The organism is Nocardia sp. NPDC057227 (genome assembly GCF_042669725.1).
GTDB lineage: Bacteria > Actinomycetota > Actinomycetes > Mycobacteriales > Mycobacteriaceae > Nocardia > Nocardia asteroides_A.
On record NZ_JBHUXA010000027.1, the window covers coordinates 1 to 56,350 of the forward strand.

51 protein-coding genes, 1 tRNA gene, 1 pseudogene and 1 riboswitch (1 of these 54 cut by a window edge) are annotated in these 56,350 nt (G+C 72.2%); of the genes and pseudogenes, 26 read left to right on the top strand and 27 right to left on the bottom strand.

Going from position 1 to position 56,350, the window contains the following annotated elements; genetic code table 11:
- Positions 1 to 37: 37 nt before the first annotated feature.
- Both ACFUJ1_RS28385 and ACFUJ1_RS28390 read right to left on the bottom strand, forming a co-directional pair.
- The gene (locus ACFUJ1_RS28385; RefSeq protein ID WP_378650342.1) at positions 38 to 1,300 is read right to left on the bottom strand and encodes an SPFH domain-containing protein; all 1,263 of its coding nucleotides are present in this window, start codon (positions 1,298 to 1,300) and stop codon (positions 38 to 40) included.
- A complete protein-coding gene (locus tag ACFUJ1_RS28390; RefSeq protein WP_378650344.1) occupies positions 1,300 to 1,731 on the bottom strand; it encodes an NfeD family protein in 432 nt (143 codons plus the stop codon). The genes ACFUJ1_RS28385 and ACFUJ1_RS28390 overlap by 1 nt, the downstream gene beginning before the upstream one ends.
- Before the next feature lie 89 nt (positions 1,732 to 1,820).
- Between ACFUJ1_RS28390 and ACFUJ1_RS28395 the strand changes: the two genes are divergently transcribed.
- Complete coding sequence (locus tag ACFUJ1_RS28395; RefSeq protein ID WP_378650346.1) at positions 1,821 to 2,648, top strand: DUF3097 domain-containing protein; 828 nt, start codon at positions 1,821 to 1,823, stop codon at positions 2,646 to 2,648.
- 78 nt (positions 2,649 to 2,726) lie between these two features.
- Positions 2,727 to 3,539, top strand: a complete 813-nt coding sequence (locus ACFUJ1_RS28400) for a hypothetical protein (protein ID WP_378650348.1) — start codon at positions 2,727 to 2,729, stop codon at positions 3,537 to 3,539.
- 54 nt (positions 3,540 to 3,593) lie between these two features.
- Here ACFUJ1_RS28400 and ACFUJ1_RS28405 read toward each other — a convergent pair whose 3' ends face one another.
- Both ACFUJ1_RS28405 and ACFUJ1_RS28410 read right to left on the bottom strand, forming a co-directional pair.
- A complete protein-coding gene (locus tag ACFUJ1_RS28405) occupies positions 3,594 to 4,217 on the bottom strand; it encodes a trimeric intracellular cation channel family protein (protein WP_378650350.1) in 624 nt (207 codons plus the stop codon).
- 36 nt (positions 4,218 to 4,253) lie between these two features.
- Positions 4,254 to 4,949, bottom strand: coding sequence for a hypothetical protein (locus ACFUJ1_RS28410; protein ID WP_378650352.1), 696 nt, complete (start codon positions 4,947 to 4,949; stop codon positions 4,254 to 4,256).
- A 64-nt stretch (positions 4,950 to 5,013) separates the two neighbouring features.
- Between ACFUJ1_RS28410 and ACFUJ1_RS28415 the strand changes: the two genes are divergently transcribed.
- Positions 5,014 to 5,090, top strand: a tRNA-Met gene (locus ACFUJ1_RS28415).
- A 56-nt stretch (positions 5,091 to 5,146) separates the two neighbouring features.
- On the opposite strand, the gene ACFUJ1_RS28420 is transcribed toward ACFUJ1_RS28415, so the two are convergent.
- Entirely contained in the window at positions 5,147 to 5,677 is a 531-nt protein-coding gene (locus ACFUJ1_RS28420) for a hypothetical protein (protein ID WP_378650354.1), read from the bottom strand.
- Positions 5,678 to 5,699: 22 nt separating this feature from the next.
- On the opposite strand from ACFUJ1_RS28420, the gene ACFUJ1_RS28425 reads away from it, so the two are divergent.
- A complete protein-coding gene (locus ACFUJ1_RS28425) occupies positions 5,700 to 5,945 on the top strand; it encodes a hypothetical protein (protein WP_378650356.1) in 246 nt (81 codons plus the stop codon).
- 122 nt (positions 5,946 to 6,067) lie between these two features.
- Here the strand turns inward: ACFUJ1_RS28425 and ACFUJ1_RS28430 are convergent, their stop codons facing one another.
- The 8 genes from ACFUJ1_RS28430 to ACFUJ1_RS28465 all read right to left on the bottom strand — a co-directional run bounded on the left by ACFUJ1_RS28430 (position 6,068) and on the right by ACFUJ1_RS28465 (position 14,415).
- Complete coding sequence (locus ACFUJ1_RS28430; protein ID WP_378650358.1) at positions 6,068 to 7,126, bottom strand: ferrochelatase; 1,059 nt, start codon at positions 7,124 to 7,126, stop codon at positions 6,068 to 6,070.
- Positions 7,127 to 7,146: 20 nt separating this feature from the next.
- On the bottom strand, positions 7,147 to 7,977 hold the full coding sequence (inhA, locus tag ACFUJ1_RS28435) for an NADH-dependent enoyl-ACP reductase InhA (protein WP_378650360.1): 831 nt from the start codon (positions 7,975 to 7,977) through the stop codon (positions 7,147 to 7,149).
- Between the two features lie 50 nt (positions 7,978 to 8,027).
- Positions 8,028 to 8,744 (bottom strand): 3-oxoacyl-ACP reductase FabG1, encoded by a 717-nt coding sequence (gene fabG1 / locus ACFUJ1_RS28440; RefSeq protein WP_067649735.1) that lies wholly within the window; start codon positions 8,742 to 8,744, stop codon positions 8,028 to 8,030.
- Between the two features lie 147 nt (positions 8,745 to 8,891).
- Positions 8,892 to 9,893, bottom strand: coding sequence for a VWA domain-containing protein (locus tag ACFUJ1_RS28445; RefSeq protein ID WP_378650362.1), 1,002 nt, complete (start codon positions 9,891 to 9,893; stop codon positions 8,892 to 8,894).
- Positions 9,890 to 10,846, bottom strand: a complete 957-nt coding sequence (locus tag ACFUJ1_RS28450) for a DUF58 domain-containing protein (RefSeq protein ID WP_378650364.1) — start codon at positions 10,844 to 10,846, stop codon at positions 9,890 to 9,892. Before ACFUJ1_RS28450 ends, ACFUJ1_RS28445 begins: the two co-directional genes overlap by 4 nt.
- 26 nt (positions 10,847 to 10,872) lie before the next feature.
- The gene (locus ACFUJ1_RS28455) at positions 10,873 to 12,066 is read right to left on the bottom strand and encodes an AAA family ATPase (RefSeq protein WP_378650366.1); all 1,194 of its coding nucleotides are present in this window, start codon (positions 12,064 to 12,066) and stop codon (positions 10,873 to 10,875) included.
- Between the two features lie 87 nt (positions 12,067 to 12,153).
- Positions 12,154 to 13,581: an NlpC/P60 family protein gene (locus ACFUJ1_RS28460; protein WP_378650368.1), complete on the bottom strand. Its 1,428-nt coding sequence runs from the start codon at positions 13,579 to 13,581 to the stop codon at positions 12,154 to 12,156.
- 312 nt (positions 13,582 to 13,893) lie between these two features.
- Positions 13,894 to 14,415: a DUF6676 family protein gene (locus ACFUJ1_RS28465; protein ID WP_378650370.1), complete on the bottom strand. Its 522-nt coding sequence runs from the start codon at positions 14,413 to 14,415 to the stop codon at positions 13,894 to 13,896.
- 306 nt (positions 14,416 to 14,721) lie between these two features.
- Between ACFUJ1_RS28465 and ACFUJ1_RS28470 the strand changes: the two genes are divergently transcribed.
- Positions 14,722 to 17,544, top strand: coding sequence for an aconitate hydratase (locus ACFUJ1_RS28470; RefSeq protein ID WP_378650372.1), 2,823 nt, complete (start codon positions 14,722 to 14,724; stop codon positions 17,542 to 17,544).
- Between the two features lie 77 nt (positions 17,545 to 17,621).
- On the top strand, positions 17,622 to 18,188 hold the full coding sequence (locus ACFUJ1_RS28475; protein ID WP_233017587.1) for a TetR/AcrR family transcriptional regulator: 567 nt from the start codon (positions 17,622 to 17,624) through the stop codon (positions 18,186 to 18,188).
- Here the strand turns inward: ACFUJ1_RS28475 and ACFUJ1_RS28480 are convergent.
- Entirely contained in the window at positions 18,185 to 18,685 is a 501-nt protein-coding gene (locus ACFUJ1_RS28480; RefSeq protein WP_378650374.1) for a MarR family winged helix-turn-helix transcriptional regulator, read from the bottom strand. The genes ACFUJ1_RS28475 and ACFUJ1_RS28480 overlap by 4 nt on opposite strands.
- A 147-nt stretch (positions 18,686 to 18,832) precedes the next feature.
- On the opposite strand from ACFUJ1_RS28480, the gene ACFUJ1_RS28485 reads away from it, so the two are divergent.
- Both ACFUJ1_RS28485 and ACFUJ1_RS28490 read left to right on the top strand, forming a co-directional pair.
- The gene (locus tag ACFUJ1_RS28485; protein WP_378650466.1) at positions 18,833 to 19,255 is read left to right on the top strand and encodes a cupin domain-containing protein; all 423 of its coding nucleotides are present in this window, start codon (positions 18,833 to 18,835) and stop codon (positions 19,253 to 19,255) included.
- A 333-nt stretch (positions 19,256 to 19,588) separates the two neighbouring features.
- Positions 19,589 to 20,518: a hypothetical protein gene (locus ACFUJ1_RS28490; RefSeq protein ID WP_378650375.1), complete on the top strand. Its 930-nt coding sequence runs from the start codon at positions 19,589 to 19,591 to the stop codon at positions 20,516 to 20,518.
- A 91-nt stretch (positions 20,519 to 20,609) separates the two neighbouring features.
- Here the strand turns inward: ACFUJ1_RS28490 and ACFUJ1_RS28495 are convergent.
- Together ACFUJ1_RS28495 and ACFUJ1_RS28500 are read right to left on the bottom strand one after the other, a co-directional pair.
- Positions 20,610 to 20,813: pseudogene (locus ACFUJ1_RS28495) on the bottom strand (helix-turn-helix domain-containing protein); the annotation flags it as partial.
- A gap of 191 nt (positions 20,814 to 21,004) precedes the next feature.
- Positions 21,005 to 22,636: an ABC-F family ATP-binding cassette domain-containing protein gene (locus ACFUJ1_RS28500; RefSeq protein ID WP_378650377.1), complete on the bottom strand. Its 1,632-nt coding sequence runs from the start codon at positions 22,634 to 22,636 to the stop codon at positions 21,005 to 21,007.
- Positions 22,637 to 22,758: 122 nt separating this feature from the next.
- Between ACFUJ1_RS28500 and ACFUJ1_RS28505 the strand changes: the two genes are divergently transcribed.
- On the top strand, positions 22,759 to 23,523 hold the full coding sequence (locus ACFUJ1_RS28505; RefSeq protein WP_378650379.1) for an SDR family oxidoreductase: 765 nt from the start codon (positions 22,759 to 22,761) through the stop codon (positions 23,521 to 23,523).
- A gap of 78 nt (positions 23,524 to 23,601) precedes the next feature.
- Here the strand turns inward: ACFUJ1_RS28505 and ACFUJ1_RS28510 are convergent, their stop codons facing one another.
- Positions 23,602 to 27,621, bottom strand: a complete 4,020-nt coding sequence (locus tag ACFUJ1_RS28510) for an MMPL family transporter (protein ID WP_378650381.1) — start codon at positions 27,619 to 27,621, stop codon at positions 23,602 to 23,604.
- Between the two features lie 211 nt (positions 27,622 to 27,832).
- Here ACFUJ1_RS28510 and ACFUJ1_RS28515 point away from each other — a divergent pair, with 211 nt between their 5' ends.
- The 7 genes from ACFUJ1_RS28515 to ACFUJ1_RS28545 all read left to right on the top strand — a co-directional run bounded on the left by ACFUJ1_RS28515 (position 27,833) and on the right by ACFUJ1_RS28545 (position 33,412).
- Positions 27,833 to 28,960 carry a lycopene cyclase family protein gene (locus ACFUJ1_RS28515; protein WP_378650383.1) on the top strand — a complete coding sequence of 376 codons (1,128 nt, stop codon included), beginning with the start codon at positions 27,833 to 27,835 and terminating at the stop codon, positions 28,958 to 28,960.
- Complete coding sequence (locus tag ACFUJ1_RS28520) at positions 28,960 to 29,916, top strand: Ku protein (protein WP_378650385.1); 957 nt, start codon at positions 28,960 to 28,962, stop codon at positions 29,914 to 29,916. Before ACFUJ1_RS28515 ends, ACFUJ1_RS28520 begins: the two co-directional genes overlap by 1 nt.
- Before the next feature lie 81 nt (positions 29,917 to 29,997).
- A complete protein-coding gene (locus ACFUJ1_RS28525) occupies positions 29,998 to 30,531 on the top strand; it encodes a DM13 domain-containing protein (protein WP_378650387.1) in 534 nt (177 codons plus the stop codon).
- 127 nt (positions 30,532 to 30,658) lie between these two features.
- Positions 30,659 to 30,808 carry a hypothetical protein gene (locus ACFUJ1_RS28530; protein WP_378650389.1) on the top strand — a complete coding sequence of 50 codons (150 nt, stop codon included), beginning with the start codon at positions 30,659 to 30,661 and terminating at the stop codon, positions 30,806 to 30,808.
- Between the two features lie 50 nt (positions 30,809 to 30,858).
- The gene (locus ACFUJ1_RS28535; protein WP_378650391.1) at positions 30,859 to 31,401 is read left to right on the top strand and encodes an HNH endonuclease; all 543 of its coding nucleotides are present in this window, start codon (positions 30,859 to 30,861) and stop codon (positions 31,399 to 31,401) included.
- A 21-nt stretch (positions 31,402 to 31,422) separates the two neighbouring features.
- Positions 31,423 to 31,680: a WhiB family transcriptional regulator gene (locus ACFUJ1_RS28540; RefSeq protein WP_378650393.1), complete on the top strand. Its 258-nt coding sequence runs from the start codon at positions 31,423 to 31,425 to the stop codon at positions 31,678 to 31,680.
- Positions 31,681 to 31,750: 70 nt separating this feature from the next.
- Entirely contained in the window at positions 31,751 to 33,412 is a 1,662-nt protein-coding gene (locus tag ACFUJ1_RS28545; protein WP_378650395.1) for a VWA domain-containing protein, read from the top strand.
- 18 nt (positions 33,413 to 33,430) lie between these two features.
- Here the strand turns inward: ACFUJ1_RS28545 and gcvP are convergent, their stop codons facing one another.
- The 8 genes from gcvP to ACFUJ1_RS28585 all read right to left on the bottom strand — a co-directional run bounded on the left by gcvP (position 33,431) and on the right by ACFUJ1_RS28585 (position 41,966).
- Entirely contained in the window at positions 33,431 to 36,229 is a 2,799-nt protein-coding gene (gene gcvP / locus ACFUJ1_RS28550) for an aminomethyl-transferring glycine dehydrogenase (protein WP_378650397.1), read from the bottom strand.
- A 124-nt stretch (positions 36,230 to 36,353) separates the two neighbouring features.
- Positions 36,354 to 36,452, bottom strand: a riboswitch (glycine riboswitch).
- A 78-nt stretch (positions 36,453 to 36,530) separates the two neighbouring features.
- Positions 36,531 to 37,883, bottom strand: coding sequence for a M14 family zinc carboxypeptidase (locus ACFUJ1_RS28555; protein ID WP_378650399.1), 1,353 nt, complete (start codon positions 37,881 to 37,883; stop codon positions 36,531 to 36,533).
- An 87-nt stretch (positions 37,884 to 37,970) separates the two neighbouring features.
- Positions 37,971 to 38,528, bottom strand: coding sequence for a MerR family transcriptional regulator (locus tag ACFUJ1_RS28560; RefSeq protein ID WP_378650401.1), 558 nt, complete (start codon positions 38,526 to 38,528; stop codon positions 37,971 to 37,973).
- Between the two features lie 252 nt (positions 38,529 to 38,780).
- A complete protein-coding gene (locus ACFUJ1_RS28565) occupies positions 38,781 to 39,254 on the bottom strand; it encodes a bifunctional nuclease family protein (RefSeq protein ID WP_233017571.1) in 474 nt (157 codons plus the stop codon).
- Positions 39,255 to 39,416: 162 nt separating this feature from the next.
- Positions 39,417 to 40,175 carry a MerR family transcriptional regulator gene (locus ACFUJ1_RS28570; protein WP_378650403.1) on the bottom strand — a complete coding sequence of 253 codons (759 nt, stop codon included), beginning with the start codon at positions 40,173 to 40,175 and terminating at the stop codon, positions 39,417 to 39,419.
- 118 nt (positions 40,176 to 40,293) lie between these two features.
- The gene (gene garA / locus ACFUJ1_RS28575; protein ID WP_233017570.1) at positions 40,294 to 40,779 is read right to left on the bottom strand and encodes a glycogen accumulation regulator GarA; all 486 of its coding nucleotides are present in this window, start codon (positions 40,777 to 40,779) and stop codon (positions 40,294 to 40,296) included.
- Positions 40,780 to 40,944: 165 nt separating this feature from the next.
- Positions 40,945 to 41,343 (bottom strand): glycine cleavage system protein GcvH, encoded by a 399-nt coding sequence (gene gcvH, locus ACFUJ1_RS28580; RefSeq protein WP_378614693.1) that lies wholly within the window; start codon positions 41,341 to 41,343, stop codon positions 40,945 to 40,947.
- A complete protein-coding gene (locus ACFUJ1_RS28585) occupies positions 41,340 to 41,966 on the bottom strand; it encodes a CDP-alcohol phosphatidyltransferase family protein (protein WP_378650406.1) in 627 nt (208 codons plus the stop codon). The genes gcvH and ACFUJ1_RS28585 overlap by 4 nt, the downstream gene beginning before the upstream one ends.
- 224 nt (positions 41,967 to 42,190) lie before the next feature.
- On the opposite strand from ACFUJ1_RS28585, the gene ACFUJ1_RS28590 reads away from it, so the two are divergent.
- Both ACFUJ1_RS28590 and ACFUJ1_RS28595 read left to right on the top strand, forming a co-directional pair.
- Positions 42,191 to 43,540: a DUF2252 domain-containing protein gene (locus ACFUJ1_RS28590; protein WP_378650467.1), complete on the top strand. Its 1,350-nt coding sequence runs from the start codon at positions 42,191 to 42,193 to the stop codon at positions 43,538 to 43,540.
- Between the two features lie 54 nt (positions 43,541 to 43,594).
- Positions 43,595 to 44,473 carry a nuclease-related domain-containing protein gene (locus ACFUJ1_RS28595; protein WP_378650408.1) on the top strand — a complete coding sequence of 293 codons (879 nt, stop codon included), beginning with the start codon at positions 43,595 to 43,597 and terminating at the stop codon, positions 44,471 to 44,473.
- Between the two features lie 8 nt (positions 44,474 to 44,481).
- On the opposite strand, the gene ACFUJ1_RS28600 is transcribed toward ACFUJ1_RS28595, so the two are convergent.
- Positions 44,482 to 46,431, bottom strand: a complete 1,950-nt coding sequence (locus tag ACFUJ1_RS28600; RefSeq protein ID WP_378650410.1) for an acyl-CoA dehydrogenase — start codon at positions 46,429 to 46,431, stop codon at positions 44,482 to 44,484.
- Positions 46,432 to 46,534: 103 nt separating this feature from the next.
- On the opposite strand from ACFUJ1_RS28600, the gene ACFUJ1_RS28605 reads away from it, so the two are divergent.
- The 8 genes from ACFUJ1_RS28605 to ACFUJ1_RS28640 all read left to right on the top strand — a co-directional run bounded on the left by ACFUJ1_RS28605 (position 46,535) and on the right by ACFUJ1_RS28640 (position 56,050).
- Positions 46,535 to 47,167 (top strand): TetR family transcriptional regulator, encoded by a 633-nt coding sequence (locus ACFUJ1_RS28605; RefSeq protein WP_378650412.1) that lies wholly within the window; start codon positions 46,535 to 46,537, stop codon positions 47,165 to 47,167.
- Complete coding sequence (locus ACFUJ1_RS28610) at positions 47,167 to 48,087, top strand: ATP-binding cassette domain-containing protein (protein ID WP_378650414.1); 921 nt, start codon at positions 47,167 to 47,169, stop codon at positions 48,085 to 48,087. The genes ACFUJ1_RS28605 and ACFUJ1_RS28610 overlap by 1 nt, the downstream gene beginning before the upstream one ends.
- Entirely contained in the window at positions 48,084 to 49,763 is a 1,680-nt protein-coding gene (locus ACFUJ1_RS28615) for an ABC transporter permease (RefSeq protein ID WP_378650416.1), read from the top strand. The genes ACFUJ1_RS28610 and ACFUJ1_RS28615 overlap by 4 nt, the downstream gene beginning before the upstream one ends.
- Positions 49,764 to 50,051: 288 nt before the next feature.
- Positions 50,052 to 51,530, top strand: coding sequence for a threonine/serine exporter ThrE family protein (locus ACFUJ1_RS28620; RefSeq protein ID WP_378650468.1), 1,479 nt, complete (start codon positions 50,052 to 50,054; stop codon positions 51,528 to 51,530).
- A gap of 64 nt (positions 51,531 to 51,594) precedes the next feature.
- Positions 51,595 to 52,257, top strand: coding sequence for a heme oxygenase (biliverdin-producing) (locus ACFUJ1_RS28625; protein WP_378650418.1), 663 nt, complete (start codon positions 51,595 to 51,597; stop codon positions 52,255 to 52,257).
- A 353-nt stretch (positions 52,258 to 52,610) separates the two neighbouring features.
- On the top strand, positions 52,611 to 53,666 hold the full coding sequence (locus tag ACFUJ1_RS28630) for an SDR family oxidoreductase (protein ID WP_378650420.1): 1,056 nt from the start codon (positions 52,611 to 52,613) through the stop codon (positions 53,664 to 53,666).
- Between the two features lie 63 nt (positions 53,667 to 53,729).
- Positions 53,730 to 54,377 carry a TetR/AcrR family transcriptional regulator gene (locus ACFUJ1_RS28635; protein ID WP_378650422.1) on the top strand — a complete coding sequence of 216 codons (648 nt, stop codon included), beginning with the start codon at positions 53,730 to 53,732 and terminating at the stop codon, positions 54,375 to 54,377.
- The gene (locus ACFUJ1_RS28640; RefSeq protein WP_378650424.1) at positions 54,374 to 56,050 is read left to right on the top strand and encodes an FAD-binding dehydrogenase; all 1,677 of its coding nucleotides are present in this window, start codon (positions 54,374 to 54,376) and stop codon (positions 56,048 to 56,050) included. Before ACFUJ1_RS28635 ends, ACFUJ1_RS28640 begins: the two co-directional genes overlap by 4 nt.
- Positions 56,051 to 56,059: 9 nt before the next feature.
- Here the strand turns inward: ACFUJ1_RS28640 and ACFUJ1_RS28645 are convergent, their stop codons facing one another.
- Positions 56,060 to 56,350, bottom strand: the end of a protein-coding gene (locus ACFUJ1_RS28645) for an IclR family transcriptional regulator (RefSeq protein ID WP_378650426.1). Its footprint extends 531 nt past the window's final position; the window shows 291 of its 822 coding nt (coding positions 532-822); the start codon falls outside the window, past its right edge — the gene reads right to left on this strand; the stop codon is at positions 56,060 to 56,062.

The window sequence follows — 56,350 nt, forward strand, 5'->3', positions numbered from 1 at the left end:
GGGCGAGACCGATCGGTCTCGCCCCGCTCCGGAGCTGCTACTGGAAGGTGCCCGGCGGCTGCCACGGCTTGCCGTGCGGGTCGTCGGCCCTCGGCGCGGGGCGCGGCTGCTCCTCGGCGGGCGGCTCCTGCTGTTGCTGCTGCGCGGGCGAGAGCACCGGCCGGTGCGGCGCGGGGTCGCGCCGGGGCACCCCGGCCGGACCGGTGTCGACCGGGGTGCGTGCGGTCTCCTCCGCGGCGCGCACCGCCTGCGCGATGGCCGGGTCGGGCGCGGTGTCGAACCAGTCGGCCACCTCGTCGTCGCCGTCCTCCGGGCGGCTCTGCTCGACGTCGGCGGTGGGCGGCTCGTAGCGGAAGACGCCGTCGTCGCCCTGGCTGCCGAAGCTCTTCGCGAAGCCCTCCAGCGCCTTGCCGAAATCACTCGGCACCAGCCACACCTTGTTCGCGTCGCCCTTGGCGACCAGCGGCAGCGTCTGCATGTACTGGTAGGCGAGCAGCTCCGGGGTCGGCTTGCCCGACTTGATCGCGGCGAACACCTTCTCGATCGCCTTCGCCTGGCCCTGCGCCTGCAGGTAGGCGGCGGCGCGCTCGCCCTGGGCGCGCAGGATGCGGCTCTGCCGCTCGCCCTCGGCGGAGAGGATGTTGGACTGCTTGCCGCCCTCGGCGGCCAGGATCTGCGCCTGCTTGGCGCCCTCGGCGGTCTTGATCTGCGATTCCCGCGTGCCCTCCGCGGTCAGGATCATGGCCCGCTTCTCGCGGTCCGCCTTCATCTGCTTCTCCATCGACTCCTGGATCGACGGCGGCGGGTCGATGGCCTTGAGCTCGACCCTGGCGACCCGGAGCCCCCAGCGGCCGGTGGCCTCGTCGAGCACCCCGCGCAGCTGGTTGTTGATCTCGTCGCGGGAGGTCAGCGTCTCCTCCAGGGTCATCCCGCCGACCACGTTGCGCAGCGTGGTGACGGTGAGCTGCTCGACCGCGGCGATGTAGTTGCTGATCTCGTAGACCGCCGCCTGCGGGCTGGTGACCTGGAAGTAGACCACCGAGTCGATCTGCAGCGTCAGGTTGTCCTGGGTGATCACCGGCTGCGGCGGGAAGGAGACCACCCGCTCGCGCAGGTCGACCTTGGCGCGCACCCGGTCCGCGAACGGGACCAGGAAGGTCAGCTGCCCGGAGACGGTGCGCGAGTAGCGGCCGAGCCGCTCGATGACCGCGGCCTCGGCCTGCGGCACCAGCGCGATCGACTTGAACACCACCACGACGACCAGCAGGACGAGGACGGCGGCGACGATCAGTACAGCCATTACGGCCCCTTCCAGACGACGGCGGTCGCGCCGTCGATCTTCATCACGTACACGCTCGAACCCTCTTCGTAGGTTTCGTCCGGATTCAGCGGGCGCGCGGTCCACACCTCGCCGTCGATCTTGACCCGACCGGCGTGCTCGGCCACCCGCTGCAGCACCAGCGCGGTCTTGCCCGGCAGCGCGTCGACATTGGTGGCGTGCGGCGGCGGCGTGCCGAACTTGCGGCGCAGCACCGGGCGCACGCCGGCGAAGAGCACCAGCGTGATCGCGGCGAAGACCAGCGCGTCGGCCACCAGCGAGGTGTCCAGCGTCGCGCTCACCCCCGCGGTGCCGAGCGCGGCCAGCCCCAGCGTGAGCAGGGTCAGCTCCCCGGTGAAGATCTCCGCCGCCGCGAGCAGGATTCCCGCGACCAGCCAGACGATTGCGGCCACGCCCCAACTCTAGCCGCCGGGACCGGCGTTCCGGGCGGTAGCGCGCGGCGCGACCGGAACGGACCCACCGCGGGGTAGTTTCGGGAGCCGTGAGTGGGCGCGACAACTACGGCGGCGACATCTTCTCCGGGCACTCCGGGGCGAAGCGGCGGGCGGTGCCCGAGGTCACCGCGGAGCGCGATCTGGTGGTGGAGGACGCGGCGAGCGGATTCTGCGGTGCCGTGGTCGGATTCGACCGCAGCTACGACGGCGAGTTCGTGAAGCTGGAGGACCGGCGCGGCGCGGTCCGGCTGTTCGCGCTGCGCGCGGCGGCGTTCCTGCTCGACGGCGAGCCGGTCACCCTGGTCCGCCCCGCCGCGGCGCCGCCCGCCGCGGCGACCCGCTCGGCCTCCGGCTCCACCCGGGTGGACGGGCTGCGCGCCCGGGTCGCGCGCGGCAGCCGGATCTGGGTCGAGGGCGTGCACGACGCGGCGCTGGTGGAGCGGGTCTGGGGGCACGACCTCCGGGTCGAGGGCGTTGTGGTCGAGCACCTGGAGGGGCTGGACAACCTGGCCGCCCGGCTCGCCGAGTTCTCCCCCGGCCCCGGCCGCCGGGTCGGGGTGCTGGTCGACCACCTGATCACCGGAACCAAGGAGGACCGGCTGACCCAGGGGCTCGGGCCGTACGTGCTGGTCACCGGGCATCCCTACGTCGATGTGTGGCAGGCGGTGAAGCCTTCCGCGCTCGGCATCCCGGAGTGGCCGCCGGTGCCGCGCGGCGAGGACTGGAAGACCGGCATCTGCACCCGGTTGCGGTGGGGTTCGCCACAGGACGGCTGGCGGCGCGTGCAGGCCGGGGTCGACAGCTTCCGCGACCTGGAATCGCCGCTGATCGGCGCGGTGGAGCGGCTGATCGACTTCGTCACCGAACCGGAGTGACCCCGGGGCGATCCGGTTGCGGTGGTGCCGCCGTCGACGTCGCCCGCCGCTCGCGGACAGCCTCTATGCTCGAATGTCATGTGCTCCCCCAGTGCCACGCTGACGGTCTGGGCCGGCTCCTGGCTGGCCGGCTGCAGCGCGCCCGACGACGTCCTCGAGGCGCTGCAGGCCTGGTCGCCGACGCACACCATCGCGGCGGGCGACCCGGTGACCGGCGGCCGCACCGACCTGCCCTGGTCCGCGCACGGCAATGCAGGCGCCGGAATCATGGCGCTGCTCAAGGTGATCCGCGAGGCGATGGCCGAGCCGGGCGCCCGCATGCGGCTGGTCCTTCCGGTCCCCGGCGACCTGCGCGGCCTCCCGCCCGGCACCGCCTTCGCCGCGGACGCGCTGGAGGCCGAGGAGGGGCTGCTGATCGGGGTGCCCGGCGGCGACGGCACCGGGCTGATCCCGCACTGGACCGACGAGGGCACCCTGCAGTGGACCGTCTACAGCGCGCCGGTGCGCCCGGAGCACGGCCAGGACATGTCGCTCGGCGAGGCCGAGTACGCCATGCGCGAGGCCGTCCGGGACGCCGCCGACGCGCTGCAGCAGCTGCACACCACCGCCATGGGCGGCGGCTCCGGTGACCCGCGCGAGCTGATCGAGGCCGAGCTCGCCGACTACTCCAGGCACGACTACCCGGACTCGGTTCCGCTGCGCGCCAGGCGAATCCTGGACACCGCCGACCACGTCGCCGCCATTCTCACCGTCGCGCAGCGGGAGCCGGCCTCGCGCCCGACCTCGGCGGGCTCGATGGGCGCGCAGGAGACGCTGCTGCGCCCGCTCTGGGACGCCATCCGCGCCGCCAGGCTGGTCGCCGTGCACGCCGCCGCGGATCGCCCGGCCTGACGGCCCCGCGCACCCGGAGCCGCTCGGCCGGGAACCGCGCCGCTGGGGAGCCGCTCAGCCGGGGAGCCGGGGCCGGGGTGCGGTCGGCAGCCGCCAGCCGAAGAGCAGGCCGAGCAACCGCAGCCCGGTCGCCGCCACCGCGCCGGCGACCAGCCATACCGCCTGCGCGACATCGGTGTAGGTGCCGCCGAGCGCCACGATCGCCGCGCCGAGCAACGCGGGGACGGCGTAGAGATCCGCGGGCTGCAGCAGCAGCGGGATCTCGCGGACCAGCACGTCCCGCAGGATGCCGCCGCCCACCGCCGTGAGCAGCCCGACCAGCGTGGCCGCCGACGGGCTGCTGTGCAGGTCGAGCGCGATAGCCGCACCGGTCGCCGCGAACAGCCCCATCCCGACGGCGTCCAGGACCAGGACGGTCCGGCGCAGCGCGGTGAACGCGGGGTGGAAGAAGAAGACGGCAAGCGCCGCGACCGAGGCGATGCCGATCGGCACCCAGTCCTGCACCGCCGCCGGCGGCACCCGGCCGAGCAGCACGTCGCGCAGGATGCCGCCGCCAACCCCGGTCAGCACGCCGACCGTGACGATGCCCCACAGATCGAGGTCCTTGCGCACCCCGACCAGGGCGCCGGAGGCGGCGAAGACGGCGATACCCGCGCCGTTCAGGATTTCCTGCAGCACAGCAGCATCCTGCCGCACCCGCGCCGCCACGCACCGTCAGCGCGGCCGCTCCGGCCCGATCGGCAGGCCGGCTCCGACCCGCTGCTTCAGCGCGCGGAAGTCGCCGATGCCGTCGACCAGGAGAAGCGGGGTGCCGTCATCGGCCTCGTCGTCCAGCACCCGCAGGACGGAACGATCCAGGTGCTCGAGCAGGCGGGAGTCGTCCAGTTCGAGATACTCGGGTGCGTTGCCGATCGCGAGCCGCGGCCTGCCGACCACGACCTCGGCGGCCAGCTCGCCGCCGATGGTGAAGTGGTGTTCCTCGCCGTAGAAGAGCGCGCAGTGGACGGAGCCCCCGATATCCGCGCCGCAGTCGTTGTAATCGCCGATGACGCGGTTCGCGCGCAGGTCGCCGGTGATCTCCAGCCAGCCGGCGGTCACCACGTCGCGGGCCCGCAGATCGCCGCCGACCAGCAGGAAGGTCTCCGGGTCGTCGCTGTCGGAGTAGCAGCCGTCGACGGTCAGGTCATCGGTGACGACGAGCAGATACGCACCCGCCGCAGCCGGGTCCAGATCGCCGCTGACGTGCAGATCGCCCTCGACCACGACGAAATCACGCTCGTAGTCCTCGATTTCGTCCACGGCCTCGACCAGGCGGGCGCGCTTGCCCTCGTCCCGCACCGAGGCGATCAGCTCGAGCAGTCGTTTCCGCGACAGCTCGCCGCTCTTCCACCGCCTGGCATTCGTGATCACCCGGCCGAAGCTACCGGAGGCGATTTCGCATCTCGGCGGGCGGTGTGTAAGGTTATGAATGCAACGCGGGGTGGAGCAGCTCGGTAGCTCGCTGGGCTCATAACCCAGAGGTCGCAGGTTCAAATCCTGTCCCCGCTACCACGGTTCAGGCCAGAGAGATTTCGATCTCTCTGGCCTGAGTCATTTCCTCAGGGCGTTCAGCACGCGGTGAAGTAGCGCTCCAGCATGTCCGGCGCGCCGTCGGTCTTCGCCTGGGTCCAGCACCGGTTGTGCGGGAAGATCACGTAGGTGGTCCAGCTCGCGGCCGCGCGCCATACGATGCGCTGGCTGTCGCCGGGCACGTCCCACGCGATGACCGCCCAGGTGCCGTCGCATTCGCGCACCGTTGCGGTCGCGTTCCGCTGATAGTCGGCGAGGTCGAGGTCCCCGGCGATGCTCTGCGGGTCGCAATTCGACGTCGGCGCGGGGTTCTGGAAACGCAGCGAGCCGGTGACCGATTCGCCGTCCGTCGTCACGAAGAGCGTGTGCATGCCCTCCGGCACGGGGTCGGAGCCGGGCGGCGGAGTCATGCCGAAGTGGTAGCAGCCCACCGGCACCGGGAACGTGCTCCGCCCGTCGGCGTCGGTGCTGCCCGTCCAGCGCTCGACCTCCGGAATCCCCTCCGGTAACTCCCGCGAGGCGGGATCACACGGTGCGTAGCGGGCCAGCCGCACCGGAACGTTCGGCACCGCGGCACCTCCGACGGTGGCGGTGCGCAGCACGACCGTGCCGGACCCGGCGGTCGACGCGGGTTCGGTGGCCGGTGTCTCCGGGGTGGCGGAGGCCGGTACCGACGTCGACGATGCCGGTGCGGCGACGCTCGAGCGCGGCGCCGACGAGCCCGCGGGCGAGCCGGACTGTGCCGTTCCCGGCTGCGCCGTACTCGCCCCGCCGCCCTCGCACGCGGCGACCGCCGCGACCGCGCAGATGATGAAAACCGTGTGTACGAATCGCTGAAGTCGCACTGTCTCCCCCTGGTGTCGTGTTCGATTGACGCCTGTATATCGCCTGTTCGCGCACGGTATTACCAGGTGCGGAGCCCATTGTTTCGACGGCTTGTGCCTGCCGCCCCGCTTCCGTCAGGAGCTTGCGGGGCGGCGCGGGGGCGCGCAGCAGCCGACGGCGCAGGGGGCGCCGTCGGGGGTGGAGCCGAAGCCGGGGACCGCGCCGAGTTTGCGCGCGGGTGCGGCGTCGAGGTGCTCGGCGATCAGCTCGAGGACGAGCTTCGCGAAGCGCGGGTCGGCGCCGGGGGTGCCTGCGCGGGCGAAGGCCATGCCGAGTTCGCTGGCCCGCTCCTCGGCCTCGTTGTCCAGGTCCCAGATGACCTCGAGGTGGTCGGAGACGAAGCCGACCGGGCAGACCACGACGGCGTCGATTCCCTTGCCGCTCAGCGCATCCAGGTGGTCGACGATGTCCGGCTCCAGCCACGGGATCTGCGGGGGGCCGGAGCGCGACTGCCACACCACGTCGAAGTCGGAGAACCCGACGGCCTCGGCGCAGAGCCGGGCCGCCTCCGCGACCTGGCGCGAGTACAGCTGCCCGCCGAGCGCGGGCGGGCCCGCGGTGCCGTCCGCGGAGACCGGCACCGAGTGCGCGGTGAACACCAGCCGCGCCCGATCGCGCCGGTCGGCGGGCAGCTCGGCCAGCGCGGTGCGGATCGCGTCCGCGAACGCCGCGATCAGCAGCGGGTGGTCGAAGTACTGCCGCAACTTGACCAGCCGCGGCGCGGCGTCGCCGACCGCGCCGCGGGCGCGCGCGATGTCCTCGTGGTACTGCAGGCAGCCGGAGTACCCGCCCCACGCCGAGGTCGGGAAGACCAGCGCCGAGCGGACCCCGTCGGCCGCCATCCGCGCCACGGTGTCCTCGACCATGGGGTGCCAGTTCCGGTTGCCGAAATACACCGGCAGCTCCAGCCCGGCGGCCGCGATCTCCGCCTGCACCGCGGCGATGATCGCCAGGTTGAGCTCGTTGATCGGCGACCGCCCGCCGAAGTGGTGGTAGTGCTCGGCGACCGCGAGCAGCCGCTCGTGCGGGACATTGCGGCCCCTGGTCACGTTCTCCAGGAACGGCATCACGTCCTCGGGGCGCTCCGGGCCGCCGAACGACAGCAGCAGGAGTGCGTCGGCCGGTGCGGCCACGGGAGCCTCCTCGGGATCGGTCAGTTGAAGCTCTCCGGGAACCAGGTGTTGTGGCTGGCGCCGCCGTCGACGTAGACGATGGAGCCGGTGGTGGCGGGGAGCCAGTCGGAGAGCAGCGCCACGATGGACTTACCCACCGCGGTCGGGTCGTCCACGTTCCAGCCGATCGGCGAGGCGCCGTCCCAGTACTCGTTGAGCTGGCTCAGCTTCGCCGCGTCGTCGGTGGCGGTGCCCGCGATGGCCTTGGCGGCCAGCGTCTTGATCGGGCCTGCGGCGACCAGGTTGGAGCGGGCCCGCTTGGCCTCGCCGACCTCGCGCGCCACGTACCGGTTCACCGACTCCAGCGCGGCCTTGGCCACACCCATCCAGTTGTAGTAGGGCATGGCGGTGCGCGGGTCGAAGTCCATGCCGACCAGCGAGGCGCCCTCGTTCAGGACGGGCAGCACCGAGCGGGCCAGCGCGGCGTAGCTCCAGGCCGAGATCTCGAATGCCTTGGCCGCGTCCGGGCCGGGGCCCTCCAGGAACGGCTTGGAGCCGGGGCCCATCAGGGTGCGCGGGGCGAAGGCGATGGAGTGCAGCACGCCGTCGAGCCCCTGCGGGGCCAGCTCGCGCACCTTGCCCGCGAGCGCGTCCAGGTCGTCCTCGCTGGTGATGTCGAGGCCGATCGCGGGCGGGACCTCCTTCGGCAGCCGCTTGGCGATCCGGTCGATCAGCCGCAGCCGCTCCGGGATCCCGGTGATCAGCACCGTGGCGTCCTGCTCCTGCGCGATCGCCGCCGCGCGGAACGCGATGGACGCGTCGGTGATGATCCCGGTGATCAGGATGGTCTTGCCTTCGAGCAGTCCGCCCATGGGTTCTCGGTTCTCCTGAGGTTCGTTGAAGGGTGTCGGGGTGGGCCGGGTCAGTGACCCATGCCCATGCCGCCGTCGACCGGGATGATCGCGCCGGAGACGTAGGCCGAGTCCTCGGACGCCAGGAAGCTCACCACGTTGGCGACGTCCTCCGGCTTGCCGAGCCGCTGCAGCGGGATGAACTTCTTCGCGGTGTCGCGCAGGTCGTCACCGAGCTCGGCGGTCATGTCGGTCTCGATGAAGCCGGGCGCGACGACGTTCGCGGTGATGCTGCGCGAGCCGAGCTCGCGGGTGATCGAGCGGGCCATGCCGACCACGCCTGCCTTGGAGGCGGCGTAGTTGATCTGGCCGGGGCCGCCACCGAGGCCGACCACCGAGCCGAGGAAGATCATCCGGCCCCAGCGCGCCCGCAGCATGGCGCGGTTCGCCCGCTTGGCCACCCGGAAGGCGCCGGTCAGGTTGGCGTCGAGCACCCGGGTGAACTGCTCCTCGTCCATCCGCATGAGCAGCGTGTCGTCGGTGATACCGGCATTGGCGACCAGCACCTCGACCGGCCCCTGGTGCTGCTCCACCTCGGTGAACGCGGCATCCACCGACGCACTGTCGGTGACATCGCACTTCACCCCGAACAGCCCGTCGGGCACCCCCGACCCACGATGCGTCACGGCAACCTTGTGGCCGTCGGCGAGCAGACGCTGGGCGACCGCGAGGCCGATGCCGCGGTTTCCTCCGGTCACCAGGACCGAACGGGATGTGGTGTTCGACATGCCGATCAACCTACCCGCTCGGATCCCGCGTTCACGACGAGGCCACCAGGTTTGTCGGACCGTCATCCGCGCACGGGCGCCGCCGTGTGAGACTCCACAACGACGGCGACCCGCACCGGCACACCGGATTCGGCCGGTGGCCGCGGATCACGGCAGGCGCTGGCGGCGGAGCAGCCCGGTGAGCACGCCCGCGGCGACGAGGAGCATGCCGAGCAGCAGCCACGGGCGGCTGGCGTCGCCCCTGGTGAGCTCGTAGCCGATCTGCTCCTCGAGGGTGTCGTAGACCGAGGTCAGCTCCTGCAGCGAGGAGGCCGTGTAGAACTCGCCGCCGGAGAGGCGGGCGATCTCGCGCATGGCGTCGTCGTCCACCTCGACGCGGACGTCGTCGGTGCCGCCCTCGGGGCGGGGGATGTGCACGACGCCCCACTTGGTGCCGAAGGAGATCGTGGAGATGGGGACGTTCTTGGTCTTGGCGAGCCGGGCCGCGACGAACTCGTGCCTCGGATCGTCCTGGTCGTTGAAGTCGGGGACGGTCTGCTTGCCGTCCGACATCAGCACGATCCGGGCGGGCGGCGGCTCCTGCGCCCCGCCGAGCACCGAGGCGAGCGTGTCGATGGCCTGCAGCGCGGTGAGGATGCCCTCGCCGGTTGCGGTGCGCTCGGCGAGCTTGACGTTGTCGATCGAGGCCTTGACCGCCTCGTGGTTCGTCGTCGGCGAGACCATCACCGATGCGGTGCCCGCGAAGCTCACGAAGCCGATGTTCAGCCCCTCGGGCAGCCCGTCGACGAAGTCCTTACCGGCCTTCTGCGCCACCTGCAGGCGGTTCGGCGCCACGTCGGTGGCCTCCATGGAGAGCGAGACGTCCATGACCAGCATGACGGTGGCCCGATTCCGCGGCACCTTCTGCACGCTGGTCGGGCCTGCCGCGGCGATGGTCAGGAAGATCAGCCCGACCAGCATGAGCGCGATCGGCGCGTGCCGGAACGGGCTCGGCCGCGCGGGCGCGACCTTCTCCAGCAGCTCCATGTTGCCGAAGCGCAGCATCTGCCTGTGCCTGCCGCGCTGGACCAGCACGTAGCCGAGCACGATGAGCGCGACGACGGCGAGGAATCCGAGCCAGATCGGTGCGTTGAAGTGGGAAATGCTCACTGCCGAGGCACCCCGCCGGTCGGGGCGCCGAAGCTGTGGCGCCGGGTGGACACGAACCGGACCACGTCGGCGATCCAGTCCCGGTCGGTACGCAGCGGGAGCACCGGCGCGCCGCAGCTGCGCAGCGCCTGCTCCACCTGGGCGCGGTGCTGCTCCGCGGCGGCCGCGTAGTCGGCCCGCAGGGTGCTGGTGACGCTGAACTCGCGGGTGCGCCCGGTCTCCGGGTCGTGCAGCACGATGTCGCCGACATCGGGCAGGGTCAGGTCGCGCGGGTCGAGCACCTCGACGGCGAGCAGGTCGTGCCGCGCCGAGATGGCGCGCAGCGAGCGCTGCCAGTCGATATCGCCGAGGAAGTCGCTGATGATCACCGCGAGGCCGCGCTTGCGCTGCGGCCTGCGCAGCGATTCGATGCCAGCCTTCAGGTCGCCGCGGACGCCGTCGGCGGCGTGCGGAGTGGTGGCGATGTCGCGCAGCAGCGACTGCGCGTGTACCCGCCCGCTGCGCGCCGGAATCCGCACCAGCCGGTCGCCGGTCGCGACGACCGCGCCGATCCGGTTGCCGCCGCCGCTGGTCAGGTGGGTGACGGCGGCCGCGGCGGCGATCGCGAGATCGCGCTTCTGGCACAGCGCGGTGCCGAAGTCGAGGCTGGCCGAGAGGTCGACCACGATCCAGGTCTCCAGCTCGCGGTCGGCGATCATCTGCCTGACGTGCGGGTTGGTGGTGCGGGCGGTGACCGACCAGTCCATCTGGCGCACGTCGTCGCCGGGCTGGTAGATCCGCGCCTCCCCCGGCTCCGAGCCGGGGCCGGGGATGAGCCCGAGGTGGTCGCCGTGCAGCACGCCGTCGAGCCGGCGCCGCACGGTGAGCTCGAGCGTCTTCAGCGCCGCCGTCAGCTTCGGGTCGGTGAGTTCACCGGCCCGGAACGAGGGCGGGGCATGGTTCGGGTTCGGCACGCGGGCAACCGGTTCGGAGGCTGCCGTCACTGCGACTGGTTGTTGCCGGCGGCCTGCGGAACCGGCGCGCCCTGCGGATGCTGCTGCGGCGCGGGCTGCGGCGGCACGCCCTGCTGCTGCTGGTACGGCTGCTGCTGGGCGGGCGCGGGCGGGGCGCCCGCGCCGTTGCTGCCCGCGACCGCCTGCGGGGCGACCTGCGGCAGCCCGACGGTCTGCAGCACCCGGCGGATCACGTCCTCCGGCGAGACCTCGTCGGCGAGCGCGTCGTAGGAGAGCACCAGCCGGTGCCGCAGCACGTCCGGGATCACCTCGACGACATCCTGCGGGACCACGTAGTCGCGGCCGCGGATCAGCGCCACCGAGCGGGCGGCGGCGATGATGCCGAGGCTGGCGCGTGGCGAGGCGCCGTAGGCGATCCAGCTCGCGACGTCCTGCATGCCGAACTCCAGCGGCTTGCGGGTCGCGGCGATCACCCGGACCACGTAGTCGACCAGCGCGTGGTGCACGAAGGTGCTCGCGGCGACCTTCTGCAGCCGAATCAGCTCGACGGGATCGAGGATCCGGGAGGCGGTGGGCGGGGTGACGCCCATCCGGTAGATGATCTCGCGCTCCTCCTCGACCGTGGGGTAATCCACCACGACCTTGAAGAGGAAGCGGTCGCGCTGCGCCTCGGGCAGCGGGTAGACGCCCTCGCTCTCGATCGGGTTCTGGGTCGCCATGACCAGGAACGGATCGGGCATCGGGTAGGTCTTGCCGCCGATCGAGACGTGCCGCTCGGCCATCACCTCGAGCAGCGCCGACTGCACCTTGGCGGGCGCGCGGTTGATCTCGTCGGCGAGCACGAAGTTCGCGACCACCGGGCCGAGCTCGGTGTCGAACTCCTCGCGGCCCTGGCGGTAGATCCTGGTGCCGACGAGGTCGGTGGGCACCAGGTCCGGGGTGAACTGCACCCGGGAGAAGGAGCCGCCGACCACGGTGGCGAAGGTCTCGACGGCGAGCGTCTTGGCGATGCCCGGCACGCCCTCCAGCAGCACGTGGCCGCGCGCGAGCACGCCGACGAGCAGCCGCTCGACGAGCCGGTCCTGACCCACGATGACCCGCTTGACCTCGTAGATCGCCTTCTCGAGGAGCTGCACGTCGCGCTCGAGGGTGCTTCCGGGTGCGGGCGGTTCCTTCGCTAGTCCTGCCCCGCTCACACCATCCGTCGAAGTCACCAACATCCCCGCTTTCGCCTCGGTCCTGTGCGTGCTGCCACAACTATTCCAGGTAATGGGCCGCGCCGCCGCAACCGGTGCGACTTCTCCCGGTCAGCCGGTGACGATGCGCACCGCGTACGGCATGATCCCGCCCGTGCGGACCGGCGACACCTTGACGACGTCACCGGACTGCGGTGCTTCGATCATGGTGCCGTCGCCGAGGTAGAGCGCGACGTGCTGACTCCCGCCCGAACCCCAGAAGAGCATGTCGCCGCGGCGCCGCTGCTCGACCGGGACGCGGGTACCCGCGTTGTATTGGTAGCCACTGTAGTGCGGCAGCGCCACCCCGATACCGGCGAAGGCGTAGAGCATCAGCCCGGAGCAGTCGAAGCCGACCTTCTTGTAGTCGCCGTGCTCGTCGGCGACGCCGCCGTCCTTGATCCCGAGGGTGGGGCCGTCCTCGTCGCCGCCGCCCCAGGCGTAGGTGACGCCGAGCTGGGACATGGCCCGGTCGACCACGGTCTCGACGGCGCCGGAGCCGTGCACCGACGGCGAGGACGGCTTCGGCTTCTTCGGCTTGCTCGGCGCGGACGGCGTCGCCTCCAGCTGGGTGTGCGGCCTGCTGCCCTGGTTCAGCGTGGCGGCGCGGTCGCGCGCGGCCTGGTCGACGGCGGCGCGGGCGGCGGCAGCGGCCGCGGCGGCTCTGATCGCCGCCTCCTCGGCCTTGCGCTGCCGATCCCAGTCGATCCAGACGGCGCGCTGGTCCTGCAGGCCGGAGACGGTGGAGCGGGCGCTGTCGAGCCTGCCCTGGGCGGCGTCCCGCGCCTGCTGGAGGACGTTGCGCTGCACGGTCTGCCGGTCCAGCTCGGCGCCGGCCGCGGCCACCGCGTCCTGCGCCGCGTCCTTCTTGACCTCGGCGTCGGCGGCCGCCGCGTCGGCGACCGACTTCGCCTGCCGCGCCTCGGAGTTGCGGTTGCCCTGGTCGAGCTGCGCGCGGCGCAGCCCGTCCAGCACCGACTGCTGCCGCTTGGAGACCAGGTCGAGCACCTGGGCCCGGTCCAGCGCGGCGTCCGGGGTGGCGGCGGAGAGGTAGCTGACCATCGTGGTCGCGCCGGGGCGGGTGTAGGCCTCGGTGGCGAAGTCGTCGAAGTCGGAACGCGCCCTGACCACCTGGTCGCCGGCGGCGGAGAGCGACTGCACGGTGTCGGTCACGTGCGCGGCGGCGGTATCCGCGACGTCCCTGGCGTTCTGCAGGTCGACCAGCGCCTTGTTGACCTCCTCGCGGGTGCGGGCGACGGCGTCGTCGAGCACCTGGAGCTGCTGGTCGGCGACGGCGACGTCGTTGACCAGGCCGCTCACCTCGGTGACGCCGGAGTCCACCTGCGACCCGGCCCGCGCGATGTCCTGATCGCTCGGGTTCGGTGGCGGGGGCGGCACCGCGAACGCCTGGCCGGTGCCGACCAGCAACACCGCGGCGACCAGCAATCCCGCAGCGACACGTAGGGGACGGCCATTCTTCGATTTGCCACTGTTACGCATCGGCACCTCCAGCGGGACACCACTACTCAGAAGCAACAGCAGACCCGCCGGGAACGAGGGTTGCTTTGAAGCCCTTCTCCCTCTATTTCCCCAGGCGCATCACGTTGAACCGTACGTCACAGGATTAACCGGCGGTACTTTCGCGAGCGAACTACACCCGCGTAATTCGGTCGTTGCTACCAATTTGCCGGATGGGTGTCGAGAAGTTCCGCCTAAAACGAACCGGTCGTTCTGAAAGTTAGCTGGCGCAGCGACCGAGGGCCGGAAAAAGCCGCCACCGGAAGCGGTGGCGGCGTGTCGGACCCGAACGGATCAGTGCGGTCCGGCATGCTCCGTAGCCCGCCTGCGCGCCTTGAGCCAGGCCAGCCCGCCGACCAGCAGCACGGTGATCGCGATGAGCACACCGGTCAGCACCGACCAGGAGATGCCATCGGGCCGCTCCAGCCGATCGGCGAAGATCCCGACCGCCTCGGCGGTGTCGCCGCCCTTGTACTTGGCGGTGTCCTCGGCCCACTCCAGCCGGACCCGGCTGATGCTGTCGCTGTCGGTGCCGATCCAGTCGTCGCTGAAGACCGCGACGGTGCCGTGCTCGAACTTGCCGACCTCGGTCGCCAGATCGCGCAGCTGCGAGTCGTGCCACGGATTCCCCGGCACGACCACCACGCTCAGCTCGATGCCGTCGGCCCGCGCCCGGGCCACCAGATCGGCCAGCTCCCGCTGGTCCTTGCCGCTCGGCGCGGCGACGTGATCGCCCGCCAGGTCCGCGCGGATCTCGTCGAGGTCGGCGCCCTCGGGCAGGCCGGTGGCCATGGGGCCGAAAACCGAGTTGGTCACGACGGTCGCATCCATCCGATCTCGCGTCGCCTCGACAGCGGAGGCTCCTGGTTCCTACAGTGGCAGCGGTTCTCCGGCATCCGACCGGCACACGCCCGAGAGCACAGTACGCGACCGGGCCGCCCCGGCTTTTCCAGCGGCACGCCGGGAGGCCCCTCAGCGTTCATAGGACAAGCGTACTGTTAAGGTCGTAGCCGCGAGGAAAGCGGCGTACCGAGGCCTTCGGAACGCCGCAAGACCCTCGAAAGACTCGGTCACCGGCACAGCCCCGCCGATGACCAACCCTCATAGACGAGTGGAGCTGACGTGACGACGAGTAACGATACCTTCGGCGCCAAGGGCACCCTCGAGGTCGGAAGCAACTCCTACGAGATCTTCCGGCTCTCGGCCGTGCCAGGCACCGAGAAACTCCCCTACGCCCTCAAGGTGCTCGCGGAGAACCTGCTGCGCACCGAGGACGGCGCCAACATCACCGCCGACCACATCCGCGCGATCGCGGAGTGGGAGCCATCGGCCGACCCGAGCATCGAGATCCAGTTCACCCCGGCCCGGGTGATCATGCAGGACTTCACCGGCGTCCCCTGCATCGTCGACCTGGCCACCATGCGCGAGGCCGTCACCACCCTCGGCGGCGACCCGAACAAGGTCAACCCGCTCTCCCCCGCCGACATGGTCATCGACCACTCGGTGATCCTGGACGTCTTCGGCCGCGCCGACGCGCTGGAGCGCAACGTCGACCTGGAGTACCAGCGCAACGGCGAGCGCTACCAGTTCCTGCGCTGGGGCCAGGGCGCCTTCGACGACTTCAAGGTCGTCCCGCCCGGCATGGGCATCGTGCACCAGGTGAACATCGAGTACCTGGCCCCGACCGTCATGGTCCGCAACGGCCAGGCCTACCCGGACACCTGCGTCGGCACCGACTCGCACACCACCATGGTCAACGGCCTCGGCGTGCTCGGCTGGGGTGTCGGCGGCATCGAGGCCGAGGCGGCCATGCTCGGCCAGCCGGTCTCCATGCTGATCCCGCGCGTGGTCGGCTTCAAGCTGACCGGCGAGATCCAGCCCGGCGTGACCGCGACCGACGTCGTGCTCACCGTCACCGAGATGCTGCGCAAGCACGGCGTCGTCGGCAAGTTCGTGGAGTTCTACGGCGCCGGCGTCGCCGAGGTGCCGCTGGCCAACCGCGCCACCCTCGGCAACATGAGCCCGGAGTTCGGCTCCACCGCCGCGATCTTCCCGATCGACGGCGAGACCATCAACTACCTGCGCCTCACCGGCCGCAGCGACGAGCAGCTCGCGCTCGTCGAGGCGTACGCCAGGGAGCAGGGGATGTGGCACGACGCCGAGCGCGAGCCCGCCTACTCCGAGTACCTCGAGCTGGACCTGAACACCGTGGTGCCGTCCATCGCGGGCCCGAAGCGCCCGCAGGACCGGATCCTGCTCAGCGAGTCCAAGGTGGCGTTCCGCAAGGACATCCACAGCTACACCAGCGACGCCGAGGGCGCGATCGCCGCGGACACCCCGCACACCCAGCTGGACGAGGCGGTCGAGGAGTCCTTCCCGGCCAGCGACCCGGCCACGCTGTCCTTCGCCGACGACGGCGCGGTGGACGTGACCCCGTCCGCGGCGAGCAATGCCGTCGGCCGCCCGACCAAGCCGGTCGGCGTACGCTCGGAGGAGCGCGGCGACTTCGTGCTCGACCACGGCGCCGTTGTGGTCGCGGGCATCACCTCCTGCACCAACACCTCGAACCCGTCGGTCATGCTCGGCGCCGCCCTGCTCGCCCGCAACGCGGTGGAGAAGGGGCTGACCAGCAAGCCGTGGGTCAAGACGAACATGGCGCCCGGCTCGCAGGTGGTCTCGGACTACTACGAGAAGGCGGGGCTCTGGCCCTACCTGGAGAAGCTCGGCTTCTACCTGGGCGGCTACGGCTGCACCACCTGCATCGGCAACACCGGGCCGCTGCCGGAGGAGATCTCCGCGGCGATCAACGACAACGACCTCTCGGTCACCGCGGTGCTCTCGGGCAACCGCAACTTCGAGGGCCGCATCTCCCCCGACGTGAAGATGAACTACCTGGCCTCGCCGCCGCTGGTGATCGCCTACGCGCTCGCGGGCACCATGGACTTCGACTTCGAGACCGACCCGCTGGGCCAGGACACCGAGGGCAACGACGTCTTCCTGAAGGACATCTGGCCCTCGGCCCAGGAGATCGACGACACCATCAAGTCGACGATCAGCCAGGACATGTTCCGCAAGTCCTACGCCACCATCTTCGACGGTGACGAGCGCTGGCAGAACCTGGACACCCCGAAGGGCGACACCTTCGCGTGGGACCCGAACTCGACCTACGTGCGCAAGGCGCCGTACTTCGACGGCATGGAGATGGAGCCTGCCCCGGTCACCGATATCACCGGCGCCCGTGTGCTCGCGCTGCTCGGCGACTCGGTGACCACCGACCACATCAGCCCGGCCGGGCCGATCAAGCCGGGCACCCCGGCCGCGCAGTACCTGGACGAGCACGGCGTCGAGCGCAAGGACTACAACTCGCTCGGCTCGCGGCGCGGCAACCACGAGGTGATGATCCGCGGCACCTTCGCCAACATCCGGCTGCGCAACCAGCTGCTCGACGACGTCTCGGGCGGCTACACCCGCGACTTCACCCAGGAGGGCGGCCCGCAGGCGTTCATCTACGACGCCTCGCAGAACTACCAGGCGGCCGGGATCCCGCTGGTCGTGCTCGGCGGCAAGGAGTACGGCTCCGGCTCCTCACGCGACTGGGCGGCCAAGGGCACCAGCCTGCTCGGCGTGCGCGCGGTGATCACCGAGTCGTTCGAGCGGATCCACCGCTCGAACCTGATCGGCATGGGCGTGATCCCGCTGCAGTTCCCGGCGGGCGAGTCGGCCAAGTCGCTCGGGCTGACCGGCACCGAGGTGTTCGACATCGCAGGCATCACCGCGCTGAACGAGGGCAAGACCCCGAAGACGCTGACGGTGACCGCCACCAAGGAGGACGGCGAGAAGGTCACCTTCGACGCGGTCGTCCGGATCGACACCCCCGGTGAGGCGGACTACTACCGCAACGGCGGCATCCTGCAGTACGTGCTGCGCAATATGATCCGCGGCTGACCCGCAGGTTCCGTCACGGAGGGTCCGTGCATCGCGTCGCGGTGCGCGGACCGCTCCGTTTTCCCCCGAGGAGCCCCATGCCCAAGGTCAGCGATGACCACCTCGCCGCGCGCCGCAGCCAGATCCTGGACGGCGCCAGGCGCTGCTTCGCCGAGTACGGCTACGACGGCGCCACCGTGCGCCGCCTGGAGGACGAGATCGGGCTCTCCCGCGGCGCGATCTTCCACCACTTCCGGGACAAGGACGCGCTCTTCCTCGCGCTCGCCCAGGAGGACGCCGAGCGGATGGCCGACGTCGCAGCCAACCAGGGCATCGTCCAGGTCATGCGGGACATGCTCGCGCACCCGGAGGAGTTCAACTGGCTCGGCACCCGGCTGGAGATCGCGCGCAGGCTGCGCACCGACCCGGAGTTCAGGGCGGGCTGGAGCCAGCGCTCGGCCGAGCTCACCGCGGCCACCCTGGCCCGGCTCGAGCGCCGCAAGGCGGCGGGCGCGCTGCGTGACGACGTGCCCACCGACGTCCTGCTCGGCTACCTCGACCTGGTGCTCGACGGGCTGATCGCCCGGATCGCCTCCGGGCACACCAACGAGAACCTGTCCGCGGTGCTCGACCTGGTCGAGGCCTCGGTCCGGCGCCGGGCCTAGTCTCCGGGCGCCAGCCCGGCCAGCAGGGCGCGCGCGATGCGGTCCAGCTCCCGGCGGTCCGCCGCCGGGAGCACCGCGAGCAGCCTGGTCTCGTTCTCGGTGTGCGCGCGCACCGCCCGGTCCACCAGCGCGCGCCCCTGCTTCGTGAGCGCCACCTTGATCGCGCGCCGATCGGCCGCGTCGGCGCCGCGGCGCACCAGCCCGGCCTGCTCCAGCCGGTCCAGCCGCCCGGTCATCCCGGCCCTGGAGAGCATGAGCGTGTCGGCCAGCGCGGAGGGGTTCAGCGCGAAGGGCTCGCCGGAGCGCCGCAGCGCCGCCAGCACGTCGAACTCCCCGCGCTGCAGCCCGTGCGCGGTGAAGACCACCTCGATCTCGCGCGCGAGCACCGCCGCCACCCGGCTCAGCCTGCCGATGATCGCCATCGCCGCCAGGTCGAGGTCCGGCCGCTCCCGCCGCCACTGCGCTTCGATCGCGTCGACCGCGTCCGGCTCCACCATGGACACCATCCTATTCGCTGCCTTATAGTTCGATGGCAATATAGTTCGCTACCTAATTATATTGGACCGAATCAACAGGAGTGTCCCGTGAACGCCGTCATCCGCCACCCCGCCGACGCCGAGACCCTGACCGCCAACACCGTCACCATGCGGCTGCTCATCGACGCCGACGAGACCGGTGGCGCGCTGAACACCCTCGAGGTCACCATGCCGCGCGGCGCCGCCGGCGCCGCGCCGCATTACCACACCCGCTCCGACGAGCTCTTCTACATCGCGGAGGGCGAACTCCAGCTGCTGGCGGGCGACCGCATCGTCACCGTCGGGGCGGGCGGTTCGGTCCTGGTGCCGCGGCACATGCCGCACGCCTTCGGCGCCGCACCCGAGAGCGCTGCCCGGATCCTGATCGCGCTGGTCCCCGGCGTCCGCCGCTTCGAGTACTTCCGGCTGCTGGAGCGCATCTCCCGCGGCGAGTCCGACTTCGCGGAGCTGGCCGCGAGCCAGGAGGAGTACGACAACCACTTCGTCGACGTCCCCGCCTGGTGGCGCGAGCGCACCGCCAATCGCCGTTGACAACCGAGTGATCCGCGCATCGAAGGCGGGCCAAACAACAATAAAACCCACCGCTGAGCGCTATGCTTCGGACGTGTTCATCGCCCGCCCGCAAACCCGGGGCAGCAGATGATCAGTACCTCGGCGGGCACGGTGGCAGCGACGGCGCGAGTACCTCGACGAGCCGGTCTCGGCCGGATATACCCAACCGTGAGCAGCAGCACCGAGCAGGACGGAGCCCTCGTGATCGCGAAACCCCGTCCGGCCCGCACTCGCCCGCGCCGCGTCCCCCACCCCTTCGGACGCCTTTCAGCGAATTTCTCGCAATCGGTATGGCAGGGGGGCTGAGCGCCGGTGGCAGGACACGGGTCGAGCTCGATTCTGGTCGTCGCCGACGCCGACGACCGGCACGCGGCAGCGGTGGCGGCGACCGTGCGAGAACAGCACGGCCTCAACGCCATCCGGCTCGATCCGCGTGAGTTCCCGTCGCGCACCGGGAGTTTCCGGGTGGATCGGGGCGGCACCGCGCGCTCGCTCTCCCGGATCGTCGGGCTGGACGACGTGCGCTCGGTCTGGTGGCGCCGCACGACGGGGCACACCGTCCCGCACGCGGGCGGCGCGGAGGCGCAATCGGAGAGCGACGGCTTCCTGCAGGGGCTGCTCTGGTCGATCCCGGCCTACTGGGTGAACGACCCCGGCGCCGATCGCACGGCGTCGCGGCGGATCGTGCAGCTGGAGACCGCGGGGCGGGCAGGCTTCGCCATCCCGGAGACGCTGATCACGAACGATCCGGACGAGGCGCGCAGCTTCGTCGGCTCGCGCCCCGGCGCGGTGGTGCGCAAGCGCGGGAACGCGGGCGGCCGGGCCCGCACCCGGCTCTGCACCGACGCCGACCTCGGCGATATCGAGGCCATCCGGAACACCCCGACCGCCTTCCAGGACTACATCGCCGCCGAGTGCGACCTGCGGGTGGTCTGGGTGGACGGGGTGGAGTGGGCGGTCCGGGTGGTGCCAGGCCACAGCGAGGGCAGCGCACCACCGGCCCACCTGCGGCCGGAGCGGCTGCCCGCGTCGGTGGGCAAGTCACTCACCACGCTGATGGGCGCGCTCGGGCTCAGCTTCGGGGTGCTCGACCTGCGGATCGGCCTCGACGGCGAGTACTACTTCCTCGAGGTCGACCCGCAGGGCCGATTCGCGCACCTCGCCACCAGGGCGGATCTCCCCATCTTCCGCAGCCTGGCGAATCTGCTGGTGCTCGGGGACGGCGCGGTGGCCGACCTGTGAACCGGGTGCTCGACCGAACCACCGTGCGCCGCAATCGTTCCCGGGCACAGCCGAGCCACCCGGAGCCGCCGGGCACCGCGCGGGTTCGGAGCTAGGACGCCGCCTTGCGCCGGTTCGCACCGCCGCGGCTGCGCAGTTGCACGTCCGATTCCACGAGCACATTGTGGATGAAGCCGTACGAGCGGCCGGTCGACTGGGCCAGCGATCGGATGCTGGCGCCGGCTTCGTACTGCTTCTTGAGCTGGGACTGCAGCCGATCGCGTGACTTCCCGGTGACCCGGGTTCCCTTCGCGAGCGGCGGCTCACCGGCGACCTTCGCGCCGGCCGATCTGGTAGAGGCTGTCCTGGGCGCGGCAGTCGTGCCGGTTCCGGGCCGATCCTTGCGTGTGGGCCTGTCGCTCATTGGCTTCCTCCGAGTCGCCGAGCAGCGCTCATTCCAGGCTAGACAAGGCACCGGCCACGATCAACGAAAGTTTGTGATGAAAGTCACGCGAGCTGAATCAATTCCAGATATTCGGCCGACCAGTGGTCCTCGGTGCCGTCCGGGAGCAGGATCACCCGCTCCGGATCGAGCGCCTCGGCCGCGCCGGGGTCGTGCGTCACCAGCACCACGGCGCCCGCGTAGGTGCGCAGCGCGTCGAGCACCTGCTCGCGGGAGATCGGGTCCAGGTTGTTCGTCGGCTCGTCGAGCAGCAGCACGTTCGCCGCCGACGACACCAGCCCGGCCAGCGCCAGCCTGGTCTTCTCGCCGCCGGAGAGCGTGCCAGCGGGCTGCTCCAGCTGCGGCCCGGTGAACATGAAGGCGCCGAGCAGGCTGCGCAGCTCCTGCTCGCCCGCGTCCGGCGCGGCGTGCCTGATGTTCTCCCACACCGAGGCGCGGTCGTCCAGGGTGTCGTGCTCCTGGGCGAAGTAGCCGACCTTGAGCCCGTGCCCCGGGTCCAGCTGCCCGGCGCTCGGCTGCTCGACCCCGGCCAGCAGCCGCAGCAGCGTGGTCTTGCCCGCGCCGTTCAGCCCGAGCACCACCACCCGGCTGCCGCGGTCGATGGCCAGGTCGACGCCGGTGAAGATCTCCAGCGAGCCGTACATCTTGGTCAGGTTCGACGCCATGAGCGGCGTCTTGCCGCAGGCGGCCGGCTCCGGGAACTTGATCCTGGCGACCTTGTCGGCCACCCGCACGTCGTCCAGCTCGGCGAGCAGCCGGTCGGCGCGCTTCGCCATCTGCTGCGCGGCAGTGGCTTTGGTGGCCTTGGCGCCGAGCTTGGCGGCCTGCACGCGCAGCGCGGAGGCCTTCTTCTCGGCGTTGGCGCGCTCGCGGCGGCGGCGCTGCTCGTCGGTGGCGCGCGCGTCCAGGTACTTCTGCCAGCCCATGTTGTAGATGTCGGCCTCGCCGCGCACCGCGTCCAGGAACCACACCCGGTTCACCACGTCGGCGAGCAGGTCGACGTCGTGGCTGATCACGATGAGCCCGCCGTCGTGGTTCTGCAGGAAGCCGCGCAGCCAGGTGATCGAGTCGGCGTCCAGGTGGTTGGTCGGCTCGTCCAGCAGCAGCACCGTGTCGGAGCGGCCGCCGCTGCCGTCGGAGGCGGCGAAGAGGATCCGGGCCAGCTCGATGCGGCGGCGCTGACCGCCGGAGAGCGTGCGCAGCGACTGCCCGAGCACCCGGTCGGGCAACCCGAGGCTGCTGCAGATCCGGGCCGCTTCGCTCTCCGCGACGTACCCGCCGAGCGCGGAGAACCGCTCCTCCAACCGGCCGTACTTGCGCACCGCGCGGTCGCGCTCGGCGTCGTCGGCGACCTCGGCCATCAGCGCCTGCTGCTTCTCCATCTGCCGGAGCAGCGCGTCCAGGCCGCGCGCGGAGAGCACCCGGTCCCTGGCCAGCACGTCCAGATCGCCCTCGCGCGGGTCCTGCGGGAGGTAGCCGACATCACCCGAGCGGATCACCGTGCCCGCATAGGGCTCGCCCTCGCCCGCCAGGATGCGCAGCGTGGTGGTCTTCCCCGCGCCGTTGCGGCCGACGAGTCCGATCCGGTCGCCGTTCTGCACCCGCAGCGCCGAGCCGGGCGCGGTGAGCAGGGTGCGGACTCCGGCCCGGACCTCCAGGTCGGTCGCGGTGATCACAGGAAAATCTCCTCGCTTGTTCAGGACGGGCGGCGGGGCCGATCGGTCGCCGTTCTCGCGGTGTGCGCGGCCCACATGCCCCGGAACCACCGATTTTACCGGTCGCCGTAAGGTGCCTTGCCATGACTACCGATCTGTCCGGCCGCAGTGCGCTGGTCACCGGGGCCAGCCGGGGCATCGGCAACGCCGTCGCCGCCGAACTGCTGCGCCGCGGGGCGAACGTGCTGATCACCGCACGCAAGCCGGAACCGCTCGCCGAGGCCGCCGCGCGGTTGCGTTCCCTCGGGCACCCCGGTGGGGTCGCCACGCACGCCGGGAACTCCGGGGACGCGGCGGCGCGGGCCGCGGCCGTGCGGCGCACGGTCGAGGAATTCGGCTCGCTCGACATCCTGATCAACAACACCGGGATCAACCCGGTCTACGGGCCGCTGGTCGACGCCGATCTGGACGGGGTGCGCAAGATCTTCGACGTCAACGTGGTCGCGGCGCTCGGGTACGTGCAGGAGGCGTACCGGGCGTGGATGGGCGAGCACGGTGGGGCCGTCGTCAACGTGGCGAGTGTGGCCGGGCTGCGGTCGACCGGGGTCATCGCCGCGTACGGGGCCTCCAAGGCGGCGCTCATCCATCTCACCGGGGAGCTCGCCTGGCAGTTGGGGCCCGGGATTCGGGTCAACGCCGTCGCGCCCGGGGTGGTGAAGACGCGGTTCGCCGATGCGCTGTACAGCGCGGACGAGTCGGCGGTTGCCGAGGGGTATCCGCTGAAGCGGCTCGGGGCGCCCGAGGATGTTGCCGGGCTCATCGGGTTTCTGGTGTCCGATGAGGCGGGGTGGATCACCGGGGAGACGGTTCGGGTCGACGGTGGGTTGCTCGCCACCGGCGGGCTCTAAGGGGTTTCCTCCGGGGGGTTGTTCGCCGGGGTGCTCTTACGGGGGGCCCGCTTCGCGGGGGTTTCCGGCGTGGCGGTTTTACGGGCGGTCGCGCGCTTGGCCGGGGGGGTTCTGCGCGCCGTCGGTCGCGGGGGTCGCCGTCTTGCGCGCGGTAGTCCGCTTGGCCGGCAGAGCCGGTGCGCCCTCGACCGCGGGAGTCGCGGCTTTACGCGCGGTAGTCCGCTTGGCAGGCGGGTTCGGCACCCCGTCGACCGCGGAGGTCGCCGTCTTGCGCGCCGCAGTCCGCTGGACCGGCGGGTTCGAAGCGCCGTCGACCGCGGAGGTCGCCGTCTTGCGCGCGGTCGTACGCTTGGCCGGGGCCTTGGGGGCAGCGGTCTTGTTCGCGGGAGGCGTTGTCTCCGTCGGGATTTCGGCTGTTGGCGATGTCGCGACGGGAGCTGCTTCCCGAGCGGGAGCAATCGTTGCGTCGGTGATGGCCGCAGGATCGGTGGACGTGTCCGGGGCGGGGGTGGGTGGCTGCGCAGGCGCCGCCACCTCGACGCCAGGCGTCGCTCCGCCCGTGGGCATCGCGGAGTCCGGCTCGGCCGGCGCGGCAGTGGCCGGAGGCGCGGCCTTCCTGGTCGCCCGCCTGGCCGGCGCCCTCCCGGCCGCCGGGCCGTTCGCGGCCGTCTTGCGCGCGGTTCGCTTCGCCGGAGCGGGCGCCCCCTCGGCGGCGGCGGGCTCGGTGGTGGCCGCCAACGTCGGCGCGGTCGTCGGCGCGGCGGGCACGGCAGCCGTCGAGTCCACAACCGTCGAGTCCGCAGCCGTCGAGTCGGCGGGGGCCGGGAGCGTGGGCGGCGCGGCGGTGGTCGGTGCCTTGCGGGCGGTGGTCCGCTTTCGGGCAGGCGCCTTCGCGGCGGGGACCGCTTCCGCGACCGGCGCCCCGGCTTCCGTTGCTGCTGCCTTGCGGGCGGCAGTCTTGCGCGGGGCGGCCTTCTTCGTGGGCGCGGCTTCGTCGCCGATGACAGCCGGGACCGCCTTCTTGGCGGGCGTTTTACGAGCGGTCGTGCGCTTGGCGGGCGCCGCCGTTTCGGCCTGCTCCGGAGTCTCGGCGGTTGCCGGAGCAGCGGTTTTGCGCGGGGCGCGCTTCGTGGGCGTCTTCTTCGCGGGAGTATCCGAAACCTTTTCGGCGGCAACGGGTTCTGATGCTACGGCTTTGCGCGGTGTGCGCTTCCGAACTGTCGCCTTCTCGGCAGGCACGGTCTCCGCGACCGCTGCGGTTCCGGCGACGGCGGTTCCGGCAGCCGGAGCCGCAGCACCGCCCGCTGCGGCTGTCTGCGCGCCGATCTCGGCGGGCTCGGCAGCCGTTTCGCCCTCGACGGCCGGATCCGCCACCGGCGCGGCAGTGGTCGACGCCGTATCGGCGCCGGTCGTGGGCAGGAGCGCGTCGTCGACAGCGGAATCTGCTCCCGGTCGAGCCGGCTCATCCGACACCGGCTCGACCTCGACGACCAGCGGCGAGATCTCGTCGTCGGCTCCAGCGGCCGGGCCGGACGGCTCGCGCGGCGCCGGATCGACATCGGCGACCAGCGGCGAGACCTTGTCGTCGGCATCGGTGACCGAACCGGACACCTCGTGCGGCGCCGGATCGACGTCGGCAACCGGCTGGGTGTCGGCGACGACGTCGGCGGGCGATGCCGCTTCGATCACGGGGCGAGCGGTGCGGGTTTTGCTCCGCGCGCCGGGCTCGGCAACCGCTGCGGACGAGCCGACGCTACGAGCGGCAGCCGACGGCACCGTCCGCGAGGACGACGAACCGTTCCGCTCGACAGCGGAACTCTCCCGCTTCCCGGCCCGGAACGCCGACGCCCTCCCGGAAACTCCGGCAGCAACCGGCTCCGCCGTGGAAAGACTCGGCTTCTCATCGATCAACCACCGCGCGGGCGCGGCACCGGCGGGAACGACCTCCGGCGATCCCTCGTCGAACCCGAACCGAGCATGCACCTTCCGCAGGAACCCCGGCGCGTACCACACGCGATCCCCGAGCAACTTCATCCCGGCGGGCAGCAGGAACCCGCGCACCAGGGTGGCGTCGACCAGCACGGCGAGCGGCAACCCGATGCCGAACGCCTTGATGAAGGTGATGTCGGAGGCGAGGAAGCCGAGCAGCACCAGCGAGATGAGCACGGCGGCGGCGGTGACGATGCGCCCGATCCGCTCCAGCCCGAGCGCCACCGCGGCCTCGCTGTCGCCGGTGCGCCGGTACTCCTCGCCGATCCGGCTGAGCAGGAACACCTGGTAGTCCATGGCGAGGCCGAAGGCGATGCCGAAGAGCATGACCGGGACGGTGGGCGGCAGGTCACCGGTGACGGTGAAGTTCAGCAGCCCGGCGAGGTGCCCGTCCTGGAAGATCCAGACCAGGGCGCCGAAAGTCGCGGTGAGGCTGAGCGCGCTCAGGATCAGCGCGAGGACCGGGAGCACGACGCTGCCGGTGAGCAGGAAGAGCGCGACGAGCATGAGCAGCACCACGAAGCCGAGCGCCCACGGTAGCGCGGCGGTGATCGAGGCGAGCGCGTCGTCGTTGGTCGCGGCGATGCCGCCGATCAGCACCGGCGAGGGGGCAGGCACGCCGCGCACCGCGCCGACCAGGCGGTCGAGCGCGGCGGGGTCGTCGGTGGCGGGGACGATGTTCAGGTAGGCGGCATTGTCGGCGCCGAAGCCGGAGTGCAGCGCGCCGGGCGCCGCGAACTGCATGCCGCCCGCGTAGCTGCCGGTGACGGTGTCCACCCGGCGCACGTCGGGCAGCTCGGAGAGCGCGGTGGCGTAGCCGCCGACGCCGTCGGCGGAGTCCGGCAGCACCGCGAAGAGGCCGTTCTGCTCGGTGATGCTGAACTCGTCGGCGATGGTCTCGGCGATCTGGCGCGACGCCATGTCGGTCGGCAGCGCCCGCTCGTCCGGGAAGCCCAGCTCGACGTGCAGGAACGGCGAGCCGAGGAGCAGCAGGAAGGCGGCGACGGCGAGCCCGATGGGCAGCGGGCGGCGCATGACCAGGGTGGCGAGGCGGTGCCAGAAGCCGTCGGCGGCGGTGCCGGTGGCCTTGCGGCGCGGGCGCAGCCGCCCGCTGTCGATCCGGTGTCCGAGCAGCAGCAGGAGCGCGGGCAGCACGGTCAGCGAGACCAGCGCGGCCAGCGCGGCGACCAGCAGCCCCGCGTACCCCATGGAGCGCACGGCGACCAGCGGGAAGAACAGCAGCCCGGCGAGCGCGATGGCGACGGTGACGGCGGAGAAGGCGACGGTCCGCCCGGCGGAGCGCATGGTCGCGGCGAGCGCGGCCTTCGGCTCGGCGCCGCCGTCGAGTTCGTCGCGGAACCGGCTGATCAGCAGCAGGCTGTAGTCGATGGCGAGGCCGAGGCCGAGCAGGGTGGCGACATTGCTCGCGGTGGCGGCGACATCGGTGAGGCTCGCGACGGCGGTGAGCGCGCCGACGGTCAGCAGCACGGTGACGGCGGCGACCACCAGCGGCAGCGCGGCGGCGACCAGCCCGCCGAAGACGAAGAGCAGCGCGATCAGCGTGACCGGGAAGGCGATGGATTCGCCGAGCACGATGTCCTTCTCGGTCTGCTGCACGGTCTCGCGCAGCAGCATGGCGTAGCCGCCGACCCGGACCTCGAGCGGGCCGTGCGCGCCGCCGAAGCGCTCGGCGAGGTCGCCGATCCGCGCGTCCACCTCGGATTCGGTGCCGAGCACACTGGCGACGATCAGCCCCTTGCTGCCGTCGGCACTGCGCAGTGCTGCCGGTTTGCCGTCGGTCCAGTAGGAGCTGACCCGGGCGATGCCTGGTTCGGCGGCCAGGTCGCGGGCGAGCGTGCTGGCGGCGGTGCTCGCGGCGGCGTCGTCGACCGCGGAGCCGGTCTCGACGAGCAGCACCAGGTTGGGCGCCGCCGCGCCGAAGGTGTCGCGCAGAACCGTTGCAGCACGGGCGGACTCGCTGCCCGGGTCGCTGTAGCCGCCGCCCTGCACCCGGTCGAACAGGCCGGAACCGAACGCGCCGAGCCCCAGTGCGAGCGTCGCGAACACGATGAGAATCACCCTGCTGCGGGCCCTGGTCAGTTCGAACACCGAGCGTCCCCTCGTCCTGCGATCGTCGCCTTTGCGCCGCCGACCTGCGCGATCACCGCGAAAAGCGGTGGCGCCGGCCCGGCACGCGGCGATAGTAACAATGCCCGCCGCAACGTTGCTGAGCGCGAAGGTGATTCCGGTCGCACCCGGTGCGGTCGCGCCGGATCGCCGCCGCCGGGCGCTACGCTGCCCGCGACACCGGAGGAGCAGGATGGCGGATTCCGCACACGGGCCGTTCGACGTGGTGGTCTGCGGGCAGGGCCCGGCCGGACGCGCGCTCGCGCACCGCTGCCTGGCGCACGGCCGGACCGTCGCGGTGGTGGATCCGGCGCCGGAGCGGCGCTGGCGGGCCACCTACGCGGTGTGGGCGGACGAGCTCCCGGACTGGCTGGATCTGGCTGTCGTCGCGGCGACGGTGCCGGAGCCGGTGGCGTGGGGGCGGATCGAGCATCGGCTGGACCGCGCCTACGCGGTGCTCGACACCGGGCGGCTGCAGGAGGCGCTGGCGCCCACCGGTGCGGCGGTCTTCGCCGACCGGGCCACGCGCCTGGAGCCGCACGGCGTCACCCTGGCCTCCGGCGCGACGGTGCGCGGCGAGCGGGTGATCGACGCGCGCGGGCTGCGCCGCGATCCGGCCCGCGCCGAGCAGACCGCGCACGGCGTGCTCGTCCCGGCCGACCGGGTGCGCGGCACGGAGACGCTCTTCATGGACTGGCGCGGGGACAACGGCGCCGACCCGGCCGCGCCGCCCTCCTTCCTCTACGCGGTGCCGCTGGGCCCGGAGACCGTCCTGCTGGAGGAGACCTGCCTGGCCGGGCGCCCCGCGCTGGACGACGCCGAGCTGCGCCGCCGCCTGCACCACCGCCTCGCCGCCCGCGACATCCCGCTGACCGGCACCGAGGAGATCGAGCGGGTGCGCTTCCCGGTCCAGGGCGGCCGGCCGGGTCCGGAGCGCTTCGGCGCGGCGGGCGGGCTGCTGCACCCGGCCACCGGCTACAGCGTCGCGGCCTCGCTCGCCGCCGCCGACACGGCCGCCACCGGCGGCACCCTGTGGACGCCGCGGGCGCGGGCGGTCGCGGCGCTGCGCGCGGCCGGGCTGCGCGCGCTGCTCGCGCTGCCGCCCGAGCGGGTGCCGGACTTCTTCGACGCCTTCTTCACGCTGCCACCGCAGCGGCAGCGGGCCTACCTCTCCGGCCCGGACGACCTCGCCGGGGTGCTCGCCGCCATGGCCGGGCTCTTCCCGCAACTCCCCCGCCGCACCCGCCTCGAGGTCGCCCGCGCCACCCTCGACCTGCGCGTCCGCTCGCAGAGACCGGGCGGTTCGGCCATGATGGAGTGATGCGGGCTATCTGGAAGGGCTCGATCGCGTTCGGGCTGGTGAACGTCCCGGTGAAGGTCTACACCGCCACCGAGGACCACGACATCCGGTTCCATCAGGTGCACGCCAAGGACGGCGGGCGGATCAAGTACGACCGGGTGTGCAGCGTCTGCGGGGAATCCGTGCAGTACGCCGACATCGACAAGGCCTACGAGTCGCCGGAGGGCGCGAAGGTCGTGCTCACCGACGAGGACTTCGCCAAGCTCCCCGCCGCGGAGAAGCACGAGATCCCGGTGCTGCAGTTCGTTCCCTCCGAGCAGATCGACCCGATCCTGTTCGAGAAGAGCTACTACCTCGAGCCGGACTCCACGACGCCGAAGGCGTACGTGCTGCTCGCCGCGACCCTCGAGCGCATCGACCGCACCGCGCTCGTGCACTTCACGCTGCGGCAGAAGACCAGGCTGGCCGCGCTCCGGGTGCACGACGGGGTGCTGCTGCTGCAGACCCTGCTCTGGCCGGACGAGGTGCGCGCGGTCGACTTCGAATCGCTGCAGGACGCCTCGAAGCCGCGCCCGCAGGAGATCTCCATGGCGGAGACGCTGGTCGAGTCGATGTCCGACGACTTCGAGCCGGAGCAGTTCACCGACGAGTTCCAGATCGAGCTGCGCAAGGTGCTGGACGAGGCGATCGCCAACGGCTCGGACACCCTGGTGAGCCGCCCGGAGCCGGAGAAGGAGCAGGTCGACGCCGAGGTGGTGGACCTGGTCGCCGCGCTGCAGCGCAGCCTGGAGGCGAGTGGGCGCCGGGCGGCTGGCGGTTCGGCCGCGAAGAAGGCGCCCGCGAAGAAGACCGCGAGCAAGGCCGCGGCCAAGGAGCCTGCCAAGAAGACCGCAGCCAAGAAGACCGCGAGTACCGCGAAGAAGAGCACCGCGCGCAAGGCGCCCGCCAAGAAGGCGCAGGAACGCAAGGGCGCCTGACATTCCGGCGCCGGGGCCGGCGACGCTAGGGTCGGTGGCATCCGACCGGCGCGCACCGGGTGCGCTCGACCAGGAGGCTCCGTGTCCCGCATCCGCGCCCTCGCCCGCAAGCCGCTCACCTGGATCGCCATCGGCGTTCTCGTGGTCGGCGCCGGCGCCGGGCTCGCCCTGTTCCAACCGTGGCGGCTGGTCACGAACACCACCGTGGACGAGGCGGCGCCGACCCTGCCGAGCACCGGCTCCGGCATCCCCGACGTGCAACCCCGGCTGCTCGCGCGCGGCGACTTCGTCACGCACGAGCACGGCACCACCGGCGCCGCCGTGATCATCGCGCTGCCGGACGGCAGCCGGGTGCTGCGGCTGGAGAACCTGGACACCTCCGACGGCCCCGACCTGCACGTCTGGCTCACCGACGCGCCGGTCCTGCCGGGCAGGGACGGCTGGTTCGTCTTCGACGACGGCGCGCACACCGACCTCGGCGCGCTGAAGGGCAACCGCGGCAACCAGAACTACCCGATCCCGCCGGAGACCGATCTCGCCGCGCTGACCAGCATCGCCATCTGGTGTGACCGCTTCGACGTCTCCTTCGGCGCCGCCGAGCTGCGCCCGGTCTGAGCCCGGGAGCCGCTGCGGGGGCGGCATTCCCGGGAAAAAAATGAGCGGACAGCCGCCGATCCGGTGTGCCACCATGTCCCCATACCGCCGATCGGGCGGAACGAGCGAGCAAGAGGAGGTGACGGCCGTGATCGACAGCAATTCCGGAGACGGGATGCGCGGTGTGCATCGTGACGGCCGTCGCCTGGCCGAGGCCGCACCGGGCACCGAATCACGGACACCGCCCGGCCGCCGGCGGCAGCAGTACGGCATTCCGGGTCGCTACCCGGCCGTCTGACCGCGCCCCCTCTCCCCTTTCGTTCGCCCGACCCCGAAGGCCGGTGTCCCATGACGCTCTCCGTCGTCCGTTCGCACCCCCCGCCCACCGTCGAGAACTGGATCCACGCCAGCGTGCTCGTGCTGAACGCCAGCTACCAGGCGCTGCACGAGGTCACCGCCGACCGCGCCGTCACCCTGGTGCTGGCCGGGGTGGCGGAGGCCATGTTCGCCCGCGAGCCCTATTTCCCGATCCGCTCGCAGCGCCACGAGATCGCGCTGCCGGAGACCATCCGGCTGCTGCGGTACGTGCACGTGGCGCAGCGGCCGGCCGTGCACGACGAGAGCCCGGCGACCGCGGCCGGTGTGCTGCGCCGGGACGACCGGCGCTGCGGCTACTGCGGCGCGCGGGCGCACACCGTCGACCACATCCGGCCGCGCAGCAGGGGCGGCCCGAACACCTGGGCCAACCTCGTCGCCTGCTGCGCGCCCTGCAACACCGCCAAGGCGGACCGGACCCCGGAGGAGGCGGGGCTGACGCTGCTCTGGCAGCCGAAGGCCCCCGACCCGCTGGCCAAGCGGCAGCGCGACATCTGGCGCCGGCTCGCCGAGTGACCACCGAGAAAGGAGAAGGACGTGACCATCGACACCACTACCACCCTGGCCACACTGCTCCCGCTCTCGGACGCGCGGGGCTGGCACCGGGCCGCCTGCCGGGGCGATCCGAACCACGAGGCGTGGTTCCCGTTCCCGTCGGACGACTTCGGCTACGCCCGCGCGATCTGCGCGGGCTGCCCGATCCGCGCCGGGTGCGCGGAGTTCGCCGCCGACACCGGCCAGTCCGGGGTCTGGGGTGGGCGCGAGTACGACCGCGGCCGGCTCGTGCGGGAGTGAAACGGTGCGCGCCGCCGCCGGAACACCGGTGGCGGCGCGCACCCCTGTCCGCCACATAGACTGCCGCTCCGTGGGAACTCATCGCAGCAGCGAATCCGGTTCGCGGGGCGTCAGCGCAGGCATCATCGCCGCGATCGTGGCGGTGGTGGTGCTGATCGCGGCGGTCGTCGGCTATCTGCAGCTGCGCGAGAGCGGCGACAGCCGCGACACCGCCGCCGCCGCGGAGTGCGTGGAGGGCACCGCCACGCTGGACGTGACGGTCGACCCGGTGCTGGCCGACCCGGTCCGCGCCGTCGCCGACCGCTACAACGCCACCGCGCCGCGGGTGCGCGACCACTGCGCCGAGGTGCACGTGACGGCCCGCGCCTCCGCCGACGTGGCCGCCGCCTTCGCCGCGGGCACCTGGACCTCGCCGCTCGGGGCGCAGCCCGCGCTCTGGATCCCGGACTCCACCCGCTCGGTCGAGGCGGTGCGGGTGCCGGGGCTGATCGAGGGCAACCCGATCTCGGTGGCGACCAGCGCCATCGTGCTCGCCGTCTCCGAGCCGCTGCGCGCCGCGCTCGACCAGGCCAAGGCGGCCTGGTCGGATCTGCCCCGGCTGCAGCAGGGGTCGCTGAGCGAGATCGGGCTGAGCGGCTGGGGCGGGCTGCGCATGGCGCTGCCCGCCGGCGACACCGCGACCGCGGCGGCGGTCGCCGTCGGCTCCTCGCTCTCCGGCGTCGACCCGCTCACCGTCGAGGCCGCGAAGACCGGTCAGGTGGTCTCCGCCATCTCGGTGCTCGCCGCCGACGCGCCGCAGTCCGCCGACCCGCTGACCGCGCTCGTCCAGGCCGCCTCGGAGAACCCGGACGCGCCGGTGCACGCCGTCGCCGCGACCGAACAGCAGGTGCAGGCCCAGGCGGGGGCCGCGGTCTACCGGCCGATCGGGGCCGCGCCGCTGGCCGACTACCCGGCCGCGCTGATGACCGGCGCCTGGGTGGACGAGACCGAGAACCTGATCGCCGGGCTCTTCACCGACTACCTGCGCGCCCCCGCGCAGTCCGTGCTGCTCGCCCAGGCCGGGTTCACCGCGCCCATGGCCGCGCCCGCGCCGGACAAGGCCACGCTCGACGCCGTGCGGCAGACCCTCGAGAACCCGGTGCTCGGCGTGAGCACGACGGTGCTGCTCGACGTCTCGTCCTCCATGGGCACCAAGGAGGGCGCCATGACCCGGCTGGCGAACGCGCTGGCCGCGCTGCGCTCGTCGCTCACCACGCTGCCGCCGGACTTCGGGCTCGGCGTCTGGACCTTCGGCAAGAACCTGGACGGCAGCAAACCGTACAAGGTGCAGACCCCGACCGCCGCGCTCACCGACGCCCAGCGCAGCAGCCTGGACACCGCGCTTGGCGCGGTCAAGCCGTCCGAGACCAAGACCGATCAGGCGTACCCGACCCTGCTCGCCGCCTACGAGGAGGTGGCGGGCAAACCCGCAGCGGGCCGCACCAACTCGATCCTGCTGATCACCGACGGCCCGGACGACGACTCCGCGATCACCGGCGCGCAGCTGCTCGCCCGGATCGCCGAGGCGGGCGGGGCGGCGCCGGTGCGGATCGACGTGGTCGTCATCGGCACCGGCGACGGCGACACGCTGCGCACCCTCGCCGCGAACACCGGCGGCACCTACGCCACCGTCCCCTCCACCAACGACCTCAAGTTCGGCACCGCCGTCGTGCAGGCGCTCACCAACCCCTGAGATTCGGCCGGGCGCGGGTCACTCCGCGTACGCCTCGACCGGCGGGCAGGAGCAGACCAGGTTGCGGTCGCCGAAGGCGCCGTCGATGCGGCGGACCGGCGGCCACACCTTGGCGCGGGTGTGCGCGACCCCGCGCGGGTACACCGCGACCTCGCGGGAGTACGGGTGCGTCCACTCCGCCACCAGCGCGGCGGCGGTGTGCGGGGCGCCGCGCAGCGGGTTGTCGTCGGCGGGCCAGACCCCGGCGCCGACCTGGTCGATCTCGGCGCGGATGGCGATCATGGCGGCGCAGAACTCGTCCAGCTCGGCCAGGTTCTCGCTCTCGGTCGGCTCGACCATGAGCGTCCCGGCCACCGGGAAACTCATGGTCGGCGCGTGGAAACCGTAGTCGGCCAGGCGCTTCGCGACGTCGTCGACGGTGACGCCGGTGCGCTTGGTGATCGCACGCAGGTCGAGGATGCACTCGTGCGCGACCATGCCGTGCTCGCCGGTGTAGAGCACCGGGAAGTGCTCGTCCAGCCGCCGGGCGATGTAGTTCGCCGAGGCGATGGCGGTGAGCGTGGCGCGGCGCAGCCCGTCGGCGCCCATCATCCGGATGTAGGCCCAGGTGATCGGCAGGATCGAGGCCGAGCCGTAGTGCGCGGCGGAGACGGCGTGCGAGCCGGCCGCCAGCGGGTCGCCGGGCAGGTAGGCGGCGAGGTGCGAGCGCACCGCCACCGGGCCGACGCCCGGCCCGCCGCCGCCGTGCGGGATGCAGAAGGTCTTGTGCAGGTTCAGGTGGCTGACGTCGCCGCCGAAGCGGCCCGGCCGGGCCAGCCCGACCAGGGCGTTCAGGTTGGCGCCGTCCACGTAGACCTGCCCGCCCGCGTCGTGCACCAGCGCGCACAGCTCGGCGACCTCGTGCTCGTAGACGCCGTGTGTGGAGGGGTAGGTGATCATGATGCAGGCCAGCCGCTCGGCGTGGTCGCCGATCTTGGCGCGCAGGTCGTCCAGGTCGACGTCGCCGTTCTCCCGGCAGCGCACCACCTCGACCCGCAGCCCGGCCATGGCCGCCGACGCGGCGTTGGTGCCGTGCGCGCTGGACGGGATGAGGCAGGTGTCCCGGTGCGTGTCGCCGCGGTCCAGGTGGTAGCGGCGGATGGCGAGCAGCCCGGCGTACTCGCCCTGGCTGCCCGCGTTGGGCTGCAGGCTCACCGCGTCGTAGCCGGTGATGGCGCAGAGCCAGCCCTCCAGGTCGGCGATCAGCCGCAGCGTCCCTGCCGCGTCGGCGACGGGGGCGTAGGGGTGCAGCCGGGCGAAGCCGGGCCAGGTGATCGGCTCCATCTCGGCGGTGGCGTTGAGCTTCATGGTGCAGGAGCCGAGCGGGATCATGCTGCGGTCGAGCGCGATGTCCTTGTCCGAGAGCCCGCGCAGGTAGCGCAGCATGGCGGTCTCGGTGCGGTAGCGGGTGAAGGCCGGGTGCGTCAGGTACGGCGACGTCCGGCTCTCGATGCCGACCGGCTCGCCGCCGGATTCGGCGGTGGCGCCGAAGGATTCGAGCACCGCGGCGACGTGCGCGGCGGTGGTGGCCTCGTCGCAGGCGACGGCGACGTGGTCGGCGTCGACCCGGCGCAGGTTGATCCCGCGCGAGCGCGCCTTGTCCAGCACCGCGTCGGCGCCGCCGGGGACGTGCGCGAGCACGGTGTCGAAGAAGCTGCCGTGCACGACGGCCGCGCCGAGCCCGGCGGCGAGCGCGGCGGCGTGGCCGTGCACCCGCCGGGCGATGGCGCGCAGCCCGTCGGCGCCGTGGTAGCTCGCGTACATGGCGGCGACGATGGCGAGCAGCACCTGCGCGGTGCAGATGTTGGAGGTGGCGCGCTCGCGGCGGATGTGCTGCTCGCGGGTCTGCAGCGCCAGCCGGTAGGCGGGGGCGCCGTCGGCGTCCACCGAGACCCCGACCAGCCTGCCCGGCAGCTGCCTGGCGTGCGCGGTGCGCACCGCGAGGTAGCCGGCGTGTGGCCCGCCGAAGCCCATCGGCACCCCGAAGCGCTGGGTGGTGCCGAAGCAGACGTCGGCGCCCTGCTCGCCGGGCGGGGTCACCAGGGTCGCGGCGAGCAGGTCGGCCCCGGCCGCGACCAGCGCGCCGCGCTCGTGCGCGGCGGTGATCAGCGCGGTCCAGTCGACGATCCGGCCGGAGGCGCCGGGAGTCTGCACGAGCGCGCCGAAGAAGTCGCCGTCCGGGAGTTCGCCGCCGGAGAGGTCGGTGGTCACGATCTCGAACCCGAGCGGCTCGGCCCTGGTCGCGAGGATCGTGCGGGTCTGCGGGAAGACGTCGGCGTCCACCAGCAGGCGGTTGCTCTTCGACCTGCTCGCGCGGTGCAGCAGCGTCATGGCCTCGGCGGCGGCGGTGGCCTCGTCCAGCATGGAGGCTCCCGCGACCTCCATGCCGGTCAGGTCGCAGACCATGGTCTGGAAGTTGAGCAGCGCCTCCAGCCTGCCCTGGCTGATCTCCGGCTGGTAGGGGGTGTAGGCGGTGTACCAGGCCGGGTTCTCCAGCAGGTTGCGGACTAGTACCGGCGGGGTCAGGGTGTCGTGGTAACCGAGCCCGATCATCGAGGTGGCGACGGTGTTCGCGGCGGCCAGCTCGGCGAGCTCGGCCAGCACCTCGTGTTCGCTCGCGGCGGGCGGCAGCGCGTCGAGGCCGCCGTCGTCCAGGATGTCGGCGGGCAGCGCGGCGGTGGCGAGGGCGTCCAGTGTTGCGACGCCGGTGACCTCGAGCAGCCGGGCGACCTCGGCCGCGTCGGGGCCGATGTGGCGGTCGGCGAAGGAACGGGTCACGGCAACTCCAGGGGTCGGGCGGTGGGCCCTCCCCCTCTGTCGTGGTGCCTGAGAGATTCGGTGGCCGGTCCGGCCCCTTTCCCCATGGGCGGGCGGCGCGCGGCCACCGCTTTCCAGAGGCGTCGGTGACCGCACGGTCCCTGGTGCCTGAGAGATTGACGGGGAGGTGCTGCTCCTTCGGCGCCCGGACCTCGTCGGTCCGGAACTCTCCCGCACGGCGACGACGCCCCGCCAGTCTAAGCCGCCGCGCGGTCACCGGCGTCCCCGCCGGGCCGGGGTGTAGCGCTCGTCACGCTCGACGTCAGACCGGCAGACCGGCGCGGACCCTGCCCGCGGCGAGCACGACGGCCGCGGCCTGCACCGCGACCAGCCGGTCGATCGGCACCCGGCACCCCGGCGCGGCGGTGTCGATCGCCGCGCACCACTCCGCGAAGACCTCGGCGAACCGGTCCCGCTCGGCCGCGACCAGCGGTGAGCGCCCGGCCTCCGCTGCCAGCAACCTGCTGAGCATGCCGCCGACCCGCAACCGGAGCATGCCGGTCCAGACGTACTTCTCCACGAAGATCTCGCCGAGCGTGGCGGGCCGCTCGCGGCCGAGCGCCTCCTTGGCCGCGGCCAGCCCGGAGATGTTGCCGAGCACGGCGCGCACCGCCCGCTCGAACGGGCTGCGACCGCTCAGCTCCCCCGCCACCCGGTGCAGCACCGCGCCGACGACGGCGCCGGTCTCCCGGTAGTCGGCGGCGGTGGCGGCGAGTACCGCGGCCAGCGAGCGGTCGCCGGGGGTGCGGTCGGTGACCCGCGGGTCGATCCACAGCGGCAACTCGCTGACCAGCAGCGCGGAGCCGAACCGGGCCGAGTAGTCGCGGCTGCCCCCGCCGCCGAGCGCGGCCACCGGCTCCACGCCCGCGGCGGCGAGCACATCGGCCATCTGCCCGAAGGGCGGCAGCTCGAAGACGCCGGGCGCCCACACCCGCGCCCCCGGCGAGTCCGGCTCGCCCCGGTGCAGCGGCAGCCCGGCGGCGTCGAGCAGCGCGGTGAGCGCCGACCAGTAGCCCGGGTCGCCGCCGGTGGTGTAGAAGAAACCGCCGCCGAACTCGGCGTTGTGCAGCGAGGCGATGAGCGCGGGCTCGGTGCGGTCGATGAGCGCCATCAGCGCCTCGGTCTCCGGCAGCGGCACCCCGACCGCGGTGCCGCGCCAGGTGGTCGGGAAGCACCACTCGGGCTGCTCGGCGGCGGGCGGGCGGTAGAAGTGCCTGGCGACCGCGGTGCGGGTGAGCGGCCCGGCGTACCACTCCTCGTTCAGCCGGGTGCCGTCCGGGTCGACGCAGAGCACGAAGTGCCAGGTGGCGCCGAGGCAGTCGGACTCGGGCGCGGCCAGCCTGCCGAGCAGGTGCCTGATGGTGGCGAGCCCGATCGGCTCGTTCGGGTGCGGATTGCCGAAGACCAGGATGTTGTGCCCGCCCGACCCCACGCGAACCGCGCGGATCGGGTCACCGCCGCGGGAGCGGCCCAGCTCGCTGATCCGGACCCGGCTCGGGTGCGCGGCGGCCAGCCGGTCGGCGAAGGCGTACAGCTCGTCGACCGTGGGGAAGGCGTCGATCTCGCCGATCCGGCCGACGACCTCGGCCACCCCCATCACGTCCCCCTGGCTCACGTCCCCCCTCTGTCCTGCCGATCCGCACCGCCCGCCGACGCGGCACCGGCCGACCCTCCTTGGCCGGCGCCGCGCGTCCCCCGCGGATCAGCCGGTCTTGCGGTTCAATTTCGCCTTGCGCCGGTACGCCAGCTCGTCCTCCGGGCGGTCGGTGGCCGAGGTGGCCCGCTCCGCCGGGAAGTTGGCGATCACGCCGGAGAGCTCCCGCATGGCGCCGCTCACCGCGATTCCGAAGACGCCCTGCCCGCCCTGCAGTAAATCGACGACCTCCTCGGCCGACGTGCATTCGTAGACCGACGTCCCGTCCGAGAACAACGTGATCCCGGCCAGATCCCGCACACCCCTGCTGCGCAGATGATCGACCGCGATCCGGATGTTCTGTAAGGAAATACCGGCGTCGAGCAGTCGTTTCACGATCTTCAGGACCAGGATGTCCTTGAACGAATAGAGACGCTGACTTCCCGAGCCCGCCGCACCGCGGACGGACGGCACCACCAGGCCGGTTCTGGCCCAGTAATCGAGCTGTCGATAGGTGATGCCGGCCACCTGGCAGGCGCTGGGCACGCGATAACCGACGAGCTCGTCGGGCACCGTGTCGTCGGGAAACAGGCCTGGCTGTACTGCGTCCTGCGTTTCCTCTGCCACTGACCACTCCCTTGCTACGCGACGCCGCACCCGACCGGCGCGCACCCGATGCATCCCGGCACCGAGCCGCGCTCACCTCACGGCTTCGGTCACCGTCCGGCTTTGTCACCACCGGTTCCCCGCACCTGGGGTCCCGATCCAACTTTCGAGATTACTCTTCCTGATTAGATTCTCCGTGGAGGGGCATCTCGAACCAAACGCGACGCGCGGTCAATGTCTCGACCTGTACCTCAGGTCAAGACATTTTCCGGCTCAGCTGTCGGTGGCCTTGAAATCATCGGGCGAAACCGACTCGAGGAATTCCTTGAATTTCTCGACTTCGTCCTCGCGCTCGTCCGGCATCACCAGCCCGGCCTCCTCCAGCACCGGCTCCTCGGCATAGATCGGGCAGCCGACGCGCAGCGCGATCGCCACCGAGTCCGAGGGGCGGGCCGAGATCCGCTTGTCGTTGTCGAACACCAGGTCGGCGTAGAAGGTGCCCTCCTGCAGGTCCACGATGCGGACCTCCTTGAGGGTGTGCCCGAGCCCGGAGACGATGAGCTTGATCAGGTCGTGGGTGAGCGGCCGGATCGGCGTCACGCCCTCCTGCTCCAGCACGATCGCGGTGGCCTCGGCCTGCCCGATCCAGATCGGCAGGTACCGGTCGCCGGAGACCTCGCGGAGCAGCAGCACGGGCTGGTTCTGTGGCTGCTCCACACGGATGCCGATCACGCGCATTTCGCTCATCGCACTGCCTCCCATACCTCGCCGGCCAACCGGCATGACGCCGCGGAGCTCGCCGCACCACGAGTCTAAGCGAATTCCGAGCGGCACCGCGATGGTCAGGATCCGGCGCGCGGCGCGCCGGAAGAGCGTTGCCCCAGCAAGACCGGGGTTCCGCGGGGCCGGTCAGCTGCCGAGCGCGCGCACGCCCGCCTTCACCAGGCAGGCGTGCAGGGTGAGCGAGAGCGCGGCCAGTTCGCGCACGGTCTCGTCGGCGCGCGCCCGGGCGCCCGCGTCTCTGCTCTTGGCGATCGGCGCGACGATCTGGGCCACCAGCGCGGCCTCCCGGTCGGCGGCCAGCTTGAAGGCGCGCAGGTGCCTGGCCTCCAGGCCGAACTCGGCCATGGCGCGCGCGACCCGCGCCAGGACGACGGCGTCGCCGTCGAAGAAGCCCGCCGCGCCCGGCGTGATCAGCCCGGCGCGGATCAGGTCGTTGAGGAAGGCATCGGTGATCTCGGCCTGGGCGCACAGGTCGGCCCGCGTCACCCGGATCTCGTGGTCCACTCGCAGCTCGTCCGCGCTGATCTCCCCCGGAACGACACCGAGCCGGCGCGGCGGCGGCACGCTCGCCGGACCGCGCGGCGCGCGATCGGCCGGATGCTCCGGCGCCGCGGCCCGCGCGCGCGCTTCCCGCACGCCGAGCGTCGCGGCGCCGCTGTCGATCGCCTCCAGTTGCTCCTTGATCACCTTGAGCGGGAGGTACTGGTCCCGCTGCGCGGTGAGCACGAAGCGCAGCCGTTCACAGTCCGCCACCGAGAAGCGGCGGTACCCGGACGGCGTGCGTTCGGGGCGGATGAGCCCCTCGGATTCCAGGAAGCGGATCTTGGAGATGGTGATGTCCGGGAAATCGGGGCGCAGCAGATCCAGCACGGAGCCGATCGACATCCCTCCGCGTGCCCACTGCGCCGCCCCGGTCACCGCAATCCGTCCCTTTCCGTCCGGAACCGTGTGCGGCGCCGGAGGCGGGGCGGTGCAGCACCGCCCTGCCCCGGCGCCGCCGGTCTCACAGGCTGCCCGCGCCCGTCGACGACTCGCTCACCGAGGCGCGCGGCCCGGTGAGGAAGACCAGACGGAACTTGCCGATCTGGACCTCGTCGCCGTTCTGCAGCTCCGAGGAGTCGACCGGCTCCCGGTTGACGTAGGTGCCGTTGAGGCTGCCGACGTCGACCACCTGGAAGGAGTCGTCGTCCTGCCGGAACTCGGCGTGCCGACGGCTCACGGTGACGTCGTCGAGAAAGATGTCACTGTCCGGATGGCGGCCCGCCGACGTGGTCGGCTGGTCCAGCAGGAACCGCGACCCCGCGTTGGGACCCCGCTTGACGACCAGGAGGGCGGCCCCGACGGGCAGCCCCTCGACCCCCTGCACCGGCTGTTCGCCGGTCGGCTCTGCGGAGCGCGACGCGTCGACCTCGTTCAGGAAATCCGCGCGGAAGACCGACGTGGTCTCGGCCGCGCTCTCCCCGTAACCCGGGTCATTGTTCTCGCTCACCGTTTCTCTCCTCCTCGAACCTGATTATCCATGCAAGCAGGTGAAGCCATGTCCGACACGACCGTGTCGCGACGCCGGATTCCGCATTCGGCGACGGCCGATGGCGTTGGCATCGACCGTACCCTGCCAGGGTGTCGCTGTGCAGGGAGAACCGGGAAGGCCGGATCAGCCCCCGATAACTCCTCGGTAACCCTCCGCGTCGAGCAGTTCGTCGAGCGTTTTCCCGAGGCCGTCCGCATCGGCGACCTCCAGCTCGAAGAGCCACCCGGCGTCGTACGGGTCGCTGTTCAGCGCCTCCGGCGCCGACCCCAGATCCTCGTTCACCGCAACGATTCTCGCGGCCAGCGGGGCGTAGATGTCGGAGACGCTCTTGGTCGACTCCACCTCCGCGATGCCGTCGCCCGCGGCGACCTCCTTGTCGACCTCGGGCAACTGCACGAACACGACGTCACCCAGTTGTGACTGGGCATAGTCGGTGATGCCGACCCGGACCCGCGCCGGGCCGACCCTGCGCACCCACTCGTGCTCCTCGGTGTACCGCAGGTCCTCCGGAGTCAGGGTCACGGGCCGTCCTTTCGTCGTGAACGTCGGGGCAACTCTATGCGAGGACCGGCACCGGCCACCGGCGGGATCGCCCGCGCCACCGCGACGGCCTTGCCGAGGTAGAGCAGGCCGGTCCAGACGTACACGGCCGTGCCCCAGATCAACAGGGCCCCGCCGAAGGCCCGTCCGAAACCGTCGGCGGGCCAGTCCATCTCCCCCGCGAGCAGCCAGGGCAGCGCCGACATGAGCGCGAAGGTGGCGGCCTTGCCCAGGTAGATCACCTCGGGCGGGGGCAGCTCGCGGCGGCGGTAGATCGGCAGCGTCGCGGTCAGGATGAGGTCCCGGCCGACCAGGATCAGCGCCACCCAGAGCGGAAGCAGGTCGCGCAGGACGAAGGCGGCCAGCGTGGTGACCAGGAAGAGCCGGTCGACGAACGGGTCGAGCAGCGCGCCGAGCTCCGAGGACTGGTCGAGCAGCCGGGCCAGCTTGCCGTCGAGGAAGTCGGTGAAGGCGCTGGCGATCAGCAGCGCGAAGGCCCAGCCGTCGGCGCGCTCGACCAGCAGCAGCCAGAGGAATACCGGGACGCCGACCAGGCGCAGCACACTCAGCACGTTGGGCACGGTGAGGATCCGGTCGCTCGTCACGCCCCGTGCTTACCGCACGCACCGCCGCCGCGCCACGGCCGGGCCGGTGTTTCCGCGCCGCGGCCCCCGATGGAGTGTGCTCGAGATCATCTCGGGGCCGCGGCCCGAACCGGACGTTCCGGGCGAGTGCCGCGCCGTGCCCGCCGGGAGCCCGGCAACCGGCTAGCGTATTCCTCGTGTCCGATGAGCTGCTCGACCTGCGCACATACTCCACTGCCGCGGAGATGCGCGAGCGCGGCCGTGCGCTGCGACAGCGCACGCCGCTCGGCGCGCGGGACCGGGCGGCCGAGGGCGCGCACCGGCCCGCGGTGCTCGACTTCATCGAGGCGGGCAACCGCGGCCGGCTGCCGCAGCTGATCCCGCTGCGGATGGGGCGGATGGCGGCATCGCCGTTCAGCTTCTACCGCGGCGCCGCCGGGCTGATGGCCGCCGATCTGGCCGGCGGGCCGGACAGCGGGCTCACCGCGCAGCTCTGCGGCGACGCGCACGCCGCCAACTTCGGGCTCTACGGCAGCGCCTCCGGCGAGATCATCATGGACATCAACGACTTCGACGAGACCGTCGCGGGCCCGTGGGAGTGGGATCTGGAGCGGCTCGCCGCCAGCCTGGTGCTGGCCGGGCGGGTGGCGGGGGCGAGCGAGGACGACTGCCGCACCGCGGCCCGCGACGCCGCGCGCTCCTACCGCAGGGCCGCCGCCGAGCTGGCCGAGCTGCCGTTCGTGCAGTCCTGGTCCGCGCTGCCGGACGAGTCGGTGCTGGAGCGGGCGCAGGCGCACGGGCTCATCGACGACTTCGAGAAGGCCGCGAAGAAGGCGCGCAAGAACACCAGCGCCAAGGTGGTCGCCAAGTGGGTGGAGGAGAGCGACGAGCACGGCGAGGGGCTGCGCAGGCACCGCTTCGTCAGCGATCCGCCACTGCTCACCCGGGTCGAGGAGAGCGTGCGCGAGGCGGTGCTCGGCGGGCTGGAGCGGTACGGCGCCTCGCTGCGCGAATCGCGGCGCCCGCTGCTCTCCCGGTTCGCGCTCTCCGACGTCGCGCTCCGGATCGTCGGCACCGGCAGCGTCGGGCTGCGCACCTACGTGGCGCTCCTGCACGGCAACGGCCGCGAATCGCTGGTGCTGCAGGTGAAGCAGGCCATCCCGTCCTCGCTCGCGCCGTTCCTGCCCGGCACCCCGCCCGCACACGACGGCGAGCGAATCGTGCAGGGCGCCAGACTCGTTCAGGTCGACACCGACATCCTGCTCGGCTGGACCTCGTTCGACCCGGACGGGACCGGCACCGAGCTGCCGTTCATCGTGCGGCAGTTCCGCAACCAGAAGGGCAGCATCGACCCGGCCGGGCTCACCAGCCAGGACCTGGACGACTACGGCAGGCTCGCCGGCGCGCTGCTGGCCAGGGCGCACACCCGCTCGCTGGACCCGCGGCTGCTCGCCGGGTACCTCGGCGACGACGCGGAATTCGACGCCGCCGTTGAGAATTTCGCGGTCCGCTACGCCGACCGCACCGAAGCCGATCACGCCGAGCTGACCTCGGCCATCCGCTCCGGCGTTGTCGCGGCGGAGGAGCCCCGGTAATTTCGAACACGTCACTTTCGACGCGAAGGGCGGTTCTCTCGAATGCTCGTCCGCATGCAGAACTCCGGGGGCGGCAATGCCGAACGCGCCCTGCTCGACTGGTTGCGCACCTGGAAGGACCCGCGCAGCCCGCACGGCGTCGCCACGCTGAATGTCAGCCTGTTCCACACCAATCGGCTCTTCCCGCTGGACGCGGTGATCTGGACGCCGACCAGCTGCGTGATCATCGAGGCCGAGGCGCTCGCCGCGCGCCAGGACGGGGTGCTCCGCATCCCGCTGAACGGGCCGTGGACCATCGACGGCGAGCCGGCCGCCATGGAGGGGCGGGATCGGCGCACCCCGCTGGAGCGCTCGCGCGAGCACACCTTCGCGCTGCAGGACTGGCTCTCCGCGCGCGGGCTCGGGCAGCGGGTGGTGCACGGGCTGGCGCTGATCGTCCCGGTGCGCGGCGCCGACGTCTCGGTCGAACAGGGCTGGAGCGACCCGAGTTTCGACGTCATCCTCGGTGACGATCCGGAGCGGCTGCGGCACTACTTCCAGACGCTCGCGGTGCAGGAGAAGCACCTGTGGACGGCGAACGACATCGCCGTCGCCTTCCGCGGCCTCGGCATCCTGCCCTACCTGCCCGCCCCGCAGGAGCTCCTCAACGAGGGGTTCCTCGGGCCGATCGACATCACGCTCTGGCACGGCGGGCCGAACCAGGCGCAGGCCGAGGCGTACGCCGCCGAGCAGTCGGCGGGCACCGACACCAGGCTCCCGCTGCTCGCCGTCGAGACCCCGTGGTACAGCCCATGGAAGCTGTACCCGCGCAAGCACGGCGACATCGACTTCGGCCAGGCGGTCATGCGCACCGGCCTCGCCATCGGCATGTTCGTCGCCTTCGTCTGGATCCTCTGGTTCGTCGTGACCGCGGTCCTCACCGTCGCCACCTGACCAGCGGGCTATCGGCTGCGGTCGTAGACGCTGGCGTCGCTGAGGAGGGCGGCGCGGAGCATGGAGTCGGGCACGCCCATGGCGTCGACCAGGGTGAGGGCCTCCGGGCGCAGCCGGTCGACCAGCTCGTTGACGCCGCGGCGCACCGCCTTTGCCCGCTCCACGGACATGAAGCGGTGCATGATGTACCAGTCCGCGTTCTCCTCCAGGGTGGAGAAGACGAAGAGGTCGCAGACGGTTTCGGCGAGGGCGCGGGCGTCCGGGTCATCGATGTCGGCGATGCCCTCGATGAACGCCTCCAGGATCAGCCGGTCGATGTGCGCGGTGCCCGCGGTCAGGATGTGGTCCTGGGCGTTGTTGAACGCCTCGAAGGGGCCGGTCTCCTGTGCCCGCGCGCGCAGCCGGTGTGCGGCGGTGCGCACCAGGTAGTCCTCGCGGTCGGCGAAGAGCGAGAGCTGGGTGGAGCGGCGGGAGAGATCGCCCTCGTCCACCGGGTCGTCGCCGCGGTCGCGCAGCGTCTGGATGAGCTGGCGCACGCCGGAGCGCTTGCGCACGACGTCGCCCGCGGTGGTCGCGACGAACCGCACCCAGCCGAGCGCGTCCAGGTCGCGCACCTCGTCGGCGTAGGCGGTGAGCAGTTCCTTGGCGACGAGCTGGGTGAGCACCACGTTGTCGCCCTCGAAGGTGGTGAAGACGTCGGTGTCGGCCTTCAGCGTCACCAGCCGGTTCTCGGTGAGGTAGCCGGCGCCGCCGCAGGCCTCGCGGCACTCCTGGATGGCCCTGGTGGCGTGCCTGGTCTGCGCCACCTTGAGCCCGGCGGCGCGCTTCTCCAGCGCCCGCTGCGAGCTCGCGTCCAGGTCCTGCCCGGTCTGGATGAGGTGCATCCGGCGCACCAGGTCGTTCTGCGCGAAGGCGAGCGCGTAGGACTTGGCGATCAGCGGGAACAGCCTGCGCTGGTGCGCCCGGTAGTCCATGAGCACGACCTCCTCCCCGGTGTCCGGGTCGGAGAACTGCTTGCGCTGCACCGCGTACTTGACCGCGATGCTGAGCGCCACCCGCGCGCCCGCGGCGGCCGCGCCGCCCACGCTGATCCGGCCGCGCACCAGGGTGCCGAGGGTGGTGAAGAAGCGCCTGCTCGGATTCTCGATGTCGGAGGTGTACGCGCCGTCGGGGGCGACGTCGGCGTACCGGTTGAGCAGGTTCTCCCGCGGGATGCGCACCTGGTCGAAGACGATCCGGCCGTTGTCGACGCCGGGCAGCCCGCCCTTGAGGCCGTCGTCGGAGGTGGTGACGCCGGGCAGGTCGGTGCCGTCGGAGTCCCGGATCGGGACCAGGAAGCAGTGCACGCCCTTGCTCTCGCCGCCGGTGATCAGCTGCGCGAAGACCGCGGCCATGCGGGCGTGCTCGGCGGCGCCGCCGATGTAGTCCTTGCGCGCCGACGGGGTCGGCGAGTGCACCACGAACTCCTGCGTCGCCGGGTCGTAGGTGGCGGTGGTCTCCAGGCTCTGCACATCGCTGCCGTGGCCGGTCTCGGTCATGGCGAAGCAGCCGAGCAGGTCGAGCGAGATCAGCCTGCGCACGTACTCGCGGTGCCGCTCGGTGCCGAGGTTCTCCACGGCGCCGCCGAAGAGCCCCCACTGCACGCCGGCCTTCACCCAGAGCGAGAGGTCGGCGTAGGCCAGCATCTCCAGCCCGACCACGGCGGCGCCCGGCTCGCCGGTGCCGCCGTTCTCCCTGCGGAAGTTGCGCTCGGCGATGCCGAGCTTGGTGATCTCCCGCATCTGCTCCAGGACCCGGGCGCGGGCCGCCTTGTAGTCGAGCGTCGGATCACCGGCGAACTTGTCGTCCGCCAGCGCCGCTCTGGCTTCCTCCCGGACGGCGCCCCACGGACCGTCCAGAGCACCGCGCAGGTGCGTGATCACCGGGTTCTCAGTCGTCGTCGACGTGCCGCTCTCCATACCTCAGACGATAGCCCGCTGGATGCCGGGCAAACCGTGACGAACATCGTGTCGCCCCGCTCGACCCCTTGTGGTTTAAACGCTCGTTCAATATTCTGTACGAGTGTTCAACCAAAGCGCCGACCTCAGCACCGCGGCTCGGATCCGCGATGCCGCCGTCGCCGAGTTCGGGCACAACGGCTTCGGGGTCGGCGTCCGGGCCATCGCGGCCCGAGCCGGGGTCTCCCCCGGCCTGGTCAACCACCATTTCGGCTCCAAGGAGGGATTGCGCCGGGCCTGCGACGACCACGTGCTCGGCTTCGTCCGCGAGCACAAGGCGAGCGTGCTGAGCGGCGACAACCTGGCGGGCGGGATGCTCGCCGCCATCGCCGAGCTGGACGAGTACGCCCCGCTCTTCGCGTACCTGATGCGCAGCCTGGAGGACGGCGGGCCGCTGGCCGACTCGCTCTTCGACCACATGGTCGACGACGCCGTCGCCTACACCGAGCAGGCGGTGGCGGCCGGAATCGTCAAGCCGAGCCGCGATCCGGCGGCCCGCGCCCGCTACCTGATGCTGCTCAATCTGGGCGGCACCCTCCTCTACCTGCGTATGCGGCGCGCCCGCGAACCCGAGCTGGACGATCGGCAGGCGCTGCGCGACCTCATGTCCGAACTCACCGTCCCGGCGCTGGAGATGTACACCCAGGGCCTGCTCACCGACCCCACCGTTCTCGATTCCTTCACACAGGAGAAGTGATGTCCGGAGTCATCGACATCAAGGGCTTGCGCAAGACCTTCGGCCACGTGGCCGCGCTCGACGGGCTGGAACTGTCCGTCGCCGAAGGCGAGATCCACGGCTTCCTCGGCCCCAACGGGGCGGGCAAGTCGACCACCATCCGGGTGCTGCTCGGACTGCTCAGGGCGAGCTCCGGCGAGGTCGCGCTGCTCGGCCGCGACCCGTGGCGCGACGCCGTGGCGCTGCACCGGCAGCTGGCCTACGTGCCGGGCGACGTCACGCTGTGGCCGTCGCTGTCCGGCGGCGAGACCATCGACCTGCTCGCCCGGCTGCGCGGCGGGATCGATACGGCGCGCCGTGCCGAGCTGATCGAGCGGTTCGACTTCGACCCGCGCAAGAAGGCGCGCGCCTACTCCAAGGGCAACCGGCAGAAGGTCGCGCTGATCTCGGCCTTCGCCTCCGACGTCCCGCTGCTGCTGCTGGACGAGCCGACCTCGGGGCTGGACCCGCTGATGGAGCAGGTCTTCCGGGAGTGCGTGCGGGAGGCGGGGGCGCGCGGTGCCACGGTGCTGCTGTCGAGCCACATCCTCTCCGAGGTGGAGGCGCTGTGCGAGCGGGTCACCATCATCCGGGCCGGGAAGACGGTGGAGACCGGGTCGCTGGCCGCCATGCGGCACCTGAGCCGCACCTCGATCACGGCCGAGCTGACCGGCGACCCCGGTGATGTGGCGGCGCTGCCCGGCGTCGCCGATGTGCAGCGGGACGGGTCGATCCTGAAGTTGCAGGTGGACGGGGAGCACCTGGGCGCGATCGTGCGGCTGCTCGGCGATGCCGGGGTGCGCAGCCTCACCAGCGCGCCACCCACCCTGGAGGAGCTGTTCCTGCGGCACTACAGCGCCGACGGCACCGAGCCCGCCGACCGGCAGCAGGTCCGGGCATGAGCGCGCCGGGCCGGGAAGCGGGAACCCCGCGGAGCCGCGCGGGGTCCGCGCCGGATCGCCCCGCGGCGGGCACCGCTCCCGCGTCGCTCCGGGCGGCGGATTTCACCGGTACCCGGGGGCTGTTTCTGCTCTACCTGCGGCGGGATCGGGTCATCGCGCCGCTGTGGGCGCTGGTGATCGGGCTGATGCCCGCGATCCAGCTGATCAGCGTCAAGGACCTCTACTCCGCCCCGGAGCAGCTGGAGCAGTTCGCCGCGACCACCGCGGCCAGCCCGGCGCTGCTCGCCATGTACGGACCGGTGTTCGGGACGTCGCTCGGGTCGATCGGCACCTGGAAGGCGGGGGCGATGTACACCGTCATCGCCATCGCCGTCGTGCTCACCGTGATCAGGCACACCAGGGTCGAGGAGGAGACCGGGCGCGCCGAGCTGATCGGCGCCACCGGGATCGGCCGCTTCGCCGGGCTCACCGCGGCGCTGCTGCTCACCGGCGGCGGGTCGCTGCTGGCCGGGCTGGTGTGCGCGCTGTCGCTGCTCGGCAGCGGCGAGCCGCTCGCCGGATCGGTGGCCTGGGGTGCGTCGCTGGCCGCCTCCGGGCTGGTCTGGGCCGGTATCGCGGCGGTCGCGGCGCAGGCGAGCACCGGCGCGCGGGTGGCCCGCGGCATCGCCTTCGGCGCGCTCGGCGCCGCCTTCGCGCTGCGCGCGGCGGGCGACGCGGGCAACGGCGTGCTCTCCTGGTTCTCCCCGCTCGGCTGGTGCCTGCAGATCCGCCCCTACGCAGGCGAGCGCTGGTGGGTCCTGCTGCCGCTGCTCACCGTCGCGGTCTTCGCGGTCGGGTTCGCCTACGCGCTGCTGGACCGGCGCGACACCGGCGCCGGGCTGCTCGCGGAGCGGCCGGGGCGTCCGGCCGCGAAGAAATCGCTGGCCGGCCCCTTCCGGCTCGCGGCCCGGTTGCAGCGCGGCGCGCTGCTCGGCTGGGCGGTCGGGTTCGCGCTCTACGGGCTGTTGATCGGCGGCGCGGTCGGCAGCGTCGGCGACATGCTCGGCGACAGCGACTCGCTCCGGCAGATGATGGACCGGATGGGCGGGTCGTCGGCGCTGGAGGACTCCTTCATCACCTACGCGCTCACCCTGCTCGCCGCGGTCGCCGCCGCCTACTCGGTCTCGGCGCTGCTCCGGCTGCACGACGAGGAGAGCAGCGGCCGGATGGAGGCCACCCTGGCCGGCGCGGTGAGCCGCCCCCGGCTGGCCGCCGCGCACCTGACCTTCGCCCTCGGCGGCCCCGCCCTGCTGCTCTTCGTGGCGAGCGTCGCGATCGGGCTCGTCTACGCGCCGCAGACCGCCGACCCGGAGCACACCTTCGACGCGGTGGTCGGCGCGGCGGCGGTGCAACTGCCGGCCGTCTGGGTGGTCACCGGGATCGCGACCGCGCTCTACGGGCTGCTTCCGCGCTTCGCCCCGTTCGCCTGGGGGGTGCTGAGCGCCATGATCGTGCTCTACTTCGTCGGCTCGCTGGACGCGCTGCCGCAGTGGGTGATGGACCTGGTGCCGTTCACGCATCCGCCGAAGCTGCCCGGCGGGGAGTTCACCGCCGAACCACTGCTCTGGTTGCTCGCGATCGCCACGATTCCGATCGCCGTCGGGGTGATCGGCTTTCGACGGCGTGATCTGCGCTGACACCGACCGGTCGGGGTGTGATGGGAGCCATTTCCGGCCGGGGGCGGATGCGAGCGCCGCGGTGCGGTGACTACTTTCGCGGGCATGGTGCGAGGAATCTTCCCCGGAATCGGAGCCGCCCGCGATGCCCGCGGCGCGGCCCGGGCCCCCCGCGCCGATGTCCTCGGTGGCGGATCCGCAGTGGATGCGCTCTCGCGCGGCGTCGGCGCCGACGAGACAGCGGGCGGTACGACCGGCCGGAGTGTCCGGCACGGCGCGCGCCGCGCGCCGTGGCACCGACGCAGCCGGGTGTCGCCGGTGGTCAGCCAGGCGGTCGGGCTGCTTGTCGCGGACCGGCAGGCCACCGCCGACACCATCGTCTCCGCGCCCGCCCCGCTGCAGCCCATCGACCTCGGCGACGACGCCCAGGTCACCGAGGTACTCGACCTGGCGGTCCGGGTCGGCGAGGTGGTGCTCGCCTCCGGCACCGGCGTGATCGACACGACCACCCAGGTGCAGTTCATCGCCGCCACCTACGGCCTGGCCAAGGTCGACGTCGACGTCACCTACGACAGCATCCGGATCTGGGCCGACCGCGGCTCGCTGCTGCCACCGGCCAGCATGATGCGGGTGGTGCGGTACCGCTCGCTCGACTTCACCCGGCTCGCCGCGGTGGACCGGCTGACCCGCCGGATCCGCTCGGAGATCGTCTCCCCCGGCGACGCGCGCGCCGCGCTGGACGCCATCACCACCGCCCCGCACCCCTACCAGCGCTGGGCGGCGACGTTCGGCTGGTCGCTGCTGGCGGCGTCGATCGCGGCGCTGCTCGGCGCGGGCCCGATCGTGGCGCTGCTCGCCTTCCTGACCACGGCGGTCATCGACCGGACCAACCGGCTGCTGAACCGGTTCGGGCTGCCCTTCTTCTTCCAGCACATGGTGGGCGGGATGCTGGCCGCCGCCCCCGCGGTCGGGCTGGCCGCGGTGGCGGGGCCACTCGGCCTCTCGGTGGATCCGACGCTGATCATCGCGGCCGGGATCACCGTGCTGCTCTCCGGGTTGTCGCTGGTCGGCTCGGTGCAGGACGCGATAACCGGGGCGCCGATCACCGCGGCGGCGCGGATGCTGGAGGTGGTCATGATGACCGGCGCGATCATCGCCGGGATCGCGCTGGCGCTGCGGGTCGGCGAGGTGATCGCGACCCCGGTGCTGCCGGTGGACATGAGCCCGGCGCGCGCGCTCACCGACCTGCCGGTGCAGATCGTCGCGGGCGCCGTCGCTGCGCTCGCCTTCGCGCTGGCCTGCTACGCGGAGCGGCGCGCGCTGGCCGCGGCGGCGTTCAGCGGGGCGGCGGGCACCATCTGCTACGTGATCGCCGGGCACATCGGCTTCGGCCCGGTCACCGGCTCCGGCTTCGCCGCCACCGTGGTCGGGCTGGCAGGCGGCCTCATGGCGCGCCGCGCGCTGACGCCGCCGCTGGTCGTCGCGGTCGCCGGGATCACCCCGCTGCTGCCCGGCCTCGCGCTGTACCGGGGGCTGTACGGGCTGCTCAACGACCAGCTGCTGCTCGGCTTCAACCAGCTCTTCGGCGCCATCGGCATCGGCTGCGCGCTGGCCGCGGGCGTCACGCTGGGCGAGTGGGTCGACCGGACCGTGCGCAGGCCGCGCATCCTGCGCCGCTTCGGCGCGCTGCGCAGGCCGACCATCGTCCGGCGGCAGAAGATCTCGCTGCGACGCAGGCGGGTGGCCGCGGTCGGCAACGCTGCTGCGGTGCGCGGGGCCGCCCGGTAAAGTCGAGACGTCAATCAGGTCATCCGGCAGCCGCCGGGCGGCGAGTCGAGGTGGAGGCCCGCTCATGTCGGATACGGTTCCGTTCTCCGTACAGATCCGTACCGCCACCGAGCGGCAGCACACCGAGGCGGAGAACTCCCGCTTCATGGCCGACATGCTCGGCGGCATGCTCGGCCTCGACTCCTACCAGCGCTACACCGGCCAGCTGTGGTTCGTGTACCGGGCGCTGGAGGGCCACTGGGACGAGCTCGCGGCCGACCCGGTGGCTGGACCGTTCATCAAGCCCGAGCTGGCCCGCACCGCCGAACTCGAGCGCGACCTCGCGCACCTGGTCGGCCCGGACTGGCGCGACGGCCTCACCGCGCTCCCGGCCACCGCCGCCTACGCCGCCCGCATCGACGAGTGCGCCAGGGATTGGCCGGCCGGCTACATCGCCCACCACTACACCCGCTACCTGGGCGACCTCTCCGGCGGACAGGTGATCCGCGGAGTCGCCGAGAAGCTCTGGGACCTCCCGCACCGCGGCGACGGCGTGCGCTTCTACGTCTTCGAGGGCGTGCGGAACCCGGCCGCCTTCAAGCGCGAATACCGCGCCCTGCTGGACGAACTCGACCTCGACGACCTGGAGCGGCGCCGGGTGCTGGACGAGGGGCAGCGCGCGTTCGCGCTGAACACCGCGGTCTTCGCCGAGCTGGACGCCGAGTTCGCCGAGCGCAGGCTCTCCTGACACGAGATCGACATCTTTCTCGTAATCCCTTGCGACACTTGGTGATCACGCCTGCCCGGAGCCGTCGGGCGTAACAGATCACATTGCCCCGGGTGCGGGCTCACCATTACCATCGACTATCAGTCGGGACGACGACGTTCCACCCGCGGGGCCGACAGCCAGATCTCCTGCCGCTACCCCGCACTCGGTTCCCCGAACGTGAACTGCCCGGAAGCCGATGTCGCACACCCTGTTCCCCGTGTGATGCCGCGCACGCCGGCCGATCCGTACCGTGCCCTGGGTCACAGGCACGCTGGGAACCATCCGGAGGCACCGCCGCCTCCGCACGCACCCGAGCGGACCCCGGAGGAGTCATGGTTTCCTACATCGTCACCGGCGGCAGCGAGTTCCTGCGCGGGCGAGTCGTGCGGCGGCTACTGGACGCCGACAGCACGGCCGTCGTGCACGTGCCGACCGACCGCACCGGCGCCACCCTGCTCGCGCTGCCCGCCGGAATCCAGGTGCCGCAGCGCGACGTCCCCGCGATCGACCACATCGTGCACCTCGGCCCGGCGAGCACCGCAACGGAGCAGGCGAACCACGTCACCGAGCTGCGCTGGACCCTCGCCTCGGCCGCCCGGCTCGGCGCCACGCTGAACTACCTCTCCTCGGTCGCCGTCGCGGGCGCGCACCCCGGCCGCTTCTTCGAGGACGACTTCGACATCGGCCAGCCGCTCACCTGCGCCGCGCACCGCATCGCCTTCGCCGCCGAGGAGCTGGTGCGGCACGCCCGCGACGTGCGGTGGCGGATCTTCCGCTCCGGCATCCTGACCGGCGACTCGCGCACCGGCGAGATCGACCGCGGCGGCGGCACCGCGCCCTTCCTCGCCGCGGTCGCCCGGCTCACCGGGCTCCCCGCCGAGCTGCCGGTGATCCTGCCGGACTGGGGCACCACCAATGTGGTCCCGGTCGACTACGTGGCCTCCGCGCTGGCCGAGCTGGTGCGCAGGCCCGGCCAGCACAGCCGCACCTTCCACCTGGTGAACCCGGCCAGGCAGGGCTTCGGCGAGCTGTACGCGGCACTGGCCCGCGCGGCGAGCGCCCCGCGCGGGATCGCGCTGCCCGGCAGCGGAATCCTCTTCGACCGGCTGGCCCGGCTGCCCGGCTACCCGCTGCTCCGCGACCACGTGCTCGACCTGCTCGGCATCCCCGCGCACGCCCCGGCCCAGGTCCGGGTGCCCGCCGAGTTCATCGACGACACCACCCGCGCCCGGCTGCGGACCACCGGCATCGCGGTGCCCGGCTTCGACAGCTACGCCGACCGGCTCTGGACGCACTGGCGGCGCGAGACCGAGGTCGCCCCGCTCGCCCTGGAGACCATCCAGCGCGCCGCCGCCCCGGCCCCGCGGCGCGCCCTCGCCGAGGTCTGAGCGCCGAACCGCTCTCGATACACGGACGTATCTGATACGTTCGTGTATCGAGAGTGAGGGGCGATGATGCCTGCGGTCGGCGGCAAGCGGGTCACGCGGCGGCGCGAGGAGACGCGTGCCCGGCTGCTCGCCGCCGCGTACGAGGTGTTCGCCGAGGACGGGTTCGGCCGCGCCACCGTCGAGAAGGTCTGTGAGCGCGCCGGGTTCACCCGCGGCGCCTTCTACTCCAATTTCACCTCGCTGGACGAGCTCTTCCTCGCCATGTGGGAGCAGCGCTCGGCCGCCATGGTCGCCGGGGTGGCCGCCGCCCTCGACGAGCTCGCCGCGGGCGCGGAGCCAGGCCTCACCGCCATGGTCGCCCGCTTCGAGCGGGCCGTCCCGGTCGAGGAGCCCTGGTACCGGATCACCGCCGAGTTCACCACGCACGCCCTGCGCAACCCCGCGCTGCGCCGGGTCACCGCCGCGCGCGAGGAGGCCATCGTTGCCGCGCTGATGCCGACCGTCGTCGCCGCGCTTGCCCGCACCGGCCGCGTCGTCCCCGACCCCGCCGCGCTCGGCCGCGCGCTGGTCGCGGTGCACGACGGCACCAGCCTGCAGATCGTGCTCGCCCCCGACGATCCCGCGGTGCGGCGCGAGCGCACCGAACTCTTCCGGCGGGTGGTGCTCGCCTACAGCACGCCCCGCCGGACCACCACGGAAGGAAAACCATGACATCGATCGGCAGCGACCCCGAGGTCATCGTCGTCGGAGCGGGGCTGGCCGGCCTCGTCGCCACCTACGAACTCACCCGGGCCGGGCACCGGGTGCGGGTGCTCGACCAGGAGAACCGGGCCAACCTCGGCGGGCAGGCGTTCTGGTCGCTCGGCGGGCTGTTCCTGGTCGACACCCCCGAGCAGCGCAGACTCGGCATCGAGGACTCCTACGAGCTGGCGCTGCAGGACTGGTACGGCTCGGCCGGGTTCGACCGGGCGGACGAGGACCACTGGGCGCGCCGCTGGGCCGAGGCCTACGTGCGCTTCGCCGCCACCGAGAAGCGCGAGTACCTGCGGGAACTCGGGCTGCGGGTGACACCGCTGGTCGGCTGGGCCGAGCGCGGCGGCGCGCTCGCCGACGGCCACGGCAACTCGGTGCCGCGCTTCCACCTCACCTGGGGCACCGGCCCCGAGGTGGTGCGGGTCTTCCTGGAGCCGGTGCTCGAGGCCGAGCGGCGCGGGCTGGTGACCTTCGAGTTCCGGCACCGGGTGGACGAGCTGCTGGTCGCCGACGGCAGCGTCACCGGGGTGCGCGGCAGCGTGCTCGAGCCCAGCGAGCTGGAGCGCGGGCAGGCCAGCTCGCGCGCGGTCACCGGCGAGTTCGAGTTCAGCGGTAAGGCGGTTGTGGTGACCTCCGGCGGGATCGGGCACAACCACGACGTGATCCGGCGCAACTGGCCGACCGAGCGGCTCGGGAAGTGCCCGGAGACGCTGATCTCCGGCGTTCCCGCGCACGTGGACGGCCGCATGCTCGGCATCTCCGAGGCCGCGGGCGGGCGGATCGTGAACCGGGACCGCATGTGGCACTACACCGAGGGCATCGTCAACTGGGACCCGATCTGGCCGGACCACGCCATCCGGATCATCCCCGGCCCCTCCTCGCTCTGGTTCGACGCCGACGGCAAGCGGCTGCCCGCGCCCTGCTTCCCCGGCTTCGACACCAACAGCACCATGAAGGCGATCCTGGCGGGCGGCCACGACTACTCGTGGTTCGTGCTCACCCAGTCGATCATCGAGAAGGAGTTCGCGCTCTCCGGCTCCGAGCAGAACCCGGACGTCACCGGCAAGGACCTCAAGCTGGTGCTGAAGAGCCGGGTGGCCAAGGGCGCGCCCGGCCCGGTGGAGGCGTTCAAGAAGCACGGCGTCGACTTCGTGGTCGCCGATACACTGCCCGCGCTGGTCGACGGCATGAACGCCATCGCCCGCGGCCCGAAGCTCGACCACGACGAGCTGGAGCGCCAGATCGTCGCCAGGGACCGCGAGATCACCAACAAGTTCACCAAGGACGCCCAGGTCATGGCGATCCACAACGCCCGCAACTTCTTCGGCGACAAGGCGGGGCGGGTCGCCAAGCCGCACCGCATCCTGGACCCGGAGGCGGGGCCGCTGATCGCGGTCCGGCTGAACATTCTCACCCGCAAGACGCTCGGCGGGCTGCAGACCGACCTCGATTCCCGGGTCATCGGCCCGGACGGCGGGCCGCTGCCCGGGCTCTGGGCCGCGGGTGAGGTCGCCGGGTTCGGCGGCGGCGGGGTACACGGGTACAACGCGCTGGAGGGCACGTTCCTCGGCGGCTGCATCTTCTCCGGCCGCTCGGCCGGGCGGGCGATCGCCGCGGAGTTGTCGCGCTGAGCCGATGGGTCAGTGCCGGCCGGGGGGTTGCGGGCGCAGGGTGCGCGCGCAATCCTGGGCGACCTCGACCAGCAGCCCGGCCAGCCGGGCGGTGTCGAGCGCGGGCAGCTCGGCGCCTGCCCGGACCGACAGCGAGAGCGCGGCGACCCCCGAGCCGCGGGTGCGCACCGGCACCGCGACGCAGGTGACGCCGGTGAAGGACTCCTCGCTGTCCACCGCGACGCACTGCCTGCCGCGGATGCGGGAGAGCTCGCGGTTCAGCTCGACCCGGTCGCAGATGGTGCGCGGGGTGAGCCGGGG

Coding starts and splice junctions, on each gene's coding strand:
- ACFUJ1_RS28485 (WP_378650466.1), top strand. CDS start 18,833: ATGCGGCTGCTCATCGACGCCGACGAGACCGGTGGCGCGCTGAACACC.
- ACFUJ1_RS28455 (WP_378650366.1), bottom strand. CDS start 12,066: ATGTTGGTGACTTCGACGGATGGTGTGAGCGGGGCAGGACTAGCGAAG.
- ACFUJ1_RS28615 (WP_378650416.1), top strand. CDS start 48,084: ATGAGCGCGCCGGGCCGGGAAGCGGGAACCCCGCGGAGCCGCGCGGGG.
- ACFUJ1_RS28640 (WP_378650424.1), top strand. CDS start 54,374: ATGACATCGATCGGCAGCGACCCCGAGGTCATCGTCGTCGGAGCGGGG.
- ACFUJ1_RS28480 (WP_378650374.1), bottom strand. CDS start 18,685: ATGGTGGAGCCGGACGCGGTCGACGCGATCGAAGCGCAGTGGCGGCGG.
- ACFUJ1_RS28535 (WP_378650391.1), top strand. CDS start 30,859: ATGACGCTCTCCGTCGTCCGTTCGCACCCCCCGCCCACCGTCGAGAAC.
- ACFUJ1_RS28610 (WP_378650414.1), top strand. CDS start 47,167: ATGTCCGGAGTCATCGACATCAAGGGCTTGCGCAAGACCTTCGGCCAC.
- ACFUJ1_RS28630 (WP_378650420.1), top strand. CDS start 52,611: ATGGTTTCCTACATCGTCACCGGCGGCAGCGAGTTCCTGCGCGGGCGA.
- ACFUJ1_RS28515 (WP_378650383.1), top strand. CDS start 27,833: ATGGCGGATTCCGCACACGGGCCGTTCGACGTGGTGGTCTGCGGGCAG.
- inhA (WP_378650360.1), bottom strand. CDS start 7,977: ATGGGCGGACTGCTCGAAGGCAAGACCATCCTGATCACCGGGATCATC.
- ACFUJ1_RS28600 (WP_378650410.1), bottom strand. CDS start 46,431: ATGGAGAGCGGCACGTCGACGACGACTGAGAACCCGGTGATCACGCAC.
- ACFUJ1_RS28385 (WP_378650342.1), bottom strand. CDS start 1,300: ATGGCTGTACTGATCGTCGCCGCCGTCCTCGTCCTGCTGGTCGTCGTG.
- ACFUJ1_RS28565 (WP_233017571.1), bottom strand. CDS start 39,254: ATGAGCGAAATGCGCGTGATCGGCATCCGTGTGGAGCAGCCACAGAAC.
- fabG1 (WP_067649735.1), bottom strand. CDS start 8,744: ATGTCGAACACCACATCCCGTTCGGTCCTGGTGACCGGAGGAAACCGC.
- ACFUJ1_RS28595 (WP_378650408.1), top strand. CDS start 43,595: ATGCAGAACTCCGGGGGCGGCAATGCCGAACGCGCCCTGCTCGACTGG.
- ACFUJ1_RS28590 (WP_378650467.1), top strand. CDS start 42,191: ATGCGCGAGCGCGGCCGTGCGCTGCGACAGCGCACGCCGCTCGGCGCG.
- ACFUJ1_RS28400 (WP_378650348.1), top strand. CDS start 2,727: ATGTGCTCCCCCAGTGCCACGCTGACGGTCTGGGCCGGCTCCTGGCTG.
- ACFUJ1_RS28475 (WP_233017587.1), top strand. CDS start 17,622: ATGCCCAAGGTCAGCGATGACCACCTCGCCGCGCGCCGCAGCCAGATC.
- ACFUJ1_RS28520 (WP_378650385.1), top strand. CDS start 28,960: ATGCGGGCTATCTGGAAGGGCTCGATCGCGTTCGGGCTGGTGAACGTC.
- ACFUJ1_RS28460 (WP_378650368.1), bottom strand. CDS start 13,581: ATGCGTAACAGTGGCAAATCGAAGAATGGCCGTCCCCTACGTGTCGCT.
- ACFUJ1_RS28625 (WP_378650418.1), top strand. CDS start 51,595: ATGTCGGATACGGTTCCGTTCTCCGTACAGATCCGTACCGCCACCGAG.
- ACFUJ1_RS28505 (WP_378650379.1), top strand. CDS start 22,759: ATGACTACCGATCTGTCCGGCCGCAGTGCGCTGGTCACCGGGGCCAGC.
- ACFUJ1_RS28570 (WP_378650403.1), bottom strand. CDS start 40,175: ATGTCGATCGGCTCCGTGCTGGATCTGCTGCGCCCCGATTTCCCGGAC.
- ACFUJ1_RS28635 (WP_378650422.1), top strand. CDS start 53,730: ATGATGCCTGCGGTCGGCGGCAAGCGGGTCACGCGGCGGCGCGAGGAG.